Raw genomic sequence first — 57,671 nt, forward strand, 5'->3', positions numbered from 1 at the left:
GTTTATTTTGAAGTTTTTTGCGAGAAACTCGTTTAGCTTCAAACACTTGGCTCGCTGCGATCTCTCGTAGCGGGAGGCGAATCATACAGCACTTAGAAGCACTGTCAACCACCTTTTCAACCGCTTTCGATCATTTGATCGTAGCCCTTACAGCACCTTCAGAATTGTCTAACTCATTGAATTTCAAGGAGTTTGTCGTTCCGTTGTCGCTGGAAGTGGGGCGCATTATAAGGGGATTCAAGAGGGCGTCAACCTTTAATTTCAAGAAAGTGAAATATAAGGGGAAAAGACCGTATCGGGGCTACCAGTGTTCGCCACAACAGTTTCAGCGCCTGTGAGACCGAGCGCCGCCCGCGCGGCGCTCGGTCTCACAGGCGATGAATGTCTCGAGCCGGACGCGGGCGGCGCTCGATCTCACAGACACCAGAGAAACAAAGGCGGGCCCCTCTACTGCCATTGCTATCTCAAGACAGGCCCTTGGCAGCCCCGCCCCACTCTCAAACCGCCCGACCCTGCTTCCTGGCAACCCTGGGAAGCACCCGCGCAACAGCAGGAATCCGCAACACCATCAACACAGCCCCTATAGACGCATAGATCGCCCACTCCCGAAGGTCCGAGCGCACGATCCACAGGAAATGCAGCAAGCCCAACCCAAGCACCGCATACACCAACCTGTGCAGCTTCTTCCACCGCGCCCCAAGCCGCCGCTGGCTGTACCGGTTAGAGGTAACCGCCAACGCCAGCAAACCCAGGAACCCCAGCGCTCCCACAATAATGTATGGCCGCTTGCTCAGTTCCACCGCCAACTGCCCCCAATCCAGCCCCAGAATGAAAAACAGGTAAGCCAGGATGTGCAGCACTATATAGGCGAACACCCACAACCCCAGCTGCCGGCGAACCACAATCCAGCCAGACCAGCCCGTCAGCTTCTGCAGTGGGGTCATGCTCAAGGTCACCAGCAAGAAGGTAAGCGCCCCAAGCCCAAGGCGGTCCATCATGATCTTCCCGGGATCAGGCCCCAGCAGGTTCATCGCCGCTTCATATAGCCACCACACCGGAAACAGGCAGCCCACGACAAAGATGGCCAAGCGAAACCAGGGGTAACGCATCAGTAGTTCTTCCGCAGATCGAGCCCGGTATACAGCGACGCCACTTCATCAGCGTAGCCATTGAACATCTGTGTCTCCCGCACGTTGGGGCTGAACAACCCGCTGGGCAAGCGACGTTCGCGCGCCTGACTCCAGCGCGGGTGGTCGACTGTCGGATTCACATTGGCATAGAAACCATATTCATCCGGCGCCAGCCCTTCCCAGGTAGTACCAGGCTGCTCCGCTACCAGGCTGATGTGCACAATCGACTTGATGCTCTTGAAGCCATACTTCCAAGGCACCACCAGACGCAACGGCGCGCCGTTCTGATTGGGCAGCTCCCGGCCGTACATACCCACCGCGAGAATTGCCAGCGGGTGCATCGCCTCATCCAGGCGCAACCCTTCTCTATAAGGCCAGTCGATCAAGGCAAATCCTGACCGCTGCCCGGGCATATGCTGAGGATCCTTCAGCGTTTCGAAACGCACATAACGCGCCCTCGAGGTCGGCTCGACCTGCTTGAGCACCTGAGCCAAAGGGAACCCCAGCCACGGAATGACCATCGACCACGCCTCTACGCAGCGCAGCCGATAGATCCGCTCCTCAAGCTGATAGGGTTTGACGAAGTCCTCCAGAGCATAGCGTCCGGGTTTGCCAACCTCACCGTCCACCACAATGGACCACGGCTCGGTCTTCAGGCTGTCGCCATTGGCCGCCGGGTCTCCCTTGTCGGGCCCGAACTCGTAAAAGTTGTTGTAGTGGGTGGCATCCTTGAACGGCGTGATCGCCTCGTCCTTCACCGTCACCGCTTGCCAGCGCGTGGCGGAGAGCTTGTCAGTGAACCAGGCCGGCGCGGCCCCAGCCTGCACATCGGCATAACGCGACACTTGCGCCGCGCCCACCCCACCCGGTAATGCGCCTAGCGCCAAGCCAGCCAATGAGCCGCCCAGCAGGGTGCGACGGGAAAGGTAAATGCTTTCGGGGGTGATCTCCGACGCCTTGCACTCGGAAGACCTGGGAAGCTTGATAAGCATGAACGGCTCCATAGCACTGAGTAACGGATGTACCAGTAAGACTATGGAGCCGCGAGGTTATTCCAGCGTTAAGTGATTTTCACACTTTGCGACGGCGCGCCTTCAGCAGGAACTGGATCGGCCCCGATGCTGCATAGGCAAGGAAGATCAGCAGAAGGATGCGTGGTGGGTCGCTGAATACGACGGCAAACACCAGCACCACCGCCAGGATCGCCACGAACGGCACGCGTCCCTTGAGGTCCAGCTCCTTGAAGCTGTTGTACTTGATGTTGCTGACCATCAGCATGCCAGCAGCAGCCACCAGCAGCGCCACCAGGAACGACAGCTTGGAGCCCTGGATGCCATAGTCGCTGAACGCCCATACGGTGCCCGCCACCACACCTGCGGCAGCCGGGCTGGCCAGGCCGATGAAGTAGCGCTTGTCGGCGGTACCGACCTGGGTATTGAAGCGCGCCAGGCGCAACGCGGCACCGGCCACATAGATGAATGCAACCATCCAGCCGACCTTGCCCATGTCACCCAGCGCCCAGCCGAAGGCCAGCAAAGCCGGGGCCACGCCGAAGGCGACCATATCCGACAGCGAGTCATACTCGGCACCGAAGGCACTCTGGGTGTTGGTCATACGCGCAACGCGGCCGTCCAGGCCGTCGAGCACCATGGCCACGAAGATGGCGATAGCGGCAAAAGCGAAGTACTTGCTCGCCTCGCGCGGGTCGCCGGCACTCAGGGCGCTCTGTGCGCTCATCGAGCTGATGATGGAATAGAAACCGGCAAACAGGTTGGCGGTGGTAAACAGGTTGGGCAGCAGGTAGATGCCGCGGTGGCGCACCTTGCGGCCTTCGGCGTCATGCCCTTCTTCAACGTGCTCATCGACAGGTAGCAGGCTTTCGGCGTCGGAGGGCTTGTTCGGCTCTTCGGGACGTTCGCTCATGGAGGGTACCTTGCAACAGGATGGAAAATGTTCGACACGGGCCCGCGAAACAGGTTCTGACAGCGAGCCACTGGTCTGCTTTATACCAGAAGCTGGATGCCAGAATGAAAAAACGCGGCCGAAGCCGCGTTTTTCATCTTTCGATAAGACTTAGTTCTTGGTCTTGTCGACGATTTTGTTAGCCGAGATCCACGGCATCATCGAACGCAGTTGCTCGCCGATGATTTCGATGCCGTGAGCGGCGTTGTTGCGACGCTTGGCGGTCATCGATGGGTAGTTGGTAGCACCTTCGGAGATGAACATCTTCGCGTACTCGCCGTCCTGGATGCGCTTCAGAGCATTGCGCATGGCCTTGCGGGATTCTTCGTTGATGACTTCCGGACCAGTCACGTACTCACCGTATTCGGCGTTGTTGGAGATCGAGTAGTTCATGTTGGCGATGCCGCCTTCGTACATGAGGTCTACGATCAACTTCAGCTCGTGCAGGCATTCGAAGTAGGCCATTTCCGGCGCGTAGCCAGCTTCGACCAGGGTCTCGAAACCGGCTTTGACCAGCTCGACGGTACCGCCACACAGAACAGCCTGCTCACCGAACAGGTCGGTTTCGGTTTCGTCCTTGAAGGTGGTTTCGATGATGCCGGTACGACCACCACCCACGCCCGAAGCGTAGGACAGTGCGACGTTCTTGGCGTTGCCGGAAGCGTCCTGGTAGATAGCGATCAGGTCAGGGATACCGCCGCCTTTGACGAACTCGGAGCGAACGGTGTGGCCCGGGGCTTTCGGCGCGATCATGATCACGTCGAGATCGGCACGCGGAACCACCTGGTTGTAGTGGATCGAGAAACCGTGAGAGAAGGCCAGGGTAGCGCCCTTCTTGATGTTCGGCTCGATTTCGTTCTTGTACAGCGTGCCCTGGAACTCGTCCGGGGTCAGGATCATGACCAGGTCAGCCGCAGCGACAGCGGTAGCAACATCAGCAACTTTCAGGCCGTGGGCTTCAGCCTTGGCAACGGTAGCCGAACCTTTACGCAGACCGACGGTAACGTCTACACCGGAGTCTTTCAGGTTGCACGCCTGAGCGTGACCCTGGGAGCCGTAACCGATGATGGCGACTTTCTTACCCTGGATGATGGAAAGGTCGCAGTCTTTATCGTAGAAAACTTTCATGAAAATACCCCTGGTTATATCTCGGCCCCTGCGGAGCCATCGCTAATTTTTAAATTTAGATGCTGAGCACTTTGTCGCCACGGGCAATGCCGGTAACGCCGCTGCGCACGGTTTCCAGAATCGATGCAGTGCCGATCGCCTGGATGAAGCTGTCCAGTTTGTCGCTGGTACCGCTCAGCTGCACGGTGTACACGCTGGCGGTCACGTCGACGATCTGGCCGCGGAAGATATCCGTGGTGCGCTTGATCTCGGCGCGCTGGGCACCGGTGGCCTTGACCTTGACCAGCATCAGTTCACGCTCGATATGAGCGCTTTCCGACAGGTCGACAAGCTTGACCACTTCGACCAGCTTGTTCAGGTTCTTGGTGATCTGTTCGATCACTTCGTCATGGCCAACGGTGGTCAGCGTCAGACGCGACAGGGTCGGGTCTTCGGTCGGCGCTACAGTCAGGCTTTCAATGTTGTAGTTGCGCTGGGAGAACAGGCCGACCACACGGGACAACGCACCGGGTTCGTTTTCCAGCAGCAGGGAAATGATGTGCCGCATATCAGGTACGCTCCGTCTTGCTCAGCCACATGTCACGCATCGAGCCATCCTTGATCTGCATCGGATAGACGTGCTCACTGCGGTCAACCGCGATGTCGATGAACACCAGACGGTCCTTCATCGCAAACGCTTCCTCCAGCTTCGGCTTGAGGTCTTTCAGGCTGGTAATGCGGATACCCACATGGCCATAGGCTTCGGCCAACTTGATGAAGTCAGGCAGCGACTCGACGTACGAGTGCGAATGACGACCGTTGTAGGCCATGTCCTGCCATTGGCGGACCATGCCCAACACACCGTTGTTCAGGTTGACGATCTTCACCGGCAGGCCGTATTGCATGCAGGTGGACAGCTCCTGGATGTTCATCTGGATGCTGCCTTCGCCGGTCACACAGGCCACGTCCTGATCCGGGAAGTTGAGCTTGATGCCCATCGCCGCCGGGAAGCCGAAGCCCATGGTGCCCAGGCCACCGGAGTTGATCCAGCGGTTTGGCTTGTTGAAGCGGTAGTACTGCGCGGCAAACATCTGGTGTTGGCCCACGTCGGAAGTGACGAAGGCATCGCCATTGGTCACTTCGCACAGTGTCTCGATGACTTTTTGCGGTTTGATGACGTTGCCATCGCCCTTGTCGTAAGGGAACAACTCGCCATTGCCACGCCATTCGTCAATCTGCTTCCACCAGGCATCCAGCGCCGCCTTGTCAGGCTGCTCGCCGATTTCCTTGAGGATGCCGAGCATTTCGCTGAGTACGCTGTCGACCGGGCCGACGATCGGCACGTCGGCCTTGATCATCTTCGAGATCGACGCCGGGTCGATGTCGATGTGGATGATCTTGGCATTCGGGCAGAACTTGGCCGGACCGTTTACAACGCGGTCGTCGAAACGCGCACCGACGGCAAAGATGACGTCGGCATTGTGCATGGCCATGTTGGCGGTGTAGCTGCCATGCATGCCAAGCATGCCGAGGAACTGGCGGTCGGTACCCGGGAAGCCACCCAGCCCCATCAGGGTATTGGTAACCGGCAGGTTCAGCGACTTGGCGATTTCAGTCAGGGCTTCGGAGCCACCGCCGAGGATCACGCCGCCACCGGAGTAGACGACCGGGCGCTTGGCAGCCAGAAGCATCTCGGCAGCCTTGCGGATCTGGCCGGAGTGACCGCGGACCGCCGGGCTGTAGGAGCGCAGCTTGACCTTTTTCGGGTAGACGTATTCGAACTTTTCAGCCGGGTTGGTCATGTCTTTTGGAATGTCGACCACGACTGGACCTGGGCGACCGGATTGCGCCAGGTAAAACGCTTTTTTCAGAATTTCAGGGATCTCGGTCGGGTTCTTGATCATGAAGCTGTGCTTCACGATCGGCCGCGAGATACCGATCATGTCGGTTTCCTGGAAGGCATCGGTGCCCACCATGGTGCTAGGCACCTGGCCGGACAGGATAACCATCGGAATCGAGTCCATGTAGGCGGTGGCAATGCCGGTAATGGCATTGGTCGCGCCAGGACCGGAGGTTACCAGCACCACACCGGCCTTGCCGGTGGCGCGAGCGTAGCCGTCCGCCATATGGGTTGCCGCCTGCTCATGACGAACCAGGATGTGTTCCACTTCCGGTTCTTTGAACAGTGCGTCGTAAACATGCAGGAGAGCACCACCAGGGTACCCGTAGATGTGCTTAACGCCTTCGTCACGCAAGAAGCGGACGACCATCTCAGCGCCAGATAAAAGCTCCACGTTGTTCACCTCTAAAACGCCAGAATACCGCCCTCACTGGACGGGTCTTAATAGGTTTACTGCCAAGCAGAGCATGAGCGAACGTCAGCACTGACTGAGCAAGTATTGGGAGATCCCCAGAGTGTTGCGGGGGTTTCCCACCCAGCGCGAGGTAACGCGTTGCGGGGTGTAACAGGTCGGCGCGGGTGTGCACCTCATGATCTGCTTAGCGGGTCTGCTTCTGGCAGTCCCTCTACAGCGGAAGTTGGATTCTTGTGATTCGGCGCCAACAAGTCAAGAAAAATTATTGCCAATTTTTCCCCAAGATGAATTCCTGCCACCACTAAAAATCGCTTCAGCAGCAGAATTAAGAAGATTTCCAATAAAAAGGGCCACAATCTGCGGCCCTAGAAGGAAAAACTGAAGAAATCAGGCGGAAGGAGCGATCAATTGATCAAAAGCTGCCAACAGGCGCCGTAGCTCACGACTTTGCTCCGGCCGGTCGGTAAACACGGTTTCGGCCATGACAAGGATGCTCGATGCATTGGGCAGCGGGTGACCCAGCTCGATGATGATCTTCATGCGGGGCAGGAAGATCCATTGCAGCCATTGCTCGAAACTAAGGGTATCCACGGCGAACGGCACCGTACTGGCCAGTGCCTCGTCGCTTGGCGGCTCGTCATCCCACCAGCCTTGCACCTGCAGTTCACGCTCGATCAATAGCAGGTGGTCGGCAATATCCAGAATGCGTTGCTCGATCATCACGAATTGACCCGCGCCTTTTGCCGGGCCAGCGCAGCGCCAGCGCTGTCACCCTGCTTTTCACGGGCCTGGGCGATCGTGTTCCATAGCTCAGCCTGCAGGCTTGGGCGGCCGCTGGCGTAGGTCAGGGCGCGGCGCGCCAACTGCTCTGCCTGCGCTGCATCACCTTGCGAGAGGCGCACCTGGGCCAGGCGATACAGCACCTGCGGCTCACGCGGAGCAATACGCTGGGCACGCTCCAGGCTCGAGGCGGCACCGTTGAAGTCGCCACTGCCCTGCTGCGTCTGCGCAGTGGTCAGCAATGCCAGCACCGGGCCGTCCAGTTGCTCGTCGGCCGACAGGCCACCGGCGGCAGCGCTGCGCGGAATACCGGTTGGCGCGCTGGCGCTTTGCGAAGTGCTGTTCATCGCGGCAATGTCGAAAGGCTCATCGGCAATCGGGTTGGGATTGGTGGTCATCGGTGCCGAGCTGACAGGGCCAGGAGTGATCGGCCCTGGAGTGATCGGTGCTGCGCCATTGTTAGCCGGGAACGTCTGGATGGCCGAAGCGCCTGCGCCCTGCGGGATCATCACGGTGACGCCGGAGTCCTCCGGCAGCGTTTGCGCCTGGGCGGTGCCGGTGTTATAGCCACCCGCCGAGCGGTTGGCCGTCACGCGTTCGCTGTTGGACACACGGGTGCTCGAATCGACCACCGGAATATTGCCACGCGGGACGCTGGAGCACCCCTGGAGCACAGCCAACGCCGTCACGGCAGGAAACAGCCACTTGTTCACGTCACACCTCATCAATGCAGCCTGTGCTTAATTCATCCAGCCCTTGACCCAGTCCATTACCGATTCGACTGGATCCTGCTCACCGCCACAGGTTGCGCCGGCCGGCGGCTCACTCCCGCGAATATACGGCATCTGCACCGCTCCCGGACAGCTGGCATCAGACCCATGGCCAGTGTACGGGTCGATCCAGGCCTGCACCACGTTGTCCGGTTGCGGCATGTCCAGCGGCAGCGGGTCGGCCTTCTTCATGAAGCTGGTCCACACCTGCAAGGCTCCGGTGGCGCCGGTAAAGGGTGTCTTGCCGTTATCGTCACGGCCCATCCACACCACGGCCAGCAGATCCTGACTGAAGCCGGAGAACCAGCTGTCCCGCGAGTCGTTACTGGTACCAGTCTTGCCCGCCAGGGTCAGCGAGCGTGGCAAGGTGTTGTACACCGAGCGCCCTGTACCTTCGCGCATTACGCGCTGCATGGCGTTCTGCACCAGGTAAATGGCACCCGGGTCGAAGGTTTGCTGGATCTGGAACGGGTAACGCTTGAGCGGCTCGCCCTCGGCGGTGAGCACGCTGCGGATACCGCGCATCGGCGTGTTGAAGCCGCCGTTGGCGATGGTCTGATACATGGTTGCCACCTGCATTGGCGACATGCCACCAGCCCCCAGCAACATGGCCGGGAACGCTGGCCAATCGACATTCACCCCCAACCGACCAATGGTCTTGATCACGTTCGGCACACCCACTTCCAGGCCGAGCTTGGCGGTCGACAGGTTGTACGAGTTGGCCAGCCCCTGGTACAGGTAGATAGTGCCGTGCGGGCGACGGTCATAGTTTTGCGGGCGCCAGACCTGGCCGTCAGCCCCCTTGACCGAAAATGGCTCGTCCTGCATCCAACTGGTCAGGGTGTACTTGCTTGGCTGCTCCAGCGCGGTCAGGTATACCGACGGCTTGACCAGCGAGCCGATCGGCCGCACAGCATCGATGGCCCGGTTGAAGCCGGCGAAGCCTGCCTGGCGGCTACCGATCAACGCCTGTACTTCACCGGTCTCAGGGTTGGTCACGACCATTGCCGCTTCCACCTCGTCAGCCCCCTTGCGGCCCGCCAGGCGCTTGAAGGTCTCCCTCATCGAGGTTTCGGCCTTCATCTGCAGGATAGGGTCGAAGCTGGTAAAGATGCGCAGGCCTTCTTCGGTCAAGTCTTCGTCGCGGTAGTCCTGACGTAGCTGTCGCTTGACCAGGTCGAGGAAGGCCGGGAACGAGCTGTCGGCCAGGCTGCCACGCTTGGTCACGCCCAGCGGCATCTTCTTCGCCGCATCGACTTCTGCCTGGCTGGCCACACCCTGCTCGGCCACCAGGTCGAGCACCAGGTTGCGGCGCGCCAAAGCGCGCTCGGGGTGACGCCGCGGGTTGTAATAGGACGGGCCTTTGACCATGCCCACCAGCAGGGCGATCTGATGCAGTTTCAGCTCAGACAACGGCTGGCTGAAGAAGAACTGGCTAGCCAGGCCAAAGCCGTGCACGGCGCGTTGACCGTCCTGGCCGACGAACACCTCGTTGAGGTAGGCCTCAAGGATTTCGCGCTTGTCGTAGTGCAGTTCGAGCAGTATCGCCATCATCGCCTCGGTCAGCTTACGGCTGAGGCTGCGCTCGCTGCTGAGGTAGAAGTTTTTCACCAACTGCTGGGTCAAGGTACTGCCACCCTGGCGCATAGAGCCGGACGAAGTGTTGACCCACATGGCCCGGGCGATGGACTTGGGCGACACGCCGTGGTGGCTGTAGAAGTCGCGGTCTTCCGTGGCCACCAGGGTCTCAAGCAGATACTTGGGTACCTGATCGATCTTGATCAGGATGCGGTCTTCGAGGTTTTTCGGGTAGATGCCGCCGATCATCAGCGGCTCCAGCCGCACCACGTCAAGCGACTTGCCGTTGGCACCGGAGAGGCCCGCTACGTAGTCGCCCGAGAAGCGCACGCGCACGAACTGTGCCGGTTCCATGCCCTCGTAGAACTGGAAGCCACGGGTATTGAGGTCGACGGTATTGCCGTTGACGGACGCAGCGCCCGGACCGTTGGCCGCGCTTTCGCGACGGTAGCCAAGCGCATCGAGCTCGGTGAGGAAGTCGTTCTTGCTCAACTTCTGGCCGGTGAACAGCTCCAGCGGCCGGGCATACACCTTGGCCGGGATGGTCCAGCGCTTGCCGGAGAACTTTTCCTGAACGACGGCATCGAGGTAAACCGCGAAGCCGGCGACGATCACCAGGCCTACCAGGCTGAGCTTCAAAGCCCAGCCCAGCCAGGCGCGGGAGCGGCCGGTCGGGCGTTTCTGAGGGGTGCGGGAATTTCGGGTTCGAGTCATGGCGGCGGATTATACGCACTTTATAAAGGCTGGGCAGACGGCCCGGCGGTAGGCAGGGACGGCACCATTGACCATAATGACGCATTCGAATTCCCTTGCCCCGGAAGGATTTGCCGTGAGCCAAGCTCTTATTACTGCGTTGCAGAACCCTGCCCTGTACCCTCATCCCGTGGATGGGTTTCAGCTCATCGAGACGCATATCTCCTGGGTCCTGCTCACTGGCGAGTACGCCTACAAGGTCAAGAAACCGATGAATTTCGGTTTCCTGGACTTCACCGGGCTGGACCAGCGCCAGCATTTCTGTAACGAAGAGTTGCGCCTGAACCAACGCCTGACCGAAGGCCTGTACCTGGACGTGTTGCCGATCACCGGTAGCGTCGACGCACCGCAGATCGGTGGCGAAGGCGAAGCCATCGAGTACGTGCTGAAAATGCGCCAGTTCCCCCAGGGACAGATGCTCAACACACTGCAGGCCAATGGCGAGCTGAACGCCACACACATCGACCAGATGGCCCGGCAGATTGCCGAGTTTCACCTGCAGGCCCCACGTGTGCCGATGGAGCACCCGCTGGGCACGCCAGACAGCGTGATGGCCCCGGTGGAGCAGAACTTCGAGCAAATTCGCCCATTCCTCAGCGACAAAGCCGATCTGCAGCAACTCGACGCCCTACAGGCCTGGGCCCGCAGCAGCTTCGAGCGCCTGCACGGCCTGCTGGAAAGGCGCAAGGCCAATGGCTTCATCCGTGAGTGCCACGGTGACATCCACCTGGGCAACGCCACCTTGATCGATGGCAAGGTGGTGATCTTCGATTGCATCGAATTCAACGAGCCTTTCCGACTGACCGACGTCTACGCCGACACCGCCTTCCTGGCCATGGACCTGGAAGACCGCGGCCTGAAGTGCCTGGCCCGCCGCTTCATCAGCCAGTACCTGGAACTGACGGGGGACTACGAAGGCCTGGAACTGCTCAACTTCTACAAAGCCTACCGCGCGCTGGTGCGGGCCAAGGTCGCACTGTTCAGCATGCCGGCCGACGCTGATGGCGTGCAGCGTGCCACCACCCTGCGCACCTACCGCAACTACGCCAACCTGGCCGAAAGCTACAGTGCCATCCCGTCGCGTCTGCTGGCCATCACCCATGGCGTTTCGGCAGTGGGCAAAAGTCACGTGGCCATGCGCCTGGTCGAGGCCTTGGGTGCAGTGCGCGTGCGTTCGGACGTAGAGCGCAAGCGCCTGTTCGGCGAACAACAGCAGGCCGACGCCGGCCAGCTGAGTATGGGCATATACGACCAGGAGGCCAGCGCAGCGACCTACCAGCGCCTGCACGAGGTGGCAGCGACCGTGCTGCGCGCCGGCTTCCCGGTGGTGCTGGACGCCACCTACCTCAAGCGTGAGCAGCGCCAGGCTGCGGCAGACGTTGCCAGCCAGACCGGAGTGCCGTTCCTCATCCTCGACTGCCACGCGCCGGAGGCGGTCATCGCCAGTTGGCTGGAGCAGCGCCAGGCCGAAAACAGCGACCCCTCGGATGCCACGCTGGAGGTGATCAAGGCCCAGCAGGCCAGCCGTGAGGCGCTGGATGCGCAGGAGCTGGTGCACAGCACCCGCGTCGATACCCAGGCTGCCGGCAGCATGGATCAGGTGATCGAGCAGATTCGCCAGCGGTTGCCTGGCCTGTAAGTTCGTCATCTTCCTGTGCCTGCCCGCGAAGGGGCAGGCACAGGCCGCTCACCCTCCGATGGCAAAAAGCCGCATATTTCCCAACCCCCGCTACACTCCTCTCAGACCTGCTCGCGATTTATCCCCCCATTCCCGTTCAGCCATCGCAAGGAGGCTCGATGAACGATGAATTGCAGCATCTGAAGAACCTTGGCAAGACTTCTGCGCAGTGGCTGCATGCAGCTGGCATCCACAGTGCATCGGATTTGCGCCGCCTGGGCGCGGTGGGTGCGTACCAGGCCGTGAAGACACGAGGGTTCCGTGCATCGAAGGTGCTGTTGTATGCCATTGAAGGCGCCCTGCTGGACATGCACTGGAACGATTTGCCGCTCGAACGCAAGGAAGCACTCAACCAACAATTGGACGCGAAAAACCCTACGCAAAAAAAACCAAAATAATCGGCGTAAAGGGATTGACGCCTAAATGAGAATTGTTATGATTATCACAACTGGTCGCGAGACTGGTTGGATAAGCTAAGAGCCCCTGGTTCGGACTCTCAGATTATCTCCTCATCAGGCTAATCACGGTTATTGACCCGGCAGTTTGCCGGGTCTTTTTTTGCCTGGGCTTTTTCCGGATCAACGCCGCAATTGCGCACAATAATCCTGCTCCGGCATCGCTGCCGTGTACCACACATAGTCAGCCTCGCCAGGCTCGACTCGCTCGCCCACCTCAGCCAGCAGCAATACCTTGCTCTCGTCCGACGCCCCCAGGTCAGCCAGATGCAAGGGTATGCCCAGGTCCTTGCGCACATGGTAAGCCCCGGCAAACAGCAGTGCCGGTTGCGGTGCCGCCTGCAAACGCTCGGCCATGCGCCGGTCGCGCTGCTGCTGAACGGCCAGCATCGCCGGTAACTGGCTTTCCGGCAGCATCCCGCAATGTCCGGCGCGCACCTGTTCCAGCAAGGCAGCCTTTACTGCGGGTGCATTGGACTTTTCGCCCTGCACCGGAGCCGGCTGTCGATAGGCCTGACGCATCTCGGCGGGCGAAAGGTTGGCTGCCAGCAACGACACCCGTTGCTGCAGGGCTTCGGTGACAATCGGCCCGTACAACTGCCAATCCCAGCCCTCCTGCCAGGCCAGCGCCTTGGGCAAGTCTACCGGCAAAGGCTGCCCCACCAGCTTGTCCACCCGTGATTGCTGGCCGGGCTGCAGCATTTCCAGCAACAGACTGCCCTGAGAGCGCTGGCCTTGAAGAGCGCGCAGCAGCCATAGTTGCAGCGCGTGATGGTCAGGGTTGTCGTGCTTCTCGCCGACAAGCACGCGGGGTGCGACAGCCAGGCGCTGTACCAGCTGTTCAGGGCTAATGACCTGCTCATTGGACAGATCGACAATCTTCCCCAGCTCGGCGTGGGTGCGACCTTCGCTGCTCTGCCAGGCGGGCAACGGCGGCAGGCTGGCCTGACAACCGCCTATCGCCAGTACCAGGCACAGCGAGAAACCAGACAGCAGCGCGTGTCGCATCGGCAGTTACTCCATGTCATCCACAATTTGAATGGCCTGCCCCGGGGCGGACCTGTCGCGAGACAAGGCCGCTTCCACAGAGGCCGTGCACGGTTCGAGAATCAACGGGTGATGATCAGCGGATGCCCGCGCTCGGGGTGCGCCTGCACCAGTACGTCGATACCGTACACCGCCCTCAGTGCCGCTGGGGTCAGTACCGCTTCGGGCGTGGCAAACGCGTGGCAGCGCCCCTGCTCCAGCAACAGGATACGATCACAGTACCGCGCCGCCAGGTTCAGGTCATGCAGGATCACCAACACTGCAGCACCGCAGTCGGCAAAGCGGCGAACGGCTTCCAGGGTGGTGTGCTGATGTAGCGGGTCGAGCATCGAGGTCGGTTCGTCGAGCAGCAAAGTGGCACCTTCCTCGCCCGGCCATAGCTGCGCCAGCACGCGGGCAAGGTGTACCCGTTGCCGCTCGCCACCGGAAAGCGCCAGGTAACTGCGCTCTACCAGGTGCCAGGCATCTGCCGCCCGCAACGCCGCTTCGACAATTTCCGCATCGCGTCGCTGACCGGTGCCATGAGGCATGCGCCCCATGCCCACCACTTCCTCGACCCGAAACGAGAAACCCAGGCTGGACACCTGTGGCAGCACTGCCAGGCGCCTTGCCCGTTCCTGCCCGGCCCAATCGGCCAGGGGGCGGTCCTGCAGCGTCACCCGCCCGCGGTCGGGCGCCAGTTCACCGCAAAGCACACTCAGCAGGCTGCTCTTGCCGGCACCGTTGGGACCAAGCACACCCACGACCTGCCCCGGAGGCAACTGCAGGTGAATGTCGTGCAGCACCTCATTGCTGCCCCTGCACAGATACAGGCCCTCTACTTGCAACATCAGCCGCGCCCTCGCATCAGCAGGAACAGGAAGAACGGCGCACCGATGAAGGCCGTGACGATACCAATCGGCAGCTCGGCAGGCGCCAGCAGCAGCCGCGCCGCCAAGTCGGCGAACAACATCAGCACACCGCCGGCCAGCAGCGAGGCTGGCAGCACCACACGGTGATCGGGCCCGGCCAGGAGGCGTACCAGGTGCGGCACTACCAGGCCGATGAAGCCGATCAACCCGGCTGCAGCCACTGCAGCCCCCACCCCCAGCGCCGTGCAGAACACCAACTCACGCTTGAGCCGCTCCACGTCAACGCCCAGGTGACGTGCCTCCGACTCCCCCAGCAACAGGGCATTCAGCGCCTTGGCCCGGCGTGGCAGCCACACCGCTACCGCTACCGCCACCAGCAACAATGGCCACAGCCGCTCATAGCTGGCGCCATTGAGGCTGCCAAGGTTCCAGAATGTCAGCGTACGCAAGGTGGCATCATCGGCCAGGTAAGAGAACAGCCCCACGGCCGCGCCACCCAGCGCGGTCATGGCCACGCCAGCCAGCAGCATCGTGGCAACGTTGGTCTGGCCATCGCGGCGCCCCAGGCGGTAGACCAGCGCAGTGACCCCAAGCCCGCCGACAAAAGCGCAGAACGACAGCAGATAAGGCGCGAAGGCATCCGGCATGCCACCAAACCAGGCGCCGCCAACTATGGCAACCGCTGCCCCTACTGCGGCACCGGCGGCAACGCCTACCAGCCCGGGGTCAGCCAGCGGGTTGCGGAACAGCCCCTGCATGGCCACCCCGGACAGCGCCAGCACCGCGCCCACCGCCAACCCCAACAGGGTGCGCGGCAGGCGGATCTGGCCAAGGATCATCTCGGCCTGCTGCAGGCCATCTTCGGAAACAGGCAATCCCAAAAGACGCAGCCCAGCGCGCAGCGTATCGAGCATTGGCAGGCTGACTGGCCCCAGCGCCAGTGACAGCCAGATCGCCAACAGGCACAACAGGCTCAGGCTAATGAACAACGTACGTGACTGGACCCGTTGTTTCATTGTGCGAAGCTGGCCTGAGCAGCCGGGTAGAAGGTGGCTGCCAACGACTGCAAGGTCGCCGGTAGCCGAGGCCCGAGCCCGCCGACCAACAGCGTCGGGTCCAGTGAGACCAGGCGTTTCTCACGCACGGCCCGCGAGGCAGCCAGCGCGGGGTTTTCTTTCAACAGCGCCTGCAAGGCCTGCTCACCGGCCAGCGCCCGGTCGGAAAACACGATCACATCCGGGTCAAGCGCCGCCAAGGCTTCGTTGGAGAAGTTCTTGTAGCCCTGGTGCGCGGCCAGGTTTCGCCCACCCGCCTGGCCCAGCAGCCAGTCACCGGCAGTGCCTTGCCCGGCAATCAGCGGCTTGGCCCCGGCATGACCGACCAGCAGCAACACCCCAGGAGCCTGCTCCCCGGCCTGGGCCAGCTTGACGTTGACATGCAACGCATCGAGCCGCTGGCGGTAGTCAGCTACAAGCGCGGACGCTTGCTGCTCTGCACCGAGCAACTGCCCCAGGTGCCTGAGGTTTTCATCTACTGCCGGCAGCTCGGCCTTGCTGGAGAACAACTCGACCCGCACGCCGGCCTTGCGGATTTGCGCCAGTACCGGCGGCGGTCCCATTTCCTCGGTGCCCACCAGCACATCCGGGCGCAAGCTGAGAATGCCTTCGGCCGACAGCTGTCGTTGATAACCCACACTGGGCAACGACTTCAACGAGGCCGGGTGCTGACTGGTAGTGTCCACACCGACCAGGCGTGCCTCGCCGCCCAATGCGGTTATCCACTCGCTCAAGGCGCCACCAGCACTGACCCAGCGTTGCGGCAGTTCGGCTGCCAAGGCTTGGGTTGAAAGCACAAGGCTTGCACACAAAGCGAGAAAAGCAGCTGGACGGCGCATCATCGGGTTCCTTCTGAAGACGGGCTGCACGCCTTGTGGCGAGCGGCGGAACTGCGCACCATACACAGCCGGGCGCAGCGAATGCGGGCAATTTGATAATTATTCGCATTGGAGCGTCAAGCCATCACGTGTCTCACGAGCCATCCTTGCCATGCACTTCCTTTGTCCATCCCTCAGCCTGGCCGAGGGCCAAAGCCGCGCCTTCAGCGTAGAAGGCCTCGAACTGTTCGGCGTGCGTCGCCAAGGTCAGGTGTACCTGTACCGCAACCGCTGCCCGCACCGGGACATCCCACTGAACTGGGCAGACGACGCGTTTCTGGATGACAGCGCCAGCCTCATCCACTGCGCCCATCACGGTGCGCTGTTCCTGATAGAAAGCGGCGAATGCGTGGCAGGGCCCTGCGAGGGTGAGCAACTGCAGCCCCTGGGCTGCCACGAAGACAGCCAGGGCATCTGGTTCAAGGGGTAAGCAGCACCGGCAAGCGGCGATCAATGACGATACCCTCGGCGTCCAGCCGGGTGCCATAGGCCAGCACCTCCACCCCGTCCGCTACTGCAGCGCGCAGCGCCTGGGCGTAGGCCATATCGATTTCCTCGGCCGGGCGCACAGCGTCGATACCGGTCAGGTTCACGCAATACAGCTGCACGGCCCGCACGCCCTGCCGGGCCAGCGCTGCCAGCTCGCGCAGGTGTTTCGCACCGCGCTGAGTCACCGCGTCGGGGAAGGCCGCAACAGCAGTGTCGGGGTAGCCCAGCGTCACACTTTTGACCTCGACATAGGCCGGGGCACCCTCGAACTCCAGGCGAAAGTCGATACGGCTGCCTTCCTCGCCATAGGCCACTTCGCGCCTGAGTGCAGTGAAGCCGGCCAGTTCAGTGATAGTGCCGGCGCGCAGGGCCTCTTCGACCAACGCATTTGCCCGCCCGGTATTCACGCAGGCCAACCGCCCCTGGGGGGTTTCGCTGATTTCCCAGGTGCCTGGCAGCTTGCGCTTGGGGTCGTTGGAGCGGCTGAACCACACCTGCCCACCTTCACGCATGCAGTTAAGCATGGAGCCGGTATTCGGGCAGTGGATAGTCATCTGCTCGCCGCTGGCCAGTTCGATATCGGCCAGAAAGCGCTTGTAGCGACGCAGCAGGCGGCCCTGCTCGAGTGACGGAGAGAAACGCATCAGCCTTGCCAGCTCTGCAGGCCACGGGCAATGCGCTGCACCGCTTCTTCCAGGCGCGGCAGGCTCTGGGTATAAGCGAAGCGCACATGGTGCCCGGCCAGGTGGCGACCAAAGTCCAGGCCCGGCGTGAACGCCACGTGCTCGGTTTCCAGGAAGTGTCGGCAGAATGCGAACGCGTCACCGCCAAAAGCGCTGATATCGGCATACAGGTAGAACGCGCCTTGCGGCTCGACGGCAATGCGGAAACCCAGTTCACGCAGGGCGGGCAGCAGGTAGTCGCGACGGCGGGCGAATTCGGCGCGGCGCTCTTCGAAAATGGCCAGCGCCTCGGGCTGGAAACAGGCCAGCGCGGCATGTTGGGCCATGCTCGGCGCACTGATGTACAGGTTCTGCGCCAGTTTCTCCAGGTCGGCCACCGCACCGGGCGGGGCCACCAGCCAGCCAAGGCGCCAACCGGTCATGCCGAAATACTTGGAAAAACTATTCAGGACAAATGCCGAGTCGTCGACTTCCAGCACGCTTGGCGCGTCGATGCCGTAGGTGAGGCCGTGGTAGATCTCGTCCACCACCAGATGACCATGCCGCTCATGGGTGGATTTAGCCAGACGGGCCAACGCTTCGCGCCCCAGCACGGTTCCGGTCGGGTTAGCCGGCGAAGCGACCAGGGCGCCGACGGTGTCCTTGTCCCAGTAGCGCTCAACCAGGTCGGCAGTCAGTTGGTAATTCACGTCCGGGCCCACCGGTACCAATTGGGCCCCGCCCTCGACCAGGCGCAGGAAGTGGCGGTTGCACGGGTAACCCGGATCGGCCAGCAGCCAGTGCTTGCCCGGGTCCACCAGCAGGCTGCTGGCCAGCAGCAGCGCGCCGGAGCCACCCGGGGTAATAAGGATGCGCTCCGGGTCGATATTCAGGCCATAGCGCTGCCCATAAAAGCCGGCAATTGCCTCACGCAGTGCCGGCAGACCGCGTGCGGCGGTGTAGCGAGTGTGCCCGGCGGCCAGCGCGGCCTGGCCGGCAGCGACGATGGGGGCAGCCGTGGTGAAGTCCGGCTCGCCGATTTCCAGGTGAATCACATCGTGCCCGGCCGCCTGCAGCTCGTTGGCACGGGCCAGCAGCGCCATGACGTGGAAAGGTTCGATGGCGCGGCTGCGCGCACTGTAGGGTTGGGCCATGACCTTCTCTCAATTGGGTCTAAACTGGAGATTCTACCTCTGCACACCACCGAACGTACCGCTCAGGCCAGTGTCAATTAGCAGGATCGGGCGGGGTAGCGCACCCCCGATCTATCTGGTAAGTTCGGCGGCTCGCAGTCGCAGGGCCGGCGGTCGCCGGAGATGGAGCATCCTGCGCATTGGATCAGATGAGTGAGAGGCGGTCTATTCATGTCCACCCTAGAAAAGCAAAAAGCCAACCAGAATCTTTATGGGGTTGCACCCTATCAGGAGACCAAGGGTGAGGAGTACATGGGTGAGCCCATGCGCAAGCACTTCACCAAGATCCTCACTGGCTGGAAGCAAGAGCTGATGGTCGGCGTCGACAAGACCGTTGACCATATGAAAGAAGAGGCAGCCAACTTCGCAGATCCCGCAGACCGCGCATCCCAGGAAGAGGAATTCGCCCTCGAACTGCGCAACCGCGACCGCGAGCGCAAGCTGATCAAGAAGATCGATAAAACCCTGCAGAAGATTCAGGACGAGGAGTACGGCTGGTGCGAGTCGTGCGGCATCGAGATCGGCTTGCGCCGCCTGGAAGCCCGCCCGACCGCCGACCTGTGCTTCGACTGCAAGGAAATTGCCGAGAAAAAGGAAAAAACGGTCGGCAAAGGCTGATCTTTCTTCCACCTGAACGGGGCGCATCATGCGCCCCGTTTCATTTATATACCCAGCCTGACCATGACCGACTCCAGCTACATCGGGCGCTTCGCCCCCACCCCCAGCGGCTTCCTGCACTTCGGCTCGCTGGTCGCCGCCCTCGCCTCCTGGCTCGATGCCCGCGCCGTCAACGGCCGCTGGCTGCTGCGCATGGAAGACACCGACCCGCCCCGGGAAATGCCCGGCGCGCGCGATGCCATCCTCCAGACGCTGGAACGTTACGGCCTGCAATGGGATGGCGAGGTGGTATTCCAGAGCCAGCGCCACGATGCCTATGCCGCCGTGGTAGACCGCCTGTTCAACATGGGCCTGGCGTACGCATGCACCTGCTCGCGCAAGCAGCTGGAAAGCTACAACGGCATCTACCCAGGCTTTTGCCGCGACGCCGGGCATGCCCGTGAAGGGGCGGCCATCCGCTTGCGGGTGCCGGAGCTGATCTACCGCTTTACCGACCGAGTGCAGGGTGAGTACCAGCAACACCTGGGGCGTGAGGTGGGCGATTTCGTCATCCAGCGTCGTGACGGGTTATACGCCTACCAGCTGGCCGTGGTGCTGGACGATGCCTGGCAGGGTGTTACCGACATCGTGCGTGGCGCCGACCTGCTCGACAATACCCCGCGCCAGCTGTACCTGCAGGAACTGTTGGGCTTCTCACAGCCGCGTTACCTGCATATTCCGCTGATCGTGCAGCCAGATGGGCACAAGCTGGGCAAGTCGTACCGTTCCCCGCCACTGCAGGCGGAGCATGCTACCCCCCTGCTGTTGCGGGCATTGCGGGCGCTGGGGCAGGAGACGGACCCGAAACTGCTGTTGGCTACGCCGGCAGAGGTGCTGGCAGTCGCGCGCACGCAGTGGCGGCCAGAAGCGATCGCGCAGCGGACCACGGTGCCGGAGGCTGATTTGCGCTGAACCTTTACCGGTCTCTTCGCGGGCGCGCCCGCTCCCACAGGGTCCTCAATAAACCTAGAGGCAACGCTTTACCTGTAGGAGTGGGTTCACCCGCGAAGAGGCCGGCACATTCATTCCTCCTCTCAAAAACAAAAGCCCAGTAAATTCAAACCCTTGGCTAACGCTGTGGATTCCCGCTAGCATCCCCCCTGCCATTTGCGCCAATAATAAGTTCAAGCCCGCAGCGCCCAACCATCGAGGCCAGCATGTACATCTATCGTTTGGTCCTGCTTCTGGTCGTGGGGATCTACCTGTTCTCCCCGGCCATCATGGACTGGTGGATCGAACCGACCGGAGCCTGGTACCGCCCCTACCTGCTCTGGCTGATCCTGATCGTCGTCACCTTCATCCTGCAGAGCCAACGAGATGCCGATGAGCTTTAGCCTGACCCAGATGATCCTGATCAGCGCCGGGTACCTCATGGTGCTGTTCGGCGTGGCCTGGATCAGCGAGCGCGGGCTGATCCCGCGTTCGATCATTCGCCACCCACTTACCTACACCCTGTCGCTGGGCGTTTACGCCAGTGCCTGGGCCTTCTATGGCTCGGTTGGCCTGGCCTACCAGTATGGCTACGGCTTCCTTGCCTGTTACCTGGGGGTGTCTGGCGCATTCCTGCTGGCGCCGGTGCTGCTCTACCCGATCCTCAAGATCACCCGCACCTACCAGCTGTCATCGCTGGCCGACCTGCTGGCCTTCCGCTTCCGCAGTACCTGGGCCGGAGCCTTGACCACCATCATCATGCTGATTGGCGTGCTGCCGTTGCTGGCCCTGCAGATCCAGGCGGTGGCCGACTCGATCAGCATCCTTACCGGTGAACCGGTCAAGGCCCGGGTGGCCTTTGCCTTTTGCACGCTGATCATTCTGTTCACCATCTTCTTCGGCTCGCGGCACATCGCCACGCGCGAAAAGCATGAGGGGTTGGTATTCGCCATCGCCTTCGAGTCGGTGATCAAACTGCTGGCCCTGGGCGGTATCGGCTTGTATGCCTTGTATGGCGTATTCGGCGGCCCGCACGAGCTGGAAGTCTGGCTGTTGCAGAACCAGACCGCCCTTGCCGCCCTGCACACACCCCTGCAGGAAGGCCCATGGCGTACCCTGCTGCTGGTGTTCTTCGCCTCGGCCATCGTCATGCCGCACATGTACCACATGGCCTTTACCGAAAACCTCAACCCGCGCTCGCTGGTCAGCGCCAGTTGGGGCCTGCCGCTGTTCCTGCTGCTGATGAGTCTTGCCGTGCCGCTGGTGCTGTGGGCCGGCCTGCGTCTGGGCGCCAGCACCAACCCCGAGTACTTCACCCTGGGCCTGGGCATCGCCGCCAACAACCAGGCATTGGCACTGCTGGCCTACATTGGCGGCCTGTCGGCAGCCAGCGGCCTGATCATCGTCACCACCCTGGCGCTGTCGGGCATGGCCCTTAACCATCTGGTGCTGCCGCTTTACCAGCCCCCGGCCGAGGGCAACATCTACCGTTGGCTGAAGTGGACCCGCCGTGCACTGATCGTCGCCATCATCACCGCCGGCTTCATGTTCTACCTGAGCCAGAACTACCACCAGAGCCTGGCCAACCTGGGCATCGTCGCTTTCGTCGCCACCTTGCAGTTCCTGCCTGGGGTGCTGTCGGTGCTCTACTGGCCAACCGCCAACCGCCGCGGTTTCATCGCCGGGCTGCTGGCCGGCACCCTGGTGTGGATGGTGACCATGCTGCTGCCGCTTCTCGGCAACTTGCAGGGCTTCTACATCCCGCTGCTGGACATGATCTATGTGCTGGACGATACCAGCTGGCACATGGCAGCCATCGCCTCGCTGGCGGCCAACGTGCTGCTGTTCACCCTGATCTCGCTGTTCACCAACGCCAGCAACGAAGAGGTCAGCGCGGCCGAAGCCTGTGCCGTGGATAACGTGCGCCGCCCGCAACGCCGCGAACTGCATGCCGCTTCGCCGCAGGAGTTCGCCACCCAGCTGGCCAAGCCGCTGGGCGCCAAGGCCGCGCAAAAGGAAGTGGAGCAAGCGCTACGCGATCTCTACCTGCCGTTCGACGAACGCCGCCCCTATGCCCTGCGCCGCCTGCGCGACCGCATCGAGGCCAACCTGTCCGGCCTGATGGGGCCGAGCGTGGCCCAGGACATGGTCGAGACTTTCCTGCCGTACAAGTCCGGTAACGAAAACTACGTGACCGAAGACATCCACTTCATCGAAAGCCGCCTGGAGGATTACCACTCGCGCCTGACCGGGCTGGCCGCCGAACTCGATGCCCTGCGCCGCTACCATCGCCAGACCCTGCAGGAGTTGCCCATGGGCGTCTGCTCGCTGGCCAAGGACCAGGAAATCCTGATGTGGAACAAGGCCATGGAAGAGCTCACCGGCATCGCCGCCAAGCATGTGGTCGGCTCGCGTCTGGTCACTATCGACGAGCCTTGGCGCGGCCTGCTGCAAGGCTTCATCAACGTGCCCGACGAGCACCTGCACAAGCAGCGCCTGGCGCTGGACGGCCAGCCGCGCTGGCTGAACCTGCACAAGGCAGCCATCGACGAGCCACTGGCCCCCGGTAACAGCGGGTTGGTACTGCTGGTGGAAGACCTTACCGAAACCCAGGCACTGGAAGACAAGCTGGTGCACTCCGAGCGCCTGGCCAGCATCGGCCGCCTGGCCGCCGGCGTGGCCCACGAAATCGGCAACCCGATCACCGGTATCGCCTGCCTGGCGCAAAACCTGCGCGAGGAACGCGAAGACGATGGCGAAATCATCGAGTTGTCCAGCCAGATCCTTGACCAGACCAAGCGCGTATCGCGCATCGTCCAGTCGCTGATGAGCTTCGCCCATGCCGGCGGCAGCCACCAGAACAGCGAGGAGCCTGTGTGCCTGGCCGAAGTGGCACAAGATGCCATCGGTCTGCTGGCGTTGAACCGGCGCAATTTCGAAGTACAGTTCTTCAACCTTTGCGACCCGGACCACTGGGCCGAAGGTGACCCGCAGCGCCTGGCCCAGGTACTGATCAACCTGCTCTCCAACGCCCGCGATGCCTCGCCGCCCGGCAGCGCCGTGCGCGTGCGCAGCGAGGTTAACGAGCACACCGTCGACCTGATCGTCGAAGACGAAGGCAGCGGGATTCCGAAGACCATCATGGACCGCCTGTTCGAACCCTTCTTCACCACCAAGGACCCGGGCGAAGGAACCGGACTGGGGCTCGCTCTGGTCTATTCCATCGTGGAAGAGCATTATGGGCAAATCACCATCGACAGCCCGGCCGATATCGAACGGCAACGTGGCACCCGGATCCGCGTGACCCTGCCCCGGCATGTCGTAGCGACGTCCCCTGAAATTCGAGACCGTCGAGAGAATTGAATCAATGCCGCACATTCTGATCGTCGAAGACGAAACCATCATCCGCTCGGCCTTGCGTCGTCTGCTTGAGCGGAACCAGTACCAGGTCAGCGAGGCCGGCTCGGTGCAGGAAGCCCAGGAACGCTTCAGCATTGCCACTTTCGACCTCATCGTCAGCGACCTGCGCCTGCCAGGCGCGCCCGGCACCGAGCTGATCAAGCTCGGCCAAGGCACCCCGGTGCTGATCATGACCAGTTACGCCAGCCTGCGCTCAGCGGTGGACTCGATGAAAATGGGCGCGGTGGACTACATCGCCAAGCCCTTCGACCATGATGAGATGCTGCAGGCAGTGGCGCGTATTCTGCGCGACCGGCAAAACGCCCCGGCTGCGGCACCACCTGCCGAGCCACGCGCCAGCAATGGCAAGGTTGCAGCGTCCGACAAAGGCAGCGCAGCAACGGCCAATGGCGAAATCGGCATCATCGGCTCGTGCCAGCCCATGCAGGACATGTACAGCAAGATCCGCAAAGTCGCGCCTACCGACTCCAATGTGCTGATCCAGGGCGAGTCGGGCACAGGTAAAGAGCTGGTGGCCCGCGCCCTGCACAACCTGTCTCGCCGGGCCAAGGCACCGATGATCTCGGTGAACTGCGCAGCCATCCCCGAAACGCTGATCGAATCCGAACTGTTCGGCCACGAAAAAGGCGCGTTCACTGGCGCCAGCGCCGGGCGCGCCGGCTTGGTGGAGGCCGCCGATGGCGGCACGTTGTTCCTCGATGAGATTGGCGAACTGCCGCTGGAAGCCCAGGCTCGCCTGCTACGTGTGCTGCAGGAAGGCGAGATACGCCGGGTAGGTTCGGTGCAGTCGCAAAAGGTCGATGTGCGCCTGATCGCCGCGACCCACCGCGACCTGAAAAACCTGGCCAAGGCCGGCCAGTTCCGTGAAGACCTGTATTACCGCCTGCACGTCATTGCCCTGAAGCTGCCGGCCCTGCGCGAGCGTGGCAGCGACGTCAACGAGATCGCCAGCGTCTTCCTCGCCCGCCAGAGCGCTCGCATCGGCCGCGACGACCTGCACTTCTCGGCCGAGGCCGAGCAAGCCATTCGTCACTACAGCTGGCCCGGTAACGTGCGTGAACTGGAGAACGCCGTGGAGCGCGCGGTGATCCTCAGCGAGAGCGCAGAAATTTCCGCCGAGCTGCTTGGCATCGACATCGAGCTGAGCGACCTGGAAGAGGACGACATCCTCGACAATGCCCTGGTGGTGTCCAGCGCGGCCAATGCGAGCCACGAGCCGACCGAAGACCTGTCGCTGGAAGACTACTTCCAGCACTTCGTGCTTGAACACCAGGACCACATGACCGAGACCGAACTGGCACGCAAGCTCGGCGTCAGCCGCAAGTGCCTGTGGGAACGCCGCCAACGCCTGGGCATCCCACGGCGCAAGAGCAACGCTACCAGCGAATAACCCACCTGCGCACCGCACGCCGTAGCCTATGCGGCGTCGGTGAGATCGAGCGCCGCCCGCGCGGCGCTAGGTCTCACAGGCGCAGAACGTGTCACGGCGCCCCGCAGGTAACACATCACCTCCCGTAAAAATCTGTTACCCCAGCTTTCCGCCGTAACAGTCCCCGAGGCGTACGGTAACGAAATCCCGACCTTTTCGACCTGCCAAGAATTGCAAAACCCGCTCAAACCCCTGATTTTGCTGGGTTTTCAAAAGTTGGCACGGCACCTGCTATATCTTTGGTACAAGAACAATAACAAGCACTGCAACTCATAATAAGAACAAGACGAAACGGCTCACGCACAATAAAAACAAGATGGCGGAGGCGCAGCTAACTGATTCTTTTGGAGAGGATGCGTGTTTGGGGCTTGCCCCACAACCAGGCAGAGAACAACAAAAACTGCACTAAAAAGCAGCGCCTGAACTGGTTGGATCGACAGATCAACGTGTCATCAGCGGCCAAAGCAATCCGTTTGCTCTTTACCCCCGGTTTGGGGGTCGTCCACAAGTTTCGAGATTTGTGGACAGGGCGCTCAACAAAAACAAGAAGCCCAGCAAAAAAACAATAAGAGCACGCAATGACTTCTTGGGGAGCTTAGGCTCCCCTTGTCATTTCTACCCTTCTGGCAGGCATCCTGCTACCCGCCTACACCATTCCCCGAGTAAATGCTAGAATCCCCGCCCATCATGCGGCCATTCTCCTATTCTTGGCCGAACATTCCTTCACACAGTGCATCCCATGCTGAAGAAGCTGTTCCAGTCTTTCCGCCCGCCCGTACCGGGCCCGCACCACAGGCGCACCACGCCCGAGGTGATCAACAAGAGCCAGCACTCGCTGCAGCGCCACCAGTTCAGCCGTCATGCGGTTAACATCGTGGAGCGCCTGCAAAGCGCCGGCTACCAGGCTTACCTGGTCGGTGGCTGTGTCCGCGACCTGATGCTGGGCATCACGCCGAAGGACTTCGACGTGGCCACCAGTGCCACCCCCGAACAGGTCCGTGCCGAGTTCCGCAACGCCCGCATCATTGGTCGCCGCTTCAAATTGGTCCACGTGCATTTCGGCCGTGAGATCATTGAAGTCGCTACCTTCCGCGCCCACCACTCCGAGGACGACCAGGGCGATGCCCACCGTTCGTCGCATAACGCCAGTGGTCGCATTCTGCGAGACAACGTGTACGGCACCCTGGAAGAGGACGCGCAGCGCCGCGACTTCACCATCAACGCCCTGTACTACGATCCGGTCAGCGAACGCATTCTCGATTACGCCAACGGTGTGCACGACGTGCGCAATCGCCTGCTGCGGCTGATCGGGGACCCGACCCACCGCTACCAGGAAGACCCGGTGCGCATGCTGCGCGCGGTGCGTTTTGCTGCCAAGCTCGACTTTGGCATCGAAAAGCACACCTTCCTGCCGATCCGCGGTCTGGCCCCGATGCTGCGCGAGATTCCACCCGCACGCCTGTTCGAGGAATGCCTCAAGCTGTTCCTCAGCGGCCAAGGTGCCATGGCCTTCGAAATGCTGGTTGACCTGGAGTTGTTCGAACCGCTGTTCCCGGCCAGTGCCCAAGCGCTGGACGAGCGGCCGACCTACACCCACACGCTGATCAGCCAGGCGCTGAACAACACCGACCTGCGCGTGAAACAGGGCAAGCCGGTGACACCAGCCTTCCTGTTCGCTGCTCTGCTCTGGCCAGCTTTGCCGGCCCGTGTGCTGCACCTGCAGAACCAGGGCGTGCCGCCGATCCCGGCCATGAACGGTGCGGCCCACGACCTGATCGCCGAGCAGTGCGCGCGCATTGCCATCCCCAAGCGTTTCACTCTGCCGATCCGCGAGATCTGGGACATGCAGGAGCGCCTGCCGCGCCGCAGCGGCAAGCGCGCCGACATGCTGCTGGACAACCCGCGTTTCCGCGCCGGTTACGACTTCCTGCTGCTGCGTGAAAGCGCCGGGGAAGAGACCGACGACCTGGGCCAGTGGTGGACCGATTACCAGGACGCAAACGACAGCGAGCGCCGCGAGATGATCCGCGAGCTTGGCAGCCGTGACGAAAGCGCCGGCCCGCGCAAACGCAAGCGCAGCGGCAGCAAACGCAAGCGCAGTGGTGACGAGGCGTTCGAGTGACCATTCGTGCCTACGTAGGCCTGGGCAGCAACCTGGACGCCCCTGCCGAGCAGTTGCGTAGCGCCTTGCAGGCGCTTGACCAGGTCGAAGCCACGCGCCTGGTAGCTGCCTCGGCCCTGTACACCAGCGATTCGCTGCTGCCCGGCCAACCGCGCTACACCAATGCCGTCGCCGCCCTGGACACCGCCCTGGCACCACTGGCATTGCTCGATGCGCTGCAGGCCATCGAAAACGACCAGGGCCGCGTGCGCAAAGAGCGCTGGGGCCCCCGCACGCTGGATTTGGACATCCTGCTGTTCGGTGACCAGGTGCTCGACCAGCCACGCCTGAAAGTGCCGCATTACCACATGCATGCCCGCCCCTTCGTGCTGTATCCGTTGGCCGAACTGGTACCGGGCGATTTCCGCCTGGCCGATGGCCGCATCCTCGCGCAACTGCTTGAAGACTGCCCGTTCGTCGGCCTGGAACGCTTGTAAACCGGGCGTTCCAGCCTGCATTGCCAACTCGGTAACGCCAGTAACACCCTGATCGTAACAATGCGGTAACAGGGTGATTGACTTCCCACACCTCGCTCACGACTATAGGCGTCCCGTGTGGCACCAAAGTGCCGCATACCCGTATTTAGGCCCGGACGGACCTGTGCCCGAACATCACGCGCGATGATGTGCCGCTCCGGAAGATGACTACACGCGTTGAATGCAGTCGTTTTTTACAGCGCCTGAACGAGGAATTTCCTACATGCCTGAAGTAACCCTTACCACCCTTAACGGCTTCAAGGCCAAGGGTGAAAAAATCACCATGCTGACCTGCTACGACGCGACCTTCGCCAAGGCCGCCAGCCAGGCCGGCGTTGAAGTGTTGCTGGTGGGCGACTCGCTGGGGATGGTCCTGCAGGGCCACGACAGCACCTTGCCAGTAACCACGGCGGACATGGCCTACCACACCGCCAGCGTCAAACGCGGCAACGACGGCGCGCTGATCCTCACCGACCTGCCGTTCATGGCCCATGCCACTCCGGAGCAAGCCTTTGCCAACAGCGCCACACTGATGCAGGCCGGCGCCCACATGGTCAAGATCGAAGGCGCAGCCTGGCTGGCCGAAACCATCCGCTTGCTGGCCGAACGTGGTGTGCCAGTCTGCGCGCACATGGGCCTGACCCCGCAAACCGTCAACGTGCTGGGCGGCTACAAAGTGCAGGGCCGCCAGGAAGCCCAGGCCCGGCAGATGCGCGCCGACGCCATTGCCCTGGAGCAGGCCGGTGCGGCCATGCTGCTGCTCGAATGCGTACCCAGCGAACTGGCGGCGGAAATCACCAACGCCGTAGGCATCCCGGTAATCGGCATTGGCGCCGGCAGCGCCACCGATGGCCAGGTACTGGTACTGCACGACATGCTCGGCCTGTCGCTGAGCGGCCGGGTACCGAAGTTCGTGAAGAACTTCATGCAGGGCCAACCGGATATCCACAGCGCCCTCGTCGCTTACGTCGAGGCAGTCAAGCAAGTCAGTTTCCCAGGCAGCGAACACGGGTTCAGTGCATGAATACAGTCAAGACCGTCCGCGAACTGCGCGCGGCAGTGGCCCGCGCTCGCGGTGAAGGCAAACGCATCGGTTTTGTGCCGACCATGGGCAACCTGCACAGCGGCCATGCAGCCTTGGTGTCCAAGGCTGCGCAGCGCGCCGATTTCGTGGTCGCCAGCATCTTCGTCAACCCGCTGCAATTTGGCGCCAACGAAGACCTCGACAAATACCCACGCACCCTGGCAGCCGACCAGGAGCGCCTGGTGCAGGCCGGCTGCAACCTGCTGTTCGCGCCCACCGTGGAAGAGATGTACCCCGACGGCATGAGCGTGCAAACCCGCGTCAGCGTGCCCCAGCTTTCCGAAGGCCTGTGCGGCGCCAGCCGACCTGGGCATTTCGAAGGCGTGGCCACCGTAGTGAACAAGCTGTTCAACATGGTCCAGCCAGACCTTGCCGTGTTCGGCGAGAAGGACTATCAGCAGCTGGCGGTGATCCGCGCCATGGTGCGCGACCTGAACATGCCGATCCAGATCATCGGCGAACCCACCGTGCGTGCCGAGGATGGCTTGGCGCTGTCATCGCGCAATGGTTACCTCACGCCAGAGCAGCGTACTGCTGCGCCAGCGCTGTACCGCACACTGCAGCACATTGCAGCGGGCATCGGCCGTGGCCAGCGGGATTTTGCCGCGCTGGTCGCTGAAGGCCAGGCACAACTGAGCACAGCGGGTTTCCGTCCGGATTACCTGGAAGTACGCCATGCCGTAAGCCTGCGCCCGGCTGTGATCGATGATCGAGACCTGGTGGTGATTGCGGCGGCTTACCTGGGTAACACGCGGTTGATCGACAACCTTTACCTGCATGTGGAAGAGAAGACCGCATAATGGTCTTGGGCTGCCTTGTAGTCCATTCGCGGGTAAACCCGCTCCTACACGTTCAGCTGTAGGGGCGGACTTGCTTGTAAAGCCCCCCCAAAATCACCCTTCCTTACCCATTCCCAGCGCGTGGCCTTTGCCTATAATGATGCCAGCCTGAACCCGGCAATGACTGCCGTGTCCAAGCCCTCACCACGCACCAAGGGAACCCCGCGCAATGGCGTATTACCGTACACCCCACGATGTGACGGCCCTGCCCGCCTGGCAGGCGCTTCAGAAACACCGCGACGCCATGCAAAGCTTCAGCATGCGCGAAGCCTTCGCCGCCGATGCCAAGCGCTTCGACCAGTTTTCCCTTAGCGCTTGCGGCCTGTTCCTCGACTACTCGAAAAACCTGATCACCGAGCAAAGCCGCGATCTGCTGGTCAACCTGGCCAATGAAGTGGGCCTGCAGGACGCCATCAAGTCGATGTTCGGTGGTGAGATCATCAACGCCTCCGAAGGCCGCCCGGTGCTGCACACCGCCTTGCGTCGGCCCGTAGGCGACAAACTCAATGTAAACGGCGTGAACGTCATGCCGGAAGTGCACAAGGTGCTCAACCAGATCACCGAACTGGTCGGCCGCATTCACGATGGCCTGTGGCGCGGCTACAGCGAAAAGCCGATCACCGACGTGGTCAACATTGGTATTGGCGGTTCGTTCCTCGGCCCCGAGCTGGTGTCCGAAGCGCTGCTACCCTACGCCCAGCGCGGCGTACGCTGCCACTACCTGGCCAACATCGACGGCAGTGAGTTCCACGAGCTGTCGGCCAACCTGCGCGCCGAAACCACCTTGTTCATCGTCTCGTCGAAGTCGTTCAACACCCTCGAGACGCTGAAAAACGCCATGGCCGCGCGGACCTGGTACCTGGCCCAAGGCGGCTCGGAAGCCGAGCTGTACCGCCACTTCATTGCAGTGTCCAGCAACAAGGCCGCTGCTGTAGCGTTCGGTATCCGCGAAGAAAACATCTTCCCGATGTGGGATTGGGTGGGCGGGCGCTACTCACTGTGGTCGGCCATCGGCCTGCCGATCGCCCTGGCCATCGGCACTGCCAACTTCAAGGAACTGCTGTCCGGTGCCTACACCATGGACCAGCACTTCCAGACCGCACCGTTCGACAAGAACATGCCGGTGCTACTAGCCCTGTTGGGCGTGTGGTATGGCAACTTCTGGGACGCGAACAGCCACGCGATCCTGCCGTACGACCACTACCTGCGCAACATCACCAAGCACCTGCAGCAGTTGGACATGGAATCCAACGGCAAGAGCGTGCTGCAAGACGGTACCCCGGTGAAGACCGACACCGGGCCGGTGATCTGGGGCGGCGTGGGTTGCAACGGCCAGCACGCCTACCACCAGTTGCTGCACCAGGGCACCCAGCTGATTCCGGCCGACTTCATCGTGCCGGTGGTGAGCTTCAACCCGGTGGCCGACCACCACCAATGGCTGTACGCCAACTGCCTGTCGCAGAGCCAGGCGCTGATGCTGGGCAAGACCCGCGAGGAAGCCGAAGCCGAATTGCGCGGCAAAGGCCTCAACGAAACGGACATCGAAAAGCTGGCCCCGCACAAGGTGATCCCGGGTAACCGCCCGAGCAACACGTTGGTGGTCGAGCGCATCAGCCCGCGCCGCCTAGGTGCGCTGGTGGCCATGTACGAGCACAAGGTGTTCGTCCAGAGCGTTATATGGGGTATCAACGCGTTCGACCAGTGGGGCGTTGAGCTGGGCAAGGAACTGGGCAAGGGCGTTTACCAGCGCCTGGTCGGCAGCCTGGAAGACAGCGCCGAAGACGGTTCCACCCAGGGCCTGATCAACTACTTCCGCGGCCGTCACCGCGGTTGATCCGAAGCTTGTGCCGGCCTCTTCGCGGGTAAACCCGCTCCTACGAGACTATGCATTACCTCGTAGGAGCGGGTTTACCCGCGAAGAGGCCGGCCCAGGTTGAACACCTCTCCCAGCTACACTGTCTTATCGAATAGCCGTTGCAGTCCATCGCCCCTTACAAGAGCAGGACCACCCGCCATGTTCGATATCCGCAATTACCCAAAGGCCCTGGCCGTCAGCCAGTCCGCCACCCTCAGCACCGACGACTACCACCGCCTCTACCGCCAGTCGGTCGAAGACCCTGACACGTTCTGGGCAGAACAAGCCAAACGTCTGGACTGGATCAAGCCCTGGTCGACCGTGCAGCAGTGCGACCTCAAGACCGGCAAGGCCCGCTGGTTCGACGGTGCGCAGCTCAACGTCAGCTACAACTGCATCGACCGCCATCTGGCCCAGCGCGGCGAGCAAACGGCCTTGCTGTGGGAGGGCGACGACCCTCAGGACGCCAAGGCCATCACCTACCGCGAACTGCACCGTCAGGTCTGCCGCCTGGCCAATGCAATGAAAGCGCGCGGTGTGAAGAAAGGCGACCGGGTGTGCATCTATATGCCAATGATCCCCGAGGCCGCCTTCGCCATGCTCGCCTGTACCCGCATCGGCGCCATCCACTCGGTGGTGTTCGGCGGTTTTTCCCCCGATGCCCTGCGTGACCGTATTCTCGATGCCGACTGTCGCACCGTGATCACCGCCGATGAAGGCGTGCGTGGTGGCAAACGCATCCCGCTGAAACAGAACGTCGACAAAGCCTTGGCCAACTGCCCGGCGGTCAGTAGCGTCTTGGTGGTGCGCCGCACTGGCGGCGATGTGGCCTGGGTCGAGGGCCGCGACCTCTGGTACCACGAAGCGACGAAGGCCGCCGGCGACGACTGCACTCCTGAGCCGATGGAAGCCGAAGATCCGCTGTTCATCCTCTACACCTCCGGCAGTACCGGCAAACCCAAAGGGGTGTTGCATACCACCGGCGGCTACCTGCTGCAGGCAACGATGACCTTCAAGGTGGTGTTCGATTATCGTGACGGCGAGGTGTTCTGGTGCACCGCCGACGTCGGCTGGGTGACCGGCCACAGCTACATCGTCTATGGCCCACTGGCCAATGGCGCAATCTCGCTGATGTTCGAAGGCGTACCCAACTACCCGGACACCTCGCGCTTCTGGCAGGTGGTGGACAAGCACCAGGTGAACATCTTCTACACCGCCCCGACTGCCCTGCGCGCACTGATGCGCGAGGGCTCTGCGCCGCTGCAGAGCACCTCGCGCAAAAGCCTGCGCCTGCTGGGCAGCGTCGGTGAGCCGATCAACCCGGAAGCCTGGGAATGGTATTTCGAGGAGGTCGGGCAGAAGCGCTGCCCGATTGTGGATACCTGGTGGCAGACCGAAACCGGCGGCATCATGCTCACCCCACTGCCCGGCACGCAGTCGCTCAAACCCGGCTGCGCCACCCAGCCAATGTTCGGCGTGCAACCGGTGCTACTGGATGAAAAAGGCAAACTGATCGAAGGCCCCGGCGCCGGCCTGCTGGCGATCAAGGCCAGCTGGCCCGGGCAGATCCGCAGTGTCTACGGCGACCACCAGCGGATGGTCGATACCTACTTCAAGCCCCTGCCCGGCTACTACTTCACCGGCGACGGTGCCCGCCGCGATGCCGATGGCGACTACTGGATCACCGGGCGCATCGACGATGTGATCAACGTTTCCGGGCACCGCATCGGCACCGCAGAAGTAGAAAGCGCACTGGTGCTGCACGACAGCGTGGCCGAAGCCGCGGTAGTCGGCTACCCCCACGACCTCAAGGGCCAGGGCGTCTACGCCTTCGTCACGACCATGAATGGCGTGTCGCCGGATGACGCACTCAAGGCCGAGCTGCTGGCCCTGGTCAGCAAGGAAATCGGCAGCTTCGCCAAGCCTGAGCTGATTCAGTGGGCGCCAGCGCTACCCAAGACGCGCTCAGGCAAGATCATGCGGCGTATACTGCGCAAAATCGCCTGCAACGAGCTGGAGAATCTGGGCGATACCTCGACCCTGGCCGACCCAAGCGTGGTACAGGGCCTGATCGACAAACGCCTCAACCAGTAACCGGCGGCCGCCAATCATGGCCGCCCTGCACAACAGGTCGCCATGGAAGCCCTTCGTCGCCGCATCGAAACCCAGGTCATGAGCCTCACTGGGCTGGCCCTCGGCCAGCTCGACCTGGAGTCGCCCAAGGGCGACCCCGGCCTGTTCGGCCCGCACAGCATCAGCTGGCGGGTACATGGCGACTTCCCGAGCATGCTGGTCGGTGGCATCAGTGCGCTGATGCTGCAGTTGTTGCATCCACTGGCCCTGGCCGGTGTGTGGGACCACTCCAATTTCCGTGAAGACCTGCTCGGCCGCTTGCGCCGTACCAGCCAGTTCATTTCCGGCACCACCTTCGGGGCCACTGGCGATGCCGAGTGGCTGATCGACAAAGTGCGCACCATTCACCTGCAGGTCACCGGCACGGCACCAGATGGCCGCCCCTATGCGGCCAGCGACCCGGACCTGTTGACCTGGGTGCATGTAGCGGAGGTCAGCAGTTTCCTAGCCGCCCACCTGCGTTACCGCAACCCACACCTGCCACGCGCCGAGCAGGATGCCTATTACAACGAAATCGCCCTGATCGCCGAGCGCCTCGGTGCCCGTGACGTGCCGCGCTCGTGCCAGCAAGTTGAAGACTATCTGCAACACATACGCCCGCAGCTGCACTGTGATGCGCGCAGCCATGAGGTGATACGAATCCTGCTCGACGCCCCTGCCCCCAGCCGCCTGGCACAGCCGGTTGGCAAACTGATGCTGCACGCGGGTATCGACTTGCTGCCCGCCTGGGCCCAGGCCATGCTCGGCCTGCAGCACGGGCCCCTGCAGCAGCGCCTGATCCGCCTGGGCCTGCGACGCACCGCGCCCGTCCTGCGCTGGGCAATGCGCGACGGCTCGGCACACCGGGCCAAACGGCGCATGGGCATTGATTGAGCGCAAAAAGGTCGCCCCTGCGGAACTGATTTAACGTGCCATACTCCAAGCACTCCTGCTTAGACAGACGAAGCGACACATGTACAAAGGATTGACTCGCGCCGCTGGCGCAATCGTGGCCCTGGTAGCCCTGTATAGCCTGCTCGGCTTTCTCATTCTTCCCGGTGTCGCACTGCGCATCGCCAACCAGCAGTTGGCCCAATACGCCACCGTGCCGGCCCACCTCGAACGGATCGAACTCAACCCCTTCAGCCTCGAGCTGACGCTGTGGGGCCTGCAGATCGGCGAACCGGGCAAGGAGCAGGTCGGTTTCGAGCGTCTTTACGCTAACGCCTCGCTCGACAGCCTGTGGACCAAAGCCCTGCATCTGGAAGCGGTGGAACTCGACAAACCGCGCAACGAAGTGCGGTTCGCCAAGGACGGTACCCTCAACCTGACCGGGTTGTTCAAACTACCGGCCAGCGAAGCCAAACCCGAAGAGCCGCCCAGCGACCCGTTCCCGCTGCGTATTGGCAGCATCAAGCTCGTCCAAGGCTACCTGCACTTCGAGGACCTGCGCCCCAGCGAGCCGATCGAGTTTCTCTACGACAACATGAATCTGGAGCTGAAAAACCTCAGCACCCTGCCCAACGACAGCGCCGACATGACCTTGGTGGCCAGTGGCCCCAACGGCGGACACATCGACTGGAAGGGCACCCTGAGCCTGTCGCCGATCGCCTCCGAAGGCACGCTGAAGGTCACTGACGGCAAGATGAAGCTGTTCTGGCCCTACGTGCGCGATGCCGTGCCACTGGTGCTGGAAGACGGCGTGTTCAACCTCGATACGCATTACACGCTCAACCTCGCCAAACAGACCGAGCTGCTGCTGGATAACGCCTCCGTACACATCGCGCCATTCGCCATCAAGGCGCCGGATGGCCGACCGTTGGTACGTCTGGCCAGCCTGGAGGTTAGCGAAACCTCCATCGATCTGGTCAAACAGCAGGTCACCGTCGGCAAGGTCCGCAGCGAAAAACTCGAAACCTGGGCGGCGCTGGAAAAAGACGGCCAGCTCGACTGGCAGAAGCTGTTCGCCAGCCAACCCGCCAAGGCCACGCCCCAGGAAAAGGCCGAGCCGGCTGCCGCAGAACCTACGCCTGAAGAGAAAGCTGCCAAGGAGCCAAGCAAACCTTGGCAAGTGCTGCTCAAGGACGTGCAGTTGCGCAATTACCTGGTGCACCTGGCAGATCGCAGCCAGAAGGAACCGGTAACGTTGGACATTGGCCCCCTCAACGCCGACCTGCAAGGTTTCGACAGCCTCAACCAGTCGCCCTTCACCGTCAAACTCGACACAGGTGTGGGTAAGCAAGGCAAGCTGCAGGCCGCAGGCCAGGTCAACCTGGCACCGATATGGGCAAAGCTGGATGTGAGCACCCGCGACATCGACCTGCGTGTGGCCCAGGCCTACATCAGCCCGTTCATCCTGCTGGAGCTGCGCAGCGGCATGCTCTCCAGCGACCTCAAGGTCGACCTGAAGAACACCGAGCCGCTGGCCTTCAATGTTACCGGCAAGGCGCAGGTCAGCCAGTTGCATACGCTGGACACCATCAAGAGCCGCGACTTCGTCAAATGGCAGCAGGTGAACGTGGACGGCTTGTCCTACGTGCACGGCGATGCACTGTCGATCGACAAGGTGACCCTGCTGCAGCCCTATGCACGCTTCATCATCAACGAAGACCGTACCACCAACGTCAATGACCTGCTGATCCCCCAACCGGCCGGCACCCCGACGAGCAGCCAGGCCAAGCCGCCCACGGCCAGCAACAGCAAGCCGCTCGGCATTCGCATCGGCCAGATCGACATCAAGGACGGCTCGGCCAACTTTGCCGACCTGTCGCTTACCCCCAACTTCGCCACGGCCATCCAGCAACTCAACGGCCAGATCGGCACCATCGACAACCGCAAGCCGCTGCCGGCCAATGTCGACGTCAAGGGCAAGGTGGACCGCTACGCACCGGTTACCATCAAGGGCGCACTCAACCCGTTCAACCCGCTGGCCAGTCTGGACATTGCCACCAGCTTCAAGCGCGTCGAACTGACCACGTTGACCCCCTACTCCGGCAAGTTCGCCGGCTTCCGCATCCGCAAGGGCCGGCTGAACCTGGACCTGCACTACTTGATCACCAACGGTCAACTCAAGGCCGAGAACAAGGTAGTAGTGGAACAACTGCAACTGGGCGAGAAAGTCGACAGCCCGGATGCGGTCGACCTGCCGATCCGCCTGGCGGTGGCATTGCTGAAGGATACCGAGGGCAAGATCTCGATCGAGCTGCCGGTGTCTGGCGACCTCAACAACCCGCAATTCAGCGTGATGCCGATCGTTTGGCAAACCCTGCGCAACCTGGTACTGCGCGCGGCGCAGGCACCATTCAAATTCATTGGCGGGCTGATCAGCGGCGGCGGCTCGGAAGACCTTGGCAACGTGGCGTTCGCCCCGGGCTCCAGCGAACTCAGCGGCGATGCCCAGGCGTCCCTGGACAAGCTGGCATCCGCGCTGAAAGAGCGCCCGGGACTGCGCCTGGAAATCGAAGGCACCAGCGCCCAGGCCAGCGATGGCCCGCTGATTGCCCAAAAGCGCCTGGAGCGTGAGTACCAGACTATCTGGTACAAGATCCTGCAGCGACGGGGTGACAAGGTGCCGGCCAATGCCTCGATGCTGGTGATCGACGACGATGACAAGCCCGCGATGCTCGAAGGCATTTACCGCACCCGCCTGAAAAAGCAGCCGCCAGCAGAATGGGAGCAACTGAGCCGTGACGAACGTACCACCAAGCTGCGCGACGCGGTGATCAAGTCATGGGCTGAGAGTACCGCCTTGCTGCGCACACTGGGCCAGGAGCGGGCCAGCAGTATCAAGGATTACCTGGTGGACAAGGGCAAGCTGGAAGATGACCGGGTGTACTTCATCGATACCAGCCTGGGCCAGCCTGAAAGCGATGGGCGGGTGATTACGCCGATGCACCTGGATGCCGAGTAATCCCCTCTGGCAGGCCTGACCTCTTCGCGGGCACGCCCGCTCCCACAGAGATGGCGCACAACCTCGGACCTGCGCAATACCGATGGGAGCGGGCGTGCTCGCGAAGAGGCCAGCACGGGTTTCAAACCAACCGCTGCCCCGACACCGCCGGGTGATACAGCGGTTGAACCTTGTTCCCAGCCGGGTCCAGCAGGTGGAAGCTACGCGCGCCGTCACCGTGATTGAACGGTCGGTCGAGCAAGGTCACGCCATGAGCCTTGAAGTACTGGTACCAGGCTTCCAACTCCTCCACGCTGTCGACAATGAATCCATAGTGATCCAGGGTCTGTAACCCGTTGGCCGCTCCTGCCCCACGCCCAAGCGACAGGTTGTCGTTACCGCAGGTGAGGTACACCAGGTCCTCATTGGCGCGATTCAGCACTTCCATACCCAGCACATCGACGTAGAAGCGTTCACATTCTTCCAGGTTGGGCACCAGCAGGGCGATGTGGCGCAGGCCATTCAGGCGGCCAGGGCGTGCAGGCAATTCGGACATTGGCGGAGCTCCACTTTTGTATACAATTCATTATTGAATTTAAAACAAAAGGAGCCATTTGTGTATAGCCTGTTCATCAAGACCCGAGTGAAACCTGGATGCGCCGACGCGTTCCTGAGTGCAATCAAAGTCAATGCCGCAGCTTCCGTGGCGAGTGAGCCAGGCTGCCTGGTGTTCGATGTGTCGCAGGATCGGGTCGACCCGGAGCTGATCTATCTCTACGAAATCTACCGCGATGATGCTGCGTATGATGCGCATACCCAGACCGCGCACTTTCGCGACAGCCGGCCATTGGTGGAACCGCTGATCCTTGAGCAGGAATGCTTCGAAAGCGATGTGATCGCGCGCAACCCGGTGTATTGAGCGCAAGACAAAGCCCTGGCACGGGCCAGGGCTTTGATGGAGGTGGCCAAATCCATTTGGCCGACGGGACATTCCTTATTCGGCTTTCAGGCCGTCAGACATCACGCTCTTGACGCCTTTGATGTTCTTGGTAATGCGTACCGCTTCTTCTTTCTGCGATTCGGTAACCTTCACGTCAGAAGACAGGGACACAACACCTTGGCTGGTCTCGACTTTGATGTCGCTGCCTGGGATACCTTTTTCAGTCAGCAGGTCAGCTTTGACCTTGGTAGTGATCCAAGTGTCGGAGCCCTCTTGCTTGGCGTTGTCAACGGTGTTGGCCGCCAACATGACTGGAGCCTGGGTTGGCTCAGCGGCGAATGCACCGTTAGCCATGGTCAGGGTCAGAGCGGTAGCAGTAGCGGCAGCAATGGCGAACTTCTTCATGTGGGTCACTCCTGTTTTTCGAAAGGTCTGCGCCGTATGTCCTGGCGGCAGGTATGAAGGTAGTTGCACGGGCTGTGCCAGCTTTGCCACTTCTATTATTTCCTTTTAAATCAATAAGTTAGCAAGCGACCATCACTTCGATGGTCGTGCATTTTGCAATCAGCGCGGTAAACCTGCATGCAAGATGCAAGTCCGCAAAAGGTTCCCGTCGCCCATGAAAAAAGGCCCCGAAGGGCCCTTTCTCTGTAGCGTGTGTCGCTTAGACGCCCGAGGCCTTGGCCGCAGCAACGTCCTTGATCGAAAGCTTGATACGGCCGCGGTTGTCCACGTCCAGTACCAACACTTCGACTTCCTGGCCTTCTTTCAGGATGTCGGTGACTTTCTCGACGCGAGCATCGCTCAGCATGGAGATGTGCACCAGGCCGTCCTTGCCAGGCAGGATGTTGACGAAGGCGCCGAAGTCGACAATGCGCTCAACCTTGCCGACGTAGATCTTGCCGATCTCGGCCTCAGCGGTGATGCCCAGGATGCGCTGCTTGGCAGCATCTGCCGCTTCCTTGGTTTCGCCGAAGATCTTGATGGAGCCGTCGTCTTCGATGTCGATCGAAGCCTTGGTCTCTTCACAGATGGCGCGAATGGTGGCGCCGCCTTTACCGATGACGTCGCGGATCTTGTCCGTGTCGATCTTCATCGCGATCATGGTCGGGGCGTTGGCCGACAGTTCGGTACGCGACTGGCCAATGATCTGGTTCATCTGGCCGAGGATGTTCAGGCGCGCTTCCAGGGCTTGGCCCAGGGCGATTTCCATGATCTCTTCGGTGATGCCGTTGATCTTGATGTCCATCTGCAGCGCGGTGACGCCTTTGGCGGTACCGGCTACCTTGAAGTCCATGTCGCCCAGGTGGTCTTCGTCACCCAGGATGTCAGTCAGGACTGCGAACTTGTCGCCTTCCTTGACCAGGCCCATGGCGATACCGGCAACCGGCGCCTTCATCGGCACACCGGCGTCCATCAGGGCCAGGGATGCACCGCAGACCGAAGCCATGGAGCTGGAGCCGTTGGATTCGGTGATTTCCGAAACCACGCGGATGGTGTACGGGAACACGTCAGCAGCAGGCAGCATGGCCTGAACCGAACGGCGGGCCAGACGGCCGTGGCCGATTTCGCGACGGCCAGCACCGCCCATGCGGCCACACTCACCTACCGAGAACGGTGGGAAGTTGTAGTGCAGCATGAAGGGGTCTTTCTTCTCGCCTTCGAGGGTGTCCAGCAACTGGGCATCACGGGCAGTACCCAGGGTCGCAACGACCAGGGCCTGGGTTTCGCCACGGGTGAACAGTGCCGAACCGTGAGTTTTTGGCAGCACACCCACTTCGATGTTCAGCGGGCGTACAGTCTTGGTGTCGCGGCCGTCGATACGTGGCTTGCCGTTGACGATGTTTTCGCGAACGGTGCGGTATTCGATTTCGCCGAAGATGTCTTTTACTTCGGAAGCCGAAGGCTGGCCTTCTTCACCGGAGAACTTGGCAACCGCCTGGTCGCGCAGCTCACCCAGACGCGCGTAGCGGTCGGCTTTGACGGTGATGGTGTAACCCTGCGAAACCGCTTCGCCGAACTCGGCGCGGATAGCATTGAACAGCTCGGTGTTGGCAACGGCAGGTTTCCAGTCCCAAGTCGGCTTGCCAGCTTCGGCAGCCAGCTCTTTGACAGCCTGGATAACAGCCTGGAATTCGTCGTGGGCGAACAGTACGGCACCCAGCATCTGGTCTTCGGTCAGCTCTTGAGCTTCCGACTCAACCATCAGTACAGCATCGGAGGTACCGGCAACGACCATGTCCAGGCTCGAGGCAGCCAGCTGCTCGTAGGTCGGGTTCAGCAGGTAGCCAGTGCTTTCGTGGAAGGCAACGCGGGCAGCGCCGATCGGGCCTTCGAACGGAATACCGGAAATGGCCAGGGCAGCCGAGGTACCGATCATCGCAGCGATGTCCGGATCAGTCTTCTTGCTGGTGGAAACCACGGTGCAGACGACCTGCACTTCGTTCATGAAGCCTTCCGGGAACAGCGGACGGATCGGACGGTCGATCAGGCGCGAGGTCAGCGTCTCTTTCTCGGAAGGACGGCCTTCACGCTTGAAGAAGCCACCTGGGATCTTGCCAGCGGCGTAGGTCTTTTCCTGGTAGTGAACCGACAGCGGGAAGAAACCCTTGCCTGGATCAGCCTGTTTGGCGCCTACCACAGTCACCAGCACGGTGACGTCGTTGTCGACGGTAACCAGCACGGCGCCGGTTGCCTGACGGGCAATACGGCCCGTTTCGAGAGTGACGGTCGATTGACCGAACTGGAAAGTCTTGATTACCGGGTTCACGGTTTCCTACCTTTTTCAGTGGCTCTTGGGGGAACTGGTTTCTTGCGAATTCTTGGGCAGAACGGGGAATCGGCCCCATTGACCGTCCAGATACAACACGAGGCTGGGAGCCTGGCACCAAGCGGAAAAACCGCTCAGCATAGCCAGGCTGCCAACCTCGGAGATACGCGTGGCATGTCCAACGGCAGCGCTGCAAAACAGCCCTGCCGAAGCCTGCGACACCCCACGCACACCACTGACCAGGCCGCTATTAGCGACGCAGGCCCAGGCGACCGATCAGGGCGCTGTAACGAGTGGTGTCTTTGCCCTTCAGGTAATCCAGCAGCTTACGACGCTGGTTGACCATACGGATCAGACCACGACGGGAGTGGTGGTCTTTATCGTTGGCCTTGAAGTGGCCTTGCAGCTTGTTGATGTTGGCGGTCAGCAGAGCAACCTGCACTTCCGGGCTACCGGTATCGCCGGCGGCTTGCTGATATTCGGCAACGATCTGAGCTTTTTCTTCAACGCTGAGGGCCATTTGGCTTCTCCTGATAACGGATCCCGCATGCGGGGTCCAATAGGCCAGGGACAAATCCCTGTATTAATAAAAAAGGTGTGACCGTGCCTACTGACAGCCACCCTTGATGCCGTGGGGCTCGGCAACTGCCTGGCCCCGCGGTTTCGGTCATTCCGACCGAATCAGCCGACGCGGCGCAATGCGCCCGTCTTCGCTCACTTCACCGATACCGATGAAGCGCGCATTGTGATCCTGTACCCGGACCATGCCAAATTGTGGCGCGTCCGGCGCGCGTACCGCCTGCCCATGCAGCCAGTAGAACGCACTGTGTTCCGACAGGCTGACCAACGGCCAGTCCTGCAGCCCGCTGTCCGATGGCATCAGGAAGCGGTCGAGCGCTTCGTTGCCACCCTCGGCGTGGGCCTGTTCGAGTTCCTCGAGGGTGACCGTCTGTGCCAGCGCAAAGGGCCCTGCCTGGGTCCTGCGCAGCTCGGCGACATAGGCGCCGCAACCAAGGGCTTCACCGATATCCTCCACCAGCGTGCGGATATAGGTACCTTTGCTGCATCCTACGCTCAGCCGTGCACGGGTGCCTTCGCACTCGAGCAACTCCAAGCGGTTAATAGTAACAGAACGCGCCTCGCGCTCCACTACCTCTCCTGCACGTGCCAGTTTGTACAACGGCTGGCCATCACGCTTGAGCGCCGAGTACATCGGCGGTATCTGGCTGATCGGGCCGCGAAAACGTGGCAGCAGCGCCTCGATGTCGGCGCGACCAACGGTCACGTCGCGGGTCTGCAGCACCTCACCCTCGGCATCGCCGGTGTTGGTAGTCTGCCCCATCTGCATGACGGTTTCGTAGCCCTTGTCGGAATCGAGCAAGTACTGCGAAAACTTGGTCGCTTCACCGAAACACAGCGGCAACACGCCGGTCGCCAGCGGGTCGAGGCTACCGGTATGGCCGGCCTTTTCCGCATTCAGCAGCCAACGCACTTTCTGCAAGGCGGCATTGGAAGTGAAGCCCAGCGGCTTGTCGAGCAGGATGATGCCGCTGACATTGCGGCGGATACGTTTGACCTGGGCCACCGCTTACTCCTTGGTGTCCGACTCGTCGGCATCCTTGTGCAGGCGGTCTTCGGCCACTGCACGCTCGATCAGCGCCGACAGGTGCACACCACGGCTGACACTTTCATCGAAATGGAAGTGCAGCTGCGGCACGCTGCGCAGTTGCATCGAACGCCCCAGGTGCAGACGCAGGAAGCTGGCGGCGCTATTCAATGCCTTGAGCGACTGCTGCACGGCATCCGGGGTTTCCTCGCCCATGACGGTGATGAACACCTTGGCATGGCCCAGGTCACGGCTTACGTCCACGGCGGTGATGGTCACCAGACCGACACGCGGGTCCTTGACTTCGCGACGGATCAGCTCGGCCAGCTCGCGCTGCATCTGATCGCCAATACGTTGGGTACGGCTATATTCTTTGGCCATTCTTGCTACCTGTAACTTAAAGCGGCAAACGCCCGGACAGACGAATGCCTGACCGGGCGCTACCTGAAGAGGTACCGCAAGCCGCCCTGTAGCAGGCGCTTGCGGCTCGCTCGCCCTTAAAGGGTACGAGCCACCTGGACTTTCTCGAAGACTTCGATCTTGTCGCCGACCTTGACGTCGTTGTAGCTCTTGACGCCAATACCGCACTCCATGCCCGAACGGACTTCGGAAGCATCGTCCTTGAAGCGACGCAGCGATTCCAGCTCGCCTTCGAAGATCACAACGTCATCGCGCAGTACGCGGATCGGACGGTTGCGGTACACGGTACCCTCGATGACCATACAGCCAGCGATGGCGCCGAACTTCGGCGAACGGAACACGTCACGTACTTCGGCGACACCCAGGATGTTCTCGCGAACATCGCTGCCGAGCATGCCGGTCAGGGCCTTCTTGACGTCTTCGATGATGTCGTAGATCACGTTGTAGTAACGCATATCCAGACCTTCCTGCTCGACGATCTTGCGCGCACCGGCATCGGCACGCACGTTGAAGCCGAACAGTACTGCATTCGAAGCCAGCGCCAGGTTGGCATCGCTCTCGGTGATACCACCGACGCCACCACCAATCACGCGCACTTGCACTTCGTCGTTGCCCAGGCCACCGAGCGAACCCTGCAGCGCTTCAAGAGAACCACGCACATCGGTCTTGAGAACGATGTTGAGGGTTTTCTTCTCTTCCTGACCCATGGTCTCGAAGATGTTTTCCAGCTTGCCGGCGTGAGCACGGGCCAGCTTGACCTCGCGGTACTTGCCTTGACGGAACAGGGCAACTTCACGGGCTTTCTTCTCGTCGGCAACCACGGACAGCTCGTCACCGGCTTCCGGAGTACCGTCCAGGCCGAGGATCTCGACCGGGATCGACGGGCCGGCTTCCTTCACAGGCTTGCCGTTCTCGTCGAGCATGGCGCGTACGCGGCCATAGTTGGAACCGCACAGGACCATGTCGCCCTGACGCAGGGTACCGTCCTGAACCAGGATGGTCGCCACCGGGCCACGGCCCTTGTCCAGGCGCGATTCGACGACCACACCACGACCTGGCGCGGTCGGGGTAGCGGTCAGTTCGAGGATCTCGGCCTGCAGCAGCACGGCTTCGAGCAGTTCGTCGACACCGGTACCCATCTTCGCCGAAACCTTGACGAACGGCGTGTCACCACCCCAGTCCTCGGAGGTAACGCCTTCGACGGACAGCTCGTTACGGATGCGATCGAGGTCAGCACCTGGCTTGTCGATCTTGTTCACCGCAACGACCAGCGGAACACCGGCTGCCTTGGCATGCTGAACGGCTTCGCGGGTTTGTGGCATCACACCGTCGTCCGCCGCCACCACCAGGATGACAATGTCGGTCGCCTTGGCACCACGGGCACGCATCTGGGTAAACGCAGCGTGACCTGGGGTATCGAGGAAGGTGACCATGCCGCGGTCGGTTTCCACGTGGTAGGCACCGATGTGCTGGGTAATACCACCGGCTTCGCCAGCAGCAACCTTGGCACGACGGATGTAGTCGAGCAGCGAGGTCTTACCATGGTCAACGTGACCCATGACGGTAACCACCGGCGCACGCGACTCGGTCTGGCCTTCGAACTTCAGCGATTCGGCCAGGGAGTCTTCCAGGGCGGTGTCGCTGACCAGCGTGACCTTGTGGCCCAGCTCTTCGGCGATCAGCTGAGCGGTTTCCTGGTCGAGCACCTGGTTGATGGTGACCGGGGTGCCCATCTTGAACATGAACTTGACCACTTCAGCGCCTTTGACGGACATCTGGTTGGCCAGCTCGGAGACCGTGATGGTCTCGCCGATGGTCACGTCACGGATGACAGGGCCGGTCGGGTTCTGGAAGCCATGCTGGTTACGCTTTTTCAGCTTGCTCTTACCACCACGACCACGACGAGCGCCATCGCTCTCTTCGTCGGTAGTGCGGGGAGCGGCACGCGGAGTCGGTGCTTTTTCCTTCTCCTTGACCTTGACCTTGATCGACACGCGAGGCGCCTCGCCACGACGACGGTCGTCATCACGGGTACGGCTTTCGTTGCGACGGGTCTCGTCTTTCTTGCGCTCGGCAGCACGGGCTGCGGCGTCTTCAGAAGCCGGGGCGTCTGCGACTACCGGGGCCGGAGCAGCGGCAGGAGCCGGCTCTGGCTTGGCGGCAGGCGCAGGGGCGGCTGCAGCGGTACCGGCGGCCTGACGGCGAGCCTGCTCTTCATTGCGCTGGCGAACTTCGGCCTCGACCTTGTCGCGAGCGGCATTTTCAGCCGCACGGCGCTCATCTTGCTCACGCTTCTGCTCAGCCTGGATTTCTTCAGGGCTGCGCTGAACGAAAACTTTCTTCTTGCGTACTTCTACGCTGATGCTTTTGCTACCGGCGACACGCAGGGTGCTGGTGGTTTTGCGCTGCAAGGTAATCTTGCGCGGCTCTTCCGCCTTGCTCTTGTGGCTGCTTTTCAAATGAGTCAGCAGGGTCTGCTTCTCATTGTCGGTCACTACCTGACCGGCGTCGGTGTGCGGCAGACCTGCCTCACGCATCTGCTGCAGCAGGCGCTCTACCGGTGCCTCGACCTCTTGGGCCAGTTCTTTCACCGTGACTTGCGTCATGCACTTCTCTCCTCAGGCCGCGCCTAATTACTCGAACCAGTGGGCTCGGGCGGCCATGATCAACTTGCCGGCACGCTCTTCGTCGATGCCGTCGATGTCGAGCAGATCGTCGATCGACTGCTCGGCCAGGTCTTCGCGGTTAACCACGCCGCGCACCGCCAGTTCAGCCGCCAGGTCTTTGTCCATGCCCTCAAGGGAGAGCAGGTCTTCGGCCGGGTGGGCGTCTGCCAGTTTTTCTTCGGTAGCGATGGCCTTGGTCAACAAACGGTCCTTGGCTCGAGCGCGGAGCTCATTGACGATGTCTTCGTCAAAGCCATCGATGTTGAGCATTTCTTCCAACGGTACGTAGGCAATTTCTTCAAGGCTGGTGAAGCCTTCGTCGACCAGCACTTGGGCCAGCTCCTCGTCGACTTCCAGTTCTTCGATGAAATTGCGCAGGATGTCACCGGTTTCGGCCTGTTGCTTGGCCTGGATGTCCTTTTCGGTCATCACGTTCAGGGTCCAACCGGTCAACTGACTGGCCAGGCGAACGTTCTGACCGCCACGGCCAATGGCCTGGGCCAGGTTGTCCTCGGCGACGGCGATGTCCATGGCATGGGCATCTTCATCAACGATGATCGCCGCGACTTCAGCCGGCGACATGGCGTTGATGACGAACTGCGCCGGGTTATCGTCCCAAAGGACGATATCCACACGCTCACCACCCAGCTCCCCGGATACGGCCTGGACGCGCGAACCACGCATGCCAATGCAGGCACCTTGCGGATCGATACGCTTGTCCTTGGAGCGGACGGCAATCTTGGCTCGCGAACCCGGATCACGGGAAGCAGCCATGACTTCAATGAGGCCCTCGGCAATTTCCGGCACTTCAATGCGGAAAAGCTCGATCAGCATCTGCGGCGCGGTGCGCGACAGGATCAGCTGTGGGCCACGGTTTTCGGTGCGAATTTCCTTGAGCAGCGCACGCAGGCGCACGCCAACACGGAAGGTTTCGCGCGGAATGATGTCTTCGCGGGCCAGCAAGGCCTCTGCGTTGTTGCCCAGGTCAACGATGACGTTGTCGCGGGTAACCTTTTTTACGGTACCGGAGATGATCTCGCCAACGCGCTCACGGTAGGCATCGACCACCTGGGCACGCTCGGCCTCACGGACCTTCTGCACGATGACCTGCTTGGCGGTCTGGGCGGCAATACGACCGAACTCGATGGACTCGATCTTCTCTTCGATCACGTCACCGACCTTGGCTTCAGGGTGGGTGTCCTTGATCTTGTCCAGCCAGGTCTCGATCGCCGGATCATCAAGATCGGCTTCGTCGACCACGGTCCAGCGACGGAAAGTCTCGTAGCTACCCGTGTGGCGGTTGATTTCCACACGAAGGTCGACTTCGTCTTCAAAACGTTTTTTGGTTGCAGTGGCCAGGGCCACTTCCAGCGCTTCGAAAATGACGCCGGGCGGTACACCTTTTTCGTTGGATACCGATTCAACAACCAGCAGTACTTCTTTGCTCATCGTACGCCTCGCCTTGCGCAAGCCATTGGGCCCGGATAGTCCGCCGGGCCCGGCACGTCTCAGTCAAAACTGGGAATAATATTGGCCTTGTCGATCGAGTCGATCGGTAACAGGAACTCCTGATTGTCCACCTGGACCACCACATCCTGCTCCTCCACACCGCGGAGAAGGCCCTGGAAGTTACGACGACCCTCGAAGGGTGAGCGCAGCTTGATCTTCACTTGTTCGCCGGCATGCGAGGCAAACTGTTCCAGCGTGAACAGTGGGCGATCCATGCCTGGAGAAGACACCTCGAGGGTGTACTCACTGCTGATTGGATCTTCCACATCGAGGATTGCGCTGGCCTGACGGCTGACCGCTTCGCAGTCGTCCACCAGAATACCGCCTTCCTTGTCGATGTAGATGCGCAGTACCGAATGCTTACCCTGGGAAACGTATTCGATCCCCCAGCACTGATAGCCCAGACCCTCGACAACCGGGGCCAACAAGGCCTGCAACTGTTCTAGCTTGCTCGACACCTGAACCCCCTCGTGCATGCTGTGCAAATAAAAAATGGGCGAAGCGCCCATCCCTGAAAGCGCCGTAGGACAACGACGCCGAAACTGTTCGGTTAGCAAAAAGCCCCTGAAAAGGGGCTCCGCTGAAGCTGGTTGCGGGGGCTGGATTTGAACCAACGACCTTCGGGTTATGAGCCCGACGAGCTACCAAGCTGCTCCACCCCGCGACAAAGCTGGGGCAAAAGTATAAGACCGAACCCTGTTGAGGGTCAAATCCAAACATTCACCTACAAGAAAGCCCGCTAAAGCGGGCTCTCAAGCTTTAATTGGTACCGAGAAGGGGACTCGAACCCCTACACCCTATGGGCACAACCACCTCAAGGTTGCGTGTCTACCAATTCCACCACCTCGGCAATACTACTACTTGAAACCCGTTACTTCTGCTCTTGAGCCGGAGGAGGTACATCACCGGTATTATGGGTGGTTTCGCTCTTCTGCTGCTGGAGCACCGGTACATCATCATTAACTGCCGGTTTCTGCGGCTCTTTCACTTCTAGCACTGCTGGATCTGGAAGACCTGCTTGGCTAAGCTGGTGAGCTTGTTGCTTCGCGAAGTATCCTAACCCAAGTGCTGTCAAAAAGAAAGTGGCAGCGAGTATAGCAGTTAATTTACTTAGGAACGTTGCAGAGCCTTGGCTCCCGAACACGGTGTTTGAGGCACCCGCGCCGAAAGATGCACCTGCTTCAGCACCTTTACCCTGTTGCAACAGAACCAGCACTACAAGCGACAGCGCTGCCAACAGATGAAAAACAACGATGACTGTTTCCAGCATTTGTTCAGTTTCCTGCGGCGCGACAAATTGCACCGAATTCGTCTGCGTTCAGGGAAGCCCCACCAATGAGCCCCCCATCGATATCCGGCATGCCGAACAGTTCGGCCGCATTGGCCGCCTTCACGCTGCCGCCGTATAGCAACTGCACCTTCGCAGCCACTTCAGCATCTTCTGCCGCCAGCTGGCCGCGGATGGCGGCGTGCACATCCTGGGCCTGCTGTGGCGTGGCCGTAAGGCCTGTACCGATGGCCCATACAGGCTCATAGGCAATTACTGCATCGGCAAAAGCCTTAACACCGAATGCTTCGATGATACTGCTTAGTTGACGCCCGACAACTTCGAGCGTTTTGCCAGCCTCGCGCTCTTCAAGGGTTTCCCCTATGCAAAGCACTGGCTTCAAGCCTTTGGCCTGAGCTGCTGCAAACTTGCGATTGAGTACTTCGTCGGTTTCACCAATAATCTGGCGACGCTCCGAATGACCAATCAACACCAACTTGCAACCTGCTTCAACCAGCTGCTCGGGAGCAACTTCCCCAGTCAGCGCACCCTGTTCGGGTTGTACAGCAGAATTCTGTGCGCCGATAGTAATTTCTTTACCTGCCAGGCCATCGATCACTTGATTGATGAACAAGGCCGGTGGAAATACGGCGACTTCCACTCCGCTCGGCAAGGCGAGATTACTCAAGCCTTTGGTCAGCTCAGCGACGCTAGCGCGGGTACCGTGCATTTTCCAGTTACCAGCTACCATAGGGCGACGCATGCTTTACCTCGTCGGTCAAAGTGGGCGCAGATCTTACCCAACCAGATCTGCGCTGGCAAGCGCCTTCAGACACAAACTTCGCCGACCAGTTTGGCCAGTGCTTCAGCATGGGCCCGCACCTGGGTTTCGTCTTCGCCCTCAACCATGACCCGGACCAACGGTTCGGTACCGGACTTGCGCAACAGCACACGACCACGCCCCGCCAGCGCTTCGGTAACCTTGGCACTGGCTTCCTTGACGGCCGGGTGCTCCAGCGGGTCGACCTTGCTGGCACCAAAGCGCACATTGATCAGCACCTGCGGACACTTGCGCAGGGCCTGGCGGGCCTGGGCCAGGGTTTCGCCACGGCGTTTGAGCGCCATCAGCACCTGCAGCGCGGCAATGATCGCATCGCCGGTGGTAGTGTGGTTGCAGCACACGACGTGACCGGAGTTTTCACCGCCGACCAGCCATTGACGCTCCAACAGCTCGGCCATGACGTAACGGTCGCCGACCTTGGCCCGCACGAACGGGATGTCCAGGTCCTTGAGCGCCAGCTCCAGGCCCAGGTTACTCATCAGCGTGCCGACCACCCCGCCTTGCAGCTTGCCATGCTCCTGCAGGTCGCGCGCAATGATGAACAGCAGTTCGTCACCGTCGACGATGGCACCCGTGTGGTCGACCATCAGCACGCGATCGCCGTCACCGTCAAAGGCAATGCCGAGATCGGCATGCCCGACCAGTACAGCGGCCTGTAGCGATTCGATGTGTGTCGAGCCGCAACCTTCGTTGATGTTCAGGCCATCCGGTTGTGCATGCAGCACGGTCACGTCGGCACCCAGCTCACGGAATACGCTGGGCGCAACCTTGTAGGTAGCACCATGGGCGCAGTCGACCACCAGCTTGAGGCCCTCGAAGCTGGTGCTGCTCGGCACGCTGCTTTTGCAGAATTCGATGTAGCGGCCGGCGGCATCATTGATACGCGAAACCTTGCCCAGCTTGCCCGACTCGACAACGGTCATCGGTTGGTCGAGCAGCTCTTCGATCATCAGCTCGACCTCGTCCGGCAGCTTGGTGCCCTGGCCCGAGAAGAACTTGATGCCGTTGTCGTCGTGCGGGTTGTGCGAGGCACTGATGACGATGCCGGCTTCGGCGTGGAAGGTACGCGTGAGGTAAGCGATGGCCGGGGTCGGCATCGGCCCGAGCAGCATCACATCGGCACCTGCTGCGGACAGGCCGGCTTCAAGTGCGGACTCGAACATGTACCCGGAGATACGGGTGTCCTTGCCCACCAGCACGCGGCAATGGCCTTGCTTGCGGAAGGCCATGCCGGCCGCCCAGCCGAGCTTCAGCATGAAGTCAGGCGTGATCGGGTATTCGCCGACGCGGCCACGAATGCCGTCGGTACCAAAGTATTTTCTGCTCATAGGGACTCCAATGTTCTTATTCGGCGTTTTGCACCGCAGCGATCATGCGCACCACATCAACGGTTTCGGCCACGTCATGTACACGAAGGATGCTCGCCCCTTTGGTCATGGCCAACGCCGCCAGCGCAAGGCTGCCGTACAAGCGCTCGCCGACCGGACGTTCCAGCGTCAGGCCGATCATGCTCTTTCGTGAAACGCCCACCAGCAGTGGGCGCCCAAGGCGATAGAGCGCTTCCATGTGCTTGAACAGGCTCAGATTGTGCGCCAGTGTCTTGGCGAAACCGAAGCCCGGGTCAAGGATGATTCTGTCAGCGTCGATGCCCGCAGCTGCGCAGGCGGCCATCCGCTGTTCAAGATAACGCGTGACGTCGGCAGTCACGTCCTGGTAATGCGGATCGTCCTGCATGTTGCCTGGCTCGCCACGCATGTGCATGAGGCACACCGGCAGACCGGTATCCGCCGCAGCGTCCAGGGCGCCATCGCGCTCCAGGGCCCGCACGTCGTTGATCAGCCCGGCACCAAGGCGTGCAGCTTCGCGCATGACGGCAGGTGTGGAGGTATCGACCGAAATGACCACGTCGAGGCGGCTGTTGATGGCCTCGACCATTGGCGCCACACGTTCCAGCTCCTCGGTCACCGACACTGCACGCGCACCCGGGCGCGTGGACTCGCCACCAATATCGATCAGCGTTGCGCCAGCGGCAACCATCGCTTCGGCATGGCGCAGGGCTTCGTCGCGCTGACTGAAGCGACCGCCATCGGAGAAGGAATCGGGGGTGATATTGAGAATACCCATCACATGGGTATGCGACAAATCAAGAACCCGGCTGCCGCAAGGCAACCGGGTCGGGTACTGCACTGAGCTCATAGATGCCCTTAGTGTTCAGCCGCTGGGCCGCCGATTGGCGATTCCGGACGATCATCCTGGGCCGCAGGCGTGCCCGAGTGCTTGTCGTCGTCCCAATCACGCGGTTCACGTGGTGTGCGCCCAGCCATGATGTCGTCAATCTGATCGGCATCGATGGTCTCGTACTTCATCAGCGCTTCAGTCATCGCCTCGAGCTTGTCACGGTTGTCGATCAGCAACTGCTTGGCAGTGGCATAGCACTGATCGATGATGCTGCGCACCTCGGAGTCGATCAGTTTGGCAGTCTCGCCGGACACACTGGCATGCTGGCTGCCGGCACTACGGCCGAGGAACACTTCGCCCTCTTCCTCTGCATACATCAGCGGGCCGAGCTTCTCGGACAGGCCCCATTTGGTGACCATGTTACGAGCGAGCTGGCTGGCCCGCATGATGTCGTTGGACGCGCCGGTGGTCACGCCATCGAAGCCCAAGGTCATCTCCTCGGCGATACGGCCGCCATACAGCGAGCAGATCTGGCTGATCAGCGCACGCTTGGACAGGCTGTAGCGGTCTTCTTCCGGCAGGAACATGGTCACACCCAAGGCACGACCACGCGGGATGATCGAAACCTTGTAGACCGGGTCGTGCTCAGGCACCAGGCGACCGACAATGGCGTGGCCGGCCTCGTGATAGGCGGTGTTTCTCTTTTCTTTTTCGGACATGACCATGGTCTTGCGCTCGGCGCCCATCATGATCTTGTCCTTGGCCAGCTCGAACTCTTTCATTTCGACCAGGCGCTTGTTGGAACGCGCGGCAAACAGCGAAGCCTCGTTGACCAGGTTGGCCAGGTCGGCGCCGGAGAAGCCTGGGGTACCACGCGCGATGACCGCCGGATTGACGTTCTCGCCGATCGGTACCTTGCGCATGTGCACCTTGAGGATCTGCTCGCGGCCACGAATGTCCGGCAGGCCAACCACCACCTGGCGGTCGAAGCGGCCCGGGCGCAGCAGCGCCGGGTCGAGCACATCCGGACGGTTGGTGGCGGCGATGACGATGATGCCATCGTTCATCTCGAAGCCGTCCATCTCCACCAGCAACTGGTTGAGGGTTTGTTCACGCTCGTCGTGACCGCCACCCATGCCGGCGCCACGGTGGCGACCAACGGCGTCGATCTCGTCGATGAAGATGATGCACGGGGCGTGCTTCTTGGCCTGCTCGAACATGTCGCGCACACGGCTGGCACCGACACCCACGAACATTTCCACGAAGTCCGAACCGGAAATGGTGAAGAACGGTACTTTCGCTTCGCCCGCAATGGCCTTGGCCAGCAGGGTCTTACCGGTACCGGGCGGGCCAACCATCAGCACACCGCGCGGGATACGGCCACCCAGGCGCTGGAACTTGCCCGGATCGCGCAGGAACTCGACCAGCTCGCCAACCTCTTCCTTGGCCTCGTCGCAGCCGGCAACGTCAGCCAGCGTGGTCTTGACCTGGTCTTCGGACAGCAGGCGGGCCTTGCTCTTGCCGAAGCTCATCGGCCCGCCCTTGCCGCCCGCACCACCTTGCATCTGGCGCATGAAGAACATGAACACGGCAATGATCACCAGGATCGGGAAGCTCGCCACCAGCAACTGTGTCCAGATGCTCTGTTGCTCAGGCTGCTTGCCTTCGACGACCACATGGTTGTCGACCAGATCGCCGATCAGGCCATTGTCGGTGATGGCCGGGCGCACAGTCTTGAAGTTGTCGCCATCGGTGCGCTTGCCAGTAATGATGTAGCCATCGACGGTCACACGCTCGACCTTGCCATCCTTGACCTGCTGGATGAAGTCGGAGTAGTTGAGGGTCTGCGGCTCGTTAGGGCTGGAGAAGTTGTTCATCACTGTCACCAGGACAGCTGCGATGATCAACCACAGGATCAGATTCTTTGCCATGTCGTTCAATTAGCTACCCTCTGAGGCCGGCGCACGACGCAGCCGTGCCTCGCATGATATTCATCGCCCTAACTTACTACATTACCTACGCAGCCGCAGGCACCGTCTGTAACCCTTTGTGAAAGCTAGACTACACGAAGTTCGGACGATCCTGACGCAGCGGCCGATTGGAATTAACTATCGACCACCCCGCTTCACACCTTTCATTACCCTTTGAAGCCCCTGCCCAACAGGTATTGCTCCCGGGAACGGTCCCGCGACGACGACGGCTTGCGCATTTGCACCTTGTCGAACTTGCTGCGCACGTCTTTCAGGTACACGTCAAAACCTTCGCCCTGGAAAATCTTGATCAGGAAGTCGCCCCCGGGCTTGAGTACACGGGTTGCCAGATCGAGGGCCAACTCGCAGAGGAACATGGCACGCGGAATGTCTACCGCGGGCGTACCACTCATATTGGGGGCCATGTCGGAAATCACAAGGTCTACATGCGAATCGCCGACCGCTTCGAGAATGCGCTGCAGCACTTCGTCCTGGGTGAAGTCCCCCTGAATGAAGGTCACGTCGGCGATCGCGTCCATTTCCAGAATGTCCGAAGCGATCAGGCGACCTTGGCCACCAATCAGACGACTGGTCACCTGGGACCAGCCACCAGGGGCCGCGCCGAGATCGATCACGCTCATGCCTGGGCGGATAATGCGGTCCTTCTCCTGGATCTCCAGCAGCTTGTAGCTCGCACGCGAGCGATACCCATCCTTCTGCGCCTGCTTCACAAAAGGGTCGTTGAAATGCTCTCGCAGCCAGTTTGCGCTGCTTTTGGAACGTTGTACCACGGGGCACCTCGATGATATGCGTCGTGATTGACTGGGCGGAGCCGGTGGCCCTCGGGTAAAATGCCGGTCAATTTTACAGAATCAGACGGAAAGGGTCAGATTATGCCGCTCAATAACGAGCAGAAGAAGCAATACAAGTCCATTGGTCATGACCTGAAGCCGGTCCTGATCGTTGCTGGCAACGGTTTGAATGAAGGCGTCATCGCCGAACTGGAGCGCGCGCTGGTCGACCATGAGCTGATCAAGGTCGAGATTCGCTCGGAAGACCGCGAGGAGCGCGCCGAAACCATCGCCGAGCTGTGCAAGGCCGGCCGTGCCGAGCTGGTGCAGACCATCGGCAAGAAAGCCCTGATCTACCGCAAGAACCCACAGCCGAACAAGCAGCTGTCCAACATCCACCGTTACAAGTAACGGTAGCGCCGATCAGTGGCGCGGTGAACGCGCCCTGACCGGTACCGGCTGGGCCACCAGCACGATGCCGGAAAAACCCAGCACCAGGAAGCAGAACATCTGCCAGCGCTCGCCCACGGAAATACCGTAGCGCAAGGTGTAATACCCCACGCAGGCACCGAAGCCGAGCAACAGCATCTGGCCGCGGAACTGCCGCCACCAGGCCGCCAGGCCGTCCACCCTCGCCAGCACTGCCAGCTGAGTCAACAAGCCAAGCAACGCCACGCCGATCAACCAGCGGTCGATCTGCCCGGCAACATCCTGCACCAGCAGCGGCGCCAGGCCACTGACCTTGAGCGCAGGCACCAGCCCAACATGGAACACCCACAGGCCACCGACCCAGAAAACCTGGGCCAGTTGCCAGAGGATCCCCTCGAGGGACGGCGCCCGCAGGCGCCGGTCAGATGTGCTTGACTTCGACAATCTCGTACTCGACCGTGCCGCTAGGCGTCTTGACGACGACAATATCACCTTCTTCCTTGCCGATGATGGCACGGGCGATTGGCGCACTGGCCGAGAGCTTGCCCTTCTTGATGTCGGCTTCGTCCTCGCCAACGATCTGGTAGGTCACCTGATCACCGGTCTCGGTGTTTTCCAGGTCTACAGTGGTACCGAAAATGACCTTGCCGGTGTGGGCAATGGTAGTCACGTCGATCACCACCGAGTTCTGCAGGCGGCCTTCGATATCGCGGATACGCGCTTCGACCATGCCCTGCTCCTCGCGGGCTGCATGGTATTCAGCGTTTTCCTTGAGGTCACCCAGCTCACGTGCCTCACCAATGGCCTGACTCAGGCGCGGGCGCTCGGTCTTGCTCAGGAACAGGTGTTCCTCTTCCAGGGCGCGAGCGCCCTGGACGGTCATCGGGTATTTGGTAATGCTCATGCTTTCAGTCCTGCATGCAGATCTTGCAAGCGACGAACGGTCTTTTCCGGACCGAATTTCAGCGCTTCGCAGATGGCTTCACCAGCCGCAATGGTAGTGGTGCAGTAAATCTTGTGCTGCAACGCATTGCGACGAATCGAATAGGAGTCGGCGATCGACTGGCGACCTTCGGTGGTGTTGATGATCAGCGACACTTCGTCGTTCTTGATCATGTCGACCACGTGTGGGCGACCTTCGGTCACTTTGTTCACACGGCGCACTTTCAGGCCGGCCGCCTCGATAACCTTGGCGGTGCCTGCAGTGGCAACCACTTCGAAGCCCAGGGCGATCAGGTCGCGGGCAACGCCAGCCACTTGTGGCTTGTCGTCGTCACGCACGCTGATGAACGCAGTACCACCGGTCGGCAGCACTTCGCTTGCACCCATCTGGGCCTTGGCGAAGGCTTCACCGAAGCTGTCACCGACACCCATGACTTCACCGGTCGATTTCATCTCAGGGCCGAGGATCGGGTCAACCCCTGGGAACTTGGCGAACGGGAAGACGGCTTCCTTGACGCTGTAGAAATTCGGGATGATTTCCTGGGTGAAGCCCAGCTCTTTCAGGGTTTTACCCGCCATGACACGGGCTGCGATCATCGCCAGGGACGTGCCGATGCACTTGGAAACGAATGGCACGGTCCGCGAAGCGCGCGGGTTGACTTCGATCACGTAGATCTTGTCGCCCTGCAGGGCCAGCTGCACGTTCATCAGGCCGACCACGCCCAGTTCCAGGGCCATTTTCTTGACCTGAACGCGGACTTCGTCCTGCACTTCCTTGCTCAGCGAGTAAGGTGGCAGCGAGCACGCCGAGTCACCGGAGTGAACACCGGCCTGTTCGATGTGCTGCATGATTGCGCCGATGACCACGTCGGTGCCGTCGCACACCGCATCCACGTCCATCTCGATGGCGCAGTTGAGGAAGTGGTCGAGCAGTACCGGGCTGTCGTTCGACACTTGTACCGCTTCACGCAGGTAGCGCTTGAGCTCGTCCAGCTCGTAGACGATCTCCATGGCACGGCCGCCCAGTACGTAGGACGGACGCACGACCAGCGGGTAGCCGATGCTGCCCGCAGCACGGATGGCTTCTTCCTCGCTGCGCACGGTAGCGTTTGGCGGCTGCAGCAGGCTCAGGCGCTGAACCATCTGCTGGAAGCGCTCACGGTCTTCGGCGCGGTCGATGGCGTCAGGGCTGGTACCGATGATCGGCACGCCAGCTTCTTCCAGAGCGCGGGCCAGCTTCAGCGGGGTCTGGCCGCCGTAGTGAACGATCACGCCCTTCGGCTTCTCGACGCGGCAGACTTCCAGCACGTCTTCCAGGGTCAGCGGCTCGAAGTACAGGCGGTCGGACGTGTCGTAGTCGGTGGAGACGGTTTCCGGGTTGCAGTTGACCATGATGGTCTCGTAACCGTCTTCACGCAGCGCCAGGGCTGCGTGCACGCAGCAGTAGTCGAACTCGATACCCTGACCGATACGGTTAGGGCCGCCACCCAGGATCATGATCTTGTCGCGGGTCGACGGGTTGGCCTCGCACTCTTCCTCGTAGGTGGAGTACAGGTAGGCGGTATCGGTGGCGAACTCGGCGGCGCAGGTGTCGACGCGCTTGTACACCGGGAACACTTCCAGCTTGTGACGGTGGCGGCGCAGGTTCTTGTCGGTGATACCCAACAGCACTGCCAGGCGCTGGTCCGAGAAGCCCTTGCGCTTGAGGCGCAGCATGTAGTCCTTGTCGATCGACGACAATGCCAGGGTCTTGACCTTCTCTTCTTCCTTGATCAGGTCTTCCATCT

Annotated in this window: 51 protein-coding genes and 2 tRNA genes (1 of these 53 running past the window's edge); 18 read left to right on the forward strand and 35 right to left on the reverse strand. The window is 61.3% G+C overall.

Features of this window, described 5'->3' with window-relative positions:
* Positions 1-497: 497 nt before the first annotated feature.
* From msrQ to mrcB, 9 genes are all read right to left on the reverse strand, one after another.
* Positions 498-1,109 (reverse strand): protein-methionine-sulfoxide reductase heme-binding subunit MsrQ, encoded by a 612-nt coding sequence (gene msrQ / locus ACF8RA_RS22655; protein ID WP_176685353.1) that lies wholly within the window; start codon positions 1,107-1,109, stop codon positions 498-500.
* Positions 1,109-2,122, reverse strand: coding sequence for a protein-methionine-sulfoxide reductase catalytic subunit MsrP (msrP, locus tag ACF8RA_RS22660; protein WP_392519595.1), 1,014 nt, complete (start codon positions 2,120-2,122; stop codon positions 1,109-1,111). Before msrP ends, msrQ begins: the two co-directional genes overlap by 1 nt.
* Before the next feature lie 79 nt (positions 2,123-2,201).
* Positions 2,202-3,053, reverse strand: a complete 852-nt coding sequence (gene pssA, locus ACF8RA_RS22665) for a CDP-diacylglycerol--serine O-phosphatidyltransferase (RefSeq protein ID WP_021784770.1) — start codon at positions 3,051-3,053, stop codon at positions 2,202-2,204.
* Between the two features lie 150 nt (positions 3,054-3,203).
* On the reverse strand, positions 3,204-4,220 hold the full coding sequence (gene ilvC, locus ACF8RA_RS22670; protein ID WP_021784771.1) for a ketol-acid reductoisomerase: 1,017 nt from the start codon (positions 4,218-4,220) through the stop codon (positions 3,204-3,206).
* Between the two features lie 55 nt (positions 4,221-4,275).
* Positions 4,276-4,767: an acetolactate synthase small subunit gene (gene ilvN / locus ACF8RA_RS22675; RefSeq protein WP_003250040.1), complete on the reverse strand. Its 492-nt coding sequence runs from the start codon at positions 4,765-4,767 to the stop codon at positions 4,276-4,278.
* A 1-nt stretch (position 4,768) separates the two neighbouring features.
* Complete coding sequence (locus tag ACF8RA_RS22680; protein ID WP_028697593.1) at positions 4,769-6,493, reverse strand: acetolactate synthase 3 large subunit; 1,725 nt, start codon at positions 6,491-6,493, stop codon at positions 4,769-4,771.
* A 408-nt stretch (positions 6,494-6,901) separates the two neighbouring features.
* Entirely contained in the window at positions 6,902-7,234 is a 333-nt protein-coding gene (locus ACF8RA_RS22685) for a YqcC family protein (protein WP_019099850.1), read from the reverse strand.
* Positions 7,234-8,019, reverse strand: coding sequence for a tetratricopeptide repeat protein (locus tag ACF8RA_RS22690; RefSeq protein ID WP_392514496.1), 786 nt, complete (start codon positions 8,017-8,019; stop codon positions 7,234-7,236). The genes ACF8RA_RS22685 and ACF8RA_RS22690 overlap by 1 nt, the downstream gene beginning before the upstream one ends.
* 15 nt (positions 8,020-8,034) lie before the next feature.
* Positions 8,035-10,356 (reverse strand): penicillin-binding protein 1B, encoded by a 2,322-nt coding sequence (mrcB, locus tag ACF8RA_RS22695; RefSeq protein ID WP_392519596.1) that lies wholly within the window; start codon positions 10,354-10,356, stop codon positions 8,035-8,037.
* Positions 10,357-10,471: 115 nt separating this feature from the next.
* Here mrcB and ACF8RA_RS22700 point away from each other — a divergent pair, with 115 nt between their 5' ends.
* A complete protein-coding gene (locus ACF8RA_RS22700; RefSeq protein ID WP_392519597.1) occupies positions 10,472-12,034 on the forward strand; it encodes an AAA family ATPase in 1,563 nt (520 codons plus the stop codon).
* A 158-nt stretch (positions 12,035-12,192) separates the two neighbouring features.
* Positions 12,193-12,471, forward strand: a complete 279-nt coding sequence (locus ACF8RA_RS22705; RefSeq protein ID WP_010955337.1) for a TfoX/Sxy family protein — start codon at positions 12,193-12,195, stop codon at positions 12,469-12,471.
* A gap of 180 nt (positions 12,472-12,651) precedes the next feature.
* Here ACF8RA_RS22705 and ACF8RA_RS22710 read toward each other — a convergent pair whose 3' ends face one another.
* The 4 genes from ACF8RA_RS22710 to ACF8RA_RS22725 all read right to left on the reverse strand — a co-directional run bounded on the left by ACF8RA_RS22710 (position 12,652) and on the right by ACF8RA_RS22725 (position 16,323).
* Positions 12,652-13,536, reverse strand: a complete 885-nt coding sequence (locus tag ACF8RA_RS22710) for a ChaN family lipoprotein (RefSeq protein ID WP_392519598.1) — start codon at positions 13,534-13,536, stop codon at positions 12,652-12,654.
* A 101-nt stretch (positions 13,537-13,637) separates the two neighbouring features.
* Complete coding sequence (locus ACF8RA_RS22715; protein ID WP_209963420.1) at positions 13,638-14,405, reverse strand: heme ABC transporter ATP-binding protein; 768 nt, start codon at positions 14,403-14,405, stop codon at positions 13,638-13,640.
* Entirely contained in the window at positions 14,405-15,388 is a 984-nt protein-coding gene (locus ACF8RA_RS22720) for an iron ABC transporter permease (protein ID WP_176685385.1), read from the reverse strand. The genes ACF8RA_RS22715 and ACF8RA_RS22720 overlap by 1 nt, the downstream gene beginning before the upstream one ends.
* A 50-nt stretch (positions 15,389-15,438) precedes the next feature.
* Entirely contained in the window at positions 15,439-16,323 is an 885-nt protein-coding gene (locus ACF8RA_RS22725) for a hemin ABC transporter substrate-binding protein (protein ID WP_392462319.1), read from the reverse strand.
* A gap of 148 nt (positions 16,324-16,471) precedes the next feature.
* Between ACF8RA_RS22725 and ACF8RA_RS22730 the strand changes: the two genes are divergently transcribed.
* Positions 16,472-16,789, forward strand: coding sequence for a Rieske (2Fe-2S) protein (locus ACF8RA_RS22730; RefSeq protein ID WP_392514497.1), 318 nt, complete (start codon positions 16,472-16,474; stop codon positions 16,787-16,789).
* Here the strand turns inward: ACF8RA_RS22730 and sfsA are convergent.
* Complete coding sequence (gene sfsA / locus ACF8RA_RS22735; protein ID WP_176685361.1) at positions 16,779-17,492, reverse strand: DNA/RNA nuclease SfsA; 714 nt, start codon at positions 17,490-17,492, stop codon at positions 16,779-16,781. The two genes, ACF8RA_RS22730 and sfsA, sit on opposite strands and share 11 nt — an antisense overlap.
* The gene (locus ACF8RA_RS22740; RefSeq protein WP_176685362.1) at positions 17,492-18,664 is read right to left on the reverse strand and encodes a pyridoxal phosphate-dependent aminotransferase; all 1,173 of its coding nucleotides are present in this window, start codon (positions 18,662-18,664) and stop codon (positions 17,492-17,494) included. The genes sfsA and ACF8RA_RS22740 overlap by 1 nt, the downstream gene beginning before the upstream one ends.
* Positions 18,665-18,874: 210 nt before the next feature.
* On the opposite strand from ACF8RA_RS22740, the gene dksA reads away from it, so the two are divergent.
* From dksA to ACF8RA_RS22805, 13 genes are all read left to right on the forward strand, one after another.
* Positions 18,875-19,321 (forward strand): RNA polymerase-binding protein DksA, encoded by a 447-nt coding sequence (dksA, locus tag ACF8RA_RS22745; protein ID WP_003250009.1) that lies wholly within the window; start codon positions 18,875-18,877, stop codon positions 19,319-19,321.
* A 63-nt stretch (positions 19,322-19,384) separates the two neighbouring features.
* Positions 19,385-20,272: a tRNA glutamyl-Q(34) synthetase GluQRS gene (gene gluQRS, locus ACF8RA_RS22750; RefSeq protein ID WP_392519599.1), complete on the forward strand. Its 888-nt coding sequence runs from the start codon at positions 19,385-19,387 to the stop codon at positions 20,270-20,272.
* A gap of 245 nt (positions 20,273-20,517) precedes the next feature.
* Entirely contained in the window at positions 20,518-20,694 is a 177-nt protein-coding gene (locus ACF8RA_RS22755; RefSeq protein ID WP_003250005.1) for a hypothetical protein, read from the forward strand.
* Positions 20,678-23,653 carry a sensor histidine kinase gene (locus tag ACF8RA_RS22760; protein WP_176685364.1) on the forward strand — a complete coding sequence of 992 codons (2,976 nt, stop codon included), beginning with the start codon at positions 20,678-20,680 and terminating at the stop codon, positions 23,651-23,653. The genes ACF8RA_RS22755 and ACF8RA_RS22760 overlap by 17 nt, the downstream gene beginning before the upstream one ends.
* A gap of 4 nt (positions 23,654-23,657) precedes the next feature.
* On the forward strand, positions 23,658-25,100 hold the full coding sequence (locus tag ACF8RA_RS22765) for a sigma-54-dependent transcriptional regulator (protein ID WP_392462321.1): 1,443 nt from the start codon (positions 23,658-23,660) through the stop codon (positions 25,098-25,100).
* Between the two features lie 778 nt (positions 25,101-25,878).
* Positions 25,879-27,261 (forward strand): polynucleotide adenylyltransferase PcnB, encoded by a 1,383-nt coding sequence (locus ACF8RA_RS22770; protein WP_176685366.1) that lies wholly within the window; start codon positions 25,879-25,881, stop codon positions 27,259-27,261.
* Positions 27,258-27,737: a 2-amino-4-hydroxy-6-hydroxymethyldihydropteridine diphosphokinase gene (gene folK, locus ACF8RA_RS22775; RefSeq protein ID WP_392519600.1), complete on the forward strand. Its 480-nt coding sequence runs from the start codon at positions 27,258-27,260 to the stop codon at positions 27,735-27,737. The genes ACF8RA_RS22770 and folK overlap by 4 nt, the downstream gene beginning before the upstream one ends.
* Before the next feature lie 262 nt (positions 27,738-27,999).
* Positions 28,000-28,800 (forward strand): 3-methyl-2-oxobutanoate hydroxymethyltransferase, encoded by an 801-nt coding sequence (gene panB, locus ACF8RA_RS22780; protein ID WP_176685368.1) that lies wholly within the window; start codon positions 28,000-28,002, stop codon positions 28,798-28,800.
* Entirely contained in the window at positions 28,797-29,660 is an 864-nt protein-coding gene (gene panC, locus ACF8RA_RS22785; protein ID WP_176685369.1) for a pantoate--beta-alanine ligase, read from the forward strand. The genes panB and panC overlap by 4 nt, the downstream gene beginning before the upstream one ends.
* Positions 29,661-29,868: 208 nt before the next feature.
* Entirely contained in the window at positions 29,869-31,533 is a 1,665-nt protein-coding gene (pgi, locus tag ACF8RA_RS22790) for a glucose-6-phosphate isomerase (RefSeq protein ID WP_176685370.1), read from the forward strand.
* A 180-nt stretch (positions 31,534-31,713) separates the two neighbouring features.
* Positions 31,714-33,648, forward strand: coding sequence for an acetate--CoA ligase (gene acs, locus ACF8RA_RS22795; protein WP_176685371.1), 1,935 nt, complete (start codon positions 31,714-31,716; stop codon positions 33,646-33,648).
* Positions 33,649-33,690: 42 nt separating this feature from the next.
* On the forward strand, positions 33,691-34,560 hold the full coding sequence (locus tag ACF8RA_RS22800) for an oxygenase MpaB family protein (protein ID WP_176685372.1): 870 nt from the start codon (positions 33,691-33,693) through the stop codon (positions 34,558-34,560).
* Positions 34,561-34,639: 79 nt separating this feature from the next.
* Positions 34,640-37,576 carry a DUF748 domain-containing protein gene (locus ACF8RA_RS22805; protein ID WP_176685373.1) on the forward strand — a complete coding sequence of 979 codons (2,937 nt, stop codon included), beginning with the start codon at positions 34,640-34,642 and terminating at the stop codon, positions 37,574-37,576.
* 121 nt (positions 37,577-37,697) lie between these two features.
* On the opposite strand, the gene ACF8RA_RS22810 is transcribed toward ACF8RA_RS22805, so the two are convergent.
* On the reverse strand, positions 37,698-38,111 hold the full coding sequence (locus ACF8RA_RS22810) for a VOC family protein (protein WP_010955354.1): 414 nt from the start codon (positions 38,109-38,111) through the stop codon (positions 37,698-37,700).
* Positions 38,112-38,171: 60 nt separating this feature from the next.
* Between ACF8RA_RS22810 and ACF8RA_RS22815 the strand changes: the two genes are divergently transcribed.
* Positions 38,172-38,474, forward strand: coding sequence for a putative quinol monooxygenase (locus ACF8RA_RS22815; protein ID WP_176685374.1), 303 nt, complete (start codon positions 38,172-38,174; stop codon positions 38,472-38,474).
* 75 nt (positions 38,475-38,549) lie between these two features.
* Here the strand turns inward: ACF8RA_RS22815 and ACF8RA_RS22820 are convergent, their stop codons facing one another.
* From ACF8RA_RS22820 to rlmE, 16 genes are all read right to left on the reverse strand, one after another.
* Positions 38,550-38,900: a BON domain-containing protein gene (locus tag ACF8RA_RS22820; protein WP_021784324.1), complete on the reverse strand. Its 351-nt coding sequence runs from the start codon at positions 38,898-38,900 to the stop codon at positions 38,550-38,552.
* A gap of 259 nt (positions 38,901-39,159) precedes the next feature.
* Entirely contained in the window at positions 39,160-41,265 is a 2,106-nt protein-coding gene (pnp, locus tag ACF8RA_RS22825) for a polyribonucleotide nucleotidyltransferase (RefSeq protein WP_014859357.1), read from the reverse strand.
* Positions 41,266-41,515: 250 nt separating this feature from the next.
* Positions 41,516-41,785 carry a 30S ribosomal protein S15 gene (gene rpsO, locus ACF8RA_RS22830; protein ID WP_003249971.1) on the reverse strand — a complete coding sequence of 90 codons (270 nt, stop codon included), beginning with the start codon at positions 41,783-41,785 and terminating at the stop codon, positions 41,516-41,518.
* Positions 41,786-41,932: 147 nt separating this feature from the next.
* Positions 41,933-42,850, reverse strand: a complete 918-nt coding sequence (gene truB, locus ACF8RA_RS22835) for a tRNA pseudouridine(55) synthase TruB (protein ID WP_003249968.1) — start codon at positions 42,848-42,850, stop codon at positions 41,933-41,935.
* Positions 42,851-42,853: 3 nt separating this feature from the next.
* Positions 42,854-43,252 carry a 30S ribosome-binding factor RbfA gene (gene rbfA, locus ACF8RA_RS22840; protein WP_003249967.1) on the reverse strand — a complete coding sequence of 133 codons (399 nt, stop codon included), beginning with the start codon at positions 43,250-43,252 and terminating at the stop codon, positions 42,854-42,856.
* A 116-nt stretch (positions 43,253-43,368) separates the two neighbouring features.
* Positions 43,369-45,897 (reverse strand): translation initiation factor IF-2, encoded by a 2,529-nt coding sequence (gene infB / locus ACF8RA_RS22845; RefSeq protein WP_176685375.1) that lies wholly within the window; start codon positions 45,895-45,897, stop codon positions 43,369-43,371.
* A gap of 27 nt (positions 45,898-45,924) precedes the next feature.
* The gene (nusA, locus tag ACF8RA_RS22850; protein ID WP_003249963.1) at positions 45,925-47,406 is read right to left on the reverse strand and encodes a transcription termination factor NusA; all 1,482 of its coding nucleotides are present in this window, start codon (positions 47,404-47,406) and stop codon (positions 45,925-45,927) included.
* A gap of 59 nt (positions 47,407-47,465) precedes the next feature.
* Complete coding sequence (gene rimP / locus ACF8RA_RS22855; protein ID WP_003249960.1) at positions 47,466-47,924, reverse strand: ribosome maturation factor RimP; 459 nt, start codon at positions 47,922-47,924, stop codon at positions 47,466-47,468.
* A gap of 129 nt (positions 47,925-48,053) precedes the next feature.
* Positions 48,054-48,130: transfer RNA gene (locus tag ACF8RA_RS22860), tRNA-Met, on the reverse strand.
* Between the two features lie 100 nt (positions 48,131-48,230).
* Positions 48,231-48,316 (reverse strand) — tRNA-Leu (locus ACF8RA_RS22865).
* 21 nt (positions 48,317-48,337) lie between these two features.
* Positions 48,338-48,736, reverse strand: a complete 399-nt coding sequence (gene secG, locus ACF8RA_RS22870; protein ID WP_176685376.1) for a preprotein translocase subunit SecG — start codon at positions 48,734-48,736, stop codon at positions 48,338-48,340.
* A 4-nt stretch (positions 48,737-48,740) separates the two neighbouring features.
* Positions 48,741-49,496, reverse strand: a complete 756-nt coding sequence (gene tpiA, locus ACF8RA_RS22875; protein ID WP_176685377.1) for a triose-phosphate isomerase — start codon at positions 49,494-49,496, stop codon at positions 48,741-48,743.
* A gap of 65 nt (positions 49,497-49,561) precedes the next feature.
* The gene (gene glmM, locus ACF8RA_RS22880) at positions 49,562-50,902 is read right to left on the reverse strand and encodes a phosphoglucosamine mutase (RefSeq protein ID WP_176685378.1); all 1,341 of its coding nucleotides are present in this window, start codon (positions 50,900-50,902) and stop codon (positions 49,562-49,564) included.
* A 16-nt stretch (positions 50,903-50,918) separates the two neighbouring features.
* Positions 50,919-51,770, reverse strand: a complete 852-nt coding sequence (gene folP / locus ACF8RA_RS22885; protein ID WP_003249952.1) for a dihydropteroate synthase — start codon at positions 51,768-51,770, stop codon at positions 50,919-50,921.
* Between the two features lie 8 nt (positions 51,771-51,778).
* Positions 51,779-53,683: an ATP-dependent zinc metalloprotease FtsH gene (gene ftsH / locus ACF8RA_RS22890; protein WP_021784330.1), complete on the reverse strand. Its 1,905-nt coding sequence runs from the start codon at positions 53,681-53,683 to the stop codon at positions 51,779-51,781.
* Positions 53,684-53,889: 206 nt separating this feature from the next.
* Complete coding sequence (rlmE, locus tag ACF8RA_RS22895; protein ID WP_176685379.1) at positions 53,890-54,513, reverse strand: 23S rRNA (uridine(2552)-2'-O)-methyltransferase RlmE; 624 nt, start codon at positions 54,511-54,513, stop codon at positions 53,890-53,892.
* A 102-nt stretch (positions 54,514-54,615) separates the two neighbouring features.
* Between rlmE and yhbY the strand changes: the two genes are divergently transcribed.
* The gene (gene yhbY / locus ACF8RA_RS22900) at positions 54,616-54,924 is read left to right on the forward strand and encodes a ribosome assembly RNA-binding protein YhbY (protein WP_003249945.1); all 309 of its coding nucleotides are present in this window, start codon (positions 54,616-54,618) and stop codon (positions 54,922-54,924) included.
* A 12-nt stretch (positions 54,925-54,936) separates the two neighbouring features.
* Here the strand turns inward: yhbY and ACF8RA_RS22905 are convergent, their stop codons facing one another.
* The 3 genes in view from ACF8RA_RS22905 to carB are tightly spaced (each overlapping or abutting the next) and all read right to left on the reverse strand, a layout consistent with a single transcriptional unit that may run on beyond the window.
* Positions 54,937-55,386 (reverse strand): MFS transporter, encoded by a 450-nt coding sequence (locus ACF8RA_RS22905; RefSeq protein ID WP_176685380.1) that lies wholly within the window; start codon positions 55,384-55,386, stop codon positions 54,937-54,939.
* A complete protein-coding gene (gene greA, locus ACF8RA_RS22910) occupies positions 55,364-55,846 on the reverse strand; it encodes a transcription elongation factor GreA (protein ID WP_082056730.1) in 483 nt (160 codons plus the stop codon). The genes ACF8RA_RS22905 and greA overlap by 23 nt, the downstream gene beginning before the upstream one ends.
* Positions 55,843-57,671, reverse strand: the 3' portion of a protein-coding gene (gene carB, locus ACF8RA_RS22915) for a carbamoyl-phosphate synthase large subunit (protein WP_392461265.1). The gene runs 1,393 nt beyond the window's last position; only the last 1,829 of its 3,222 coding nucleotides appear in the window; its start codon lies off the right edge, out of view; the stop codon is at positions 55,843-55,845. The genes greA and carB overlap by 4 nt, the downstream gene beginning before the upstream one ends.

Origin of the sequence: Pseudomonas sp. FYR_5 (genome assembly GCF_043106315.1) — a bacterium.
In the GTDB taxonomy this organism is placed as follows: Bacteria; Pseudomonadota; Gammaproteobacteria; order Pseudomonadales; family Pseudomonadaceae; genus Aquipseudomonas; species Aquipseudomonas putida_Y.

What these genes read in the sequence shown, in the direction of transcription:
- tpiA (WP_176685377.1), bottom strand. Translation starts at nt 49,496, where the DNA reads ATGCGTCGCCCTATGGTAGCTGGTAACTGGAAAATGCACGGTACCCGC.
- ACF8RA_RS22730 (WP_392514497.1), top strand. Translation starts at nt 16,472, where the DNA reads ATGCACTTCCTTTGTCCATCCCTCAGCCTGGCCGAGGGCCAAAGCCGC.
- glmM (WP_176685378.1), bottom strand. Translation starts at nt 50,902, where the DNA reads ATGAGCAGAAAATACTTTGGTACCGACGGCATTCGTGGCCGCGTCGGC.
- ACF8RA_RS22690 (WP_392514496.1), bottom strand. Translation starts at nt 8,019, where the DNA reads ATGAGGTGTGACGTGAACAAGTGGCTGTTTCCTGCCGTGACGGCGTTG.
- rpsO (WP_003249971.1), bottom strand. Translation starts at nt 41,785, where the DNA reads ATGGCCCTCAGCGTTGAAGAAAAAGCTCAGATCGTTGCCGAATATCAG.
- infB (WP_176685375.1), bottom strand. Translation starts at nt 45,897, where the DNA reads ATGACGCAAGTCACGGTGAAAGAACTGGCCCAAGAGGTCGAGGCACCG.
- pssA (WP_021784770.1), bottom strand. Translation starts at nt 3,053, where the DNA reads ATGAGCGAACGTCCCGAAGAGCCGAACAAGCCCTCCGACGCCGAAAGC.
- ACF8RA_RS22715 (WP_209963420.1), bottom strand. Translation starts at nt 14,405, where the DNA reads ATGTTGCAAGTAGAGGGCCTGTATCTGTGCAGGGGCAGCAATGAGGTG.
- ACF8RA_RS22820 (WP_021784324.1), bottom strand. Translation starts at nt 38,900, where the DNA reads ATGAAGAAGTTCGCCATTGCTGCCGCTACTGCTACCGCTCTGACCCTG.
- ACF8RA_RS22770 (WP_176685366.1), top strand. Translation starts at nt 25,879, where the DNA reads ATGCTGAAGAAGCTGTTCCAGTCTTTCCGCCCGCCCGTACCGGGCCCG.
- ilvC (WP_021784771.1), bottom strand. Translation starts at nt 4,220, where the DNA reads ATGAAAGTTTTCTACGATAAAGACTGCGACCTTTCCATCATCCAGGGT.
- sfsA (WP_176685361.1), bottom strand. Translation starts at nt 17,492, where the DNA reads ATGCGTTTCTCTCCGTCACTCGAGCAGGGCCGCCTGCTGCGTCGCTAC.
- ACF8RA_RS22805 (WP_176685373.1), top strand. Translation starts at nt 34,640, where the DNA reads ATGTACAAAGGATTGACTCGCGCCGCTGGCGCAATCGTGGCCCTGGTA.
- ACF8RA_RS22755 (WP_003250005.1), top strand. Translation starts at nt 20,518, where the DNA reads ATGTACATCTATCGTTTGGTCCTGCTTCTGGTCGTGGGGATCTACCTG.
- gluQRS (WP_392519599.1), top strand. Translation starts at nt 19,385, where the DNA reads ATGACCGACTCCAGCTACATCGGGCGCTTCGCCCCCACCCCCAGCGGC.
- nusA (WP_003249963.1), bottom strand. Translation starts at nt 47,406, where the DNA reads ATGAGCAAAGAAGTACTGCTGGTTGTTGAATCGGTATCCAACGAAAAA.
- ACF8RA_RS22810 (WP_010955354.1), bottom strand. Translation starts at nt 38,111, where the DNA reads ATGTCCGAATTGCCTGCACGCCCTGGCCGCCTGAATGGCCTGCGCCAC.
- rbfA (WP_003249967.1), bottom strand. Translation starts at nt 43,252, where the DNA reads ATGGCCAAAGAATATAGCCGTACCCAACGTATTGGCGATCAGATGCAG.
- ACF8RA_RS22765 (WP_392462321.1), top strand. Translation starts at nt 23,658, where the DNA reads ATGCCGCACATTCTGATCGTCGAAGACGAAACCATCATCCGCTCGGCC.
- greA (WP_082056730.1), bottom strand. Translation starts at nt 55,846, where the DNA reads ATGAGCATTACCAAATACCCGATGACCGTCCAGGGCGCTCGCGCCCTG.
- mrcB (WP_392519596.1), bottom strand. Translation starts at nt 10,356, where the DNA reads ATGACTCGAACCCGAAATTCCCGCACCCCTCAGAAACGCCCGACCGGC.
- acs (WP_176685371.1), top strand. Translation starts at nt 31,714, where the DNA reads ATGTTCGATATCCGCAATTACCCAAAGGCCCTGGCCGTCAGCCAGTCC.
- ACF8RA_RS22725 (WP_392462319.1), bottom strand. Translation starts at nt 16,323, where the DNA reads ATGATGCGCCGTCCAGCTGCTTTTCTCGCTTTGTGTGCAAGCCTTGTG.
- ACF8RA_RS22710 (WP_392519598.1), bottom strand. Translation starts at nt 13,536, where the DNA reads ATGCGACACGCGCTGCTGTCTGGTTTCTCGCTGTGCCTGGTACTGGCG.
- ACF8RA_RS22800 (WP_176685372.1), top strand. Translation starts at nt 33,691, where the DNA reads ATGGAAGCCCTTCGTCGCCGCATCGAAACCCAGGTCATGAGCCTCACT.
- pgi (WP_176685370.1), top strand. Translation starts at nt 29,869, where the DNA reads ATGGCGTATTACCGTACACCCCACGATGTGACGGCCCTGCCCGCCTGG.
- dksA (WP_003250009.1), top strand. Translation starts at nt 18,875, where the DNA reads ATGTCCACCCTAGAAAAGCAAAAAGCCAACCAGAATCTTTATGGGGTT.
- ACF8RA_RS22740 (WP_176685362.1), bottom strand. Translation starts at nt 18,664, where the DNA reads ATGGCCCAACCCTACAGTGCGCGCAGCCGCGCCATCGAACCTTTCCAC.
- ACF8RA_RS22760 (WP_176685364.1), top strand. Translation starts at nt 20,678, where the DNA reads ATGCCGATGAGCTTTAGCCTGACCCAGATGATCCTGATCAGCGCCGGG.
- msrQ (WP_176685353.1), bottom strand. Translation starts at nt 1,109, where the DNA reads ATGCGTTACCCCTGGTTTCGCTTGGCCATCTTTGTCGTGGGCTGCCTG.
- ACF8RA_RS22685 (WP_019099850.1), bottom strand. Translation starts at nt 7,234, where the DNA reads ATGATCGAGCAACGCATTCTGGATATTGCCGACCACCTGCTATTGATC.
- ACF8RA_RS22705 (WP_010955337.1), top strand. Translation starts at nt 12,193, where the DNA reads ATGAACGATGAATTGCAGCATCTGAAGAACCTTGGCAAGACTTCTGCG.
- secG (WP_176685376.1), bottom strand. Translation starts at nt 48,736, where the DNA reads ATGCTGGAAACAGTCATCGTTGTTTTTCATCTGTTGGCAGCGCTGTCG.
- msrP (WP_392519595.1), bottom strand. Translation starts at nt 2,122, where the DNA reads ATGCTTATCAAGCTTCCCAGGTCTTCCGAGTGCAAGGCGTCGGAGATC.
- panB (WP_176685368.1), top strand. Translation starts at nt 28,000, where the DNA reads ATGCCTGAAGTAACCCTTACCACCCTTAACGGCTTCAAGGCCAAGGGT.
- yhbY (WP_003249945.1), top strand. Translation starts at nt 54,616, where the DNA reads ATGCCGCTCAATAACGAGCAGAAGAAGCAATACAAGTCCATTGGTCAT.
- folP (WP_003249952.1), bottom strand. Translation starts at nt 51,770, where the DNA reads ATGAGCTCAGTGCAGTACCCGACCCGGTTGCCTTGCGGCAGCCGGGTT.
- panC (WP_176685369.1), top strand. Translation starts at nt 28,797, where the DNA reads ATGAATACAGTCAAGACCGTCCGCGAACTGCGCGCGGCAGTGGCCCGC.
- ilvN (WP_003250040.1), bottom strand. Translation starts at nt 4,767, where the DNA reads ATGCGGCACATCATTTCCCTGCTGCTGGAAAACGAACCCGGTGCGTTG.
- ftsH (WP_021784330.1), bottom strand. Translation starts at nt 53,683, where the DNA reads ATGGCAAAGAATCTGATCCTGTGGTTGATCATCGCAGCTGTCCTGGTG.